The sequence below is a fragment of the Nonomuraea sp. NPDC050540 genome, from assembly GCF_044457485.1.
In the GTDB taxonomy this organism is placed as follows: domain Bacteria; phylum Actinomycetota; class Actinomycetes; order Streptosporangiales; family Streptosporangiaceae; genus Nonomuraea.
Window position 1 is genome coordinate 110,026 of sequence record NZ_JBITHA010000015.1, and the last position, 55,901, is coordinate 165,926.

Sequence of the window (55,901 nt, forward strand, 5' to 3'; positions counted from 1 at the left end):
CGGGCGGCGGCTCGGGCAGATAGCGCGAGAGCGGGGCGTCCAGGTCGACGCTGCCCTCTGCGGCCAGTTGCAGGACCACGGCGGCGGTGAACGTCTTGGTGACGCTGCCGACCCGGAAGCGGTCGCCGGGCCGCATCGGGCGGGCGCGCTCGCGGTCGGCGAGACCGGCGGCCAGGTTCCAGGTGCCGCATCGGGTGCCGGAGACGGTCGCGGCCAGGCCGGGGATCTTCGTCTCGCGGACGACCCGGTCCAGGGTCGCCCGGACGTCGGCGCGTACGTCCGCGCAGGCGGCGGGCGGGACCGCCGCCGCCCCGGCCGCCGGGGCGGCCGTCCCGGCGGCCGGGGCGGTGGTCAGGGTCGCGGCCAGGGCGATGGGGAGGAGGGCGAGGGTAGGCATGCCGTCGATCCTCACGGCCGGGGCGCCGCCGCACGATCGGCCGTCCGGCCATGGTGAGCCCTTCGGGGAGCGGGGGCCGTCTCCTCCTTCAGAAGGGGCCGCGCCGGGGTGACGTACGACCGTGGAAGGATTGAGGTCGTGAGCGCGGAGGGGAAGCGGCAGGCGAAAGGCACGGGCGGCGCGGCTCCCAAGCGGGGGTCCAAGGCCACGCAGAGCCGGGCGGCGACCGAGGCGGCGCTGATGGCGGCGGCGCTGCGGCTGCTGGAGCGTGACGGGGTGCTGGCCGGTCTCAGCCTTCAGGCGGTCGCCGACGAGGCCGGGGTCAACCGCGGCCTGATCCACCACTACTTCGGCAGCCGCCAGGCGTTGCTGCGCGCGGCGCTGGAGGCCAGGAAGAACGCCGGGGAAGTGCCGTTCGAGCAGGTACGCGAGGACGCCCCGGCCGACAAGGAGGCGTGGTCGTTCGAGGCGCATGCCCGGGATTCGAGCTATGCCCGGGTGGTGGCGCTGCTGGCGCTGGACGGGGACGAGGAGTTCGCGCCCATGCCGTACGTGGAGAGCCGCCTGGCCGATCTGCGCCGCGAGAGCGACGAGGGCCGGCTGCCCCAGGACGTGGATCTGGCCGCGATCTTGGTCATGTGGGACAGCTTTTTCTACGGATATTTCGTCATGCGTACGGCTCTCGCCCGGCAGCTCGGCGTGACCCCCGAGCAGCTCGATCAGCGTGTCGTCGGCACCTACAACCGTCTGACCGGCCGCGACAACGGTTAGCGTTTCGCTAAGTAAGGGATTGACCGGCGGTCTCGCCATGTGTTCCGATTTAGCGAAACGCTAATATCTGGAGGACGGATGAGGACGACCCTCGCTTTGCTCACCGCCGCCCTGACCCTCAGCGCCGCCGCCCCACCGGCCGCCGCGAGCCCACCGGTGAACGCGCAGGTCCAGGCCCAGGGACGGGTGGACGTGCGCACCGACAAGGGCAAGGTCAGGGGTGTCACCGACGGCCGGGTCAACCGGTTCCTGGGCGTGCCCTACGCCGCCCCGCCGGTGGGGGCGCTGCGCTGGGCGTCGCCGCGGCCGGCCGTACCGTGGAAGGGGGTGCGGGACGCGGCGGCGTCGGCGCGCAGATGCCCGCAGTCCCCGCAGATGGGCGGGGGCGACAGCGGCGTGGAGGACTGCCTCTACCTTGAGGTGACCGCCCCGGCGAAGCCCGGCAAGCGGCCCGTGGTGGTGTGGTTCCACGGTGGCGTGGGGATGTCGGGCGCGGCCTCGGAGTACAACGCGAACAGGCTGGTCGCGGGCGGTGACGTCGTGGTCGTGTCGGCCGCCTTCCGCATCGGGATCCTGGGCGGGCTGCAGCATCCCGCGCTGGACGCCGCCTCCGCCGCCGGCGACTCGGGCTTCTGGGGCACCGAGGACCGGATCGCGGCGCTGCGCTGGGTGAAGGCGAACATCGCCGCGTTCGGCGGCGACCCGGGCAACGTCACGATCGGCGGGCAGTCGGCCGGGTCGACCGCGGTGTGCGGGCTGCTGGCCGCTCCCCCGGCGGCCGGGCTGTTCCACCGGGCGATCCTGCAGAGCGGGCCGTGCAAGCTGCGGTGGGCGAAGAACTCCCTGTTCGAGGGCACTCCGGCCAACGACGGGCGGCCGCGCACCCACAAGGAGACGCTGCCCGGCAACCTGGCCACCGCGGCCAAACTGGGCTGCGCCGACCGGGCGGGCGCGGCGGCGTGCCTGCGCGGGCTGAGCGTGGAGAAGATCCTCCAGGTGCAGGCCGGCGACTTCGAGGCCGGCGGCGGATCAGGCTCCGCGTTCCTGCCGAAGGGCGACGTGTTCGGCGACGGGCGGTTCAACCGGGTGCCGGTCCTCATCGGGGCCACCAAGGACGAGAGCCGCCTGTTCATGGTGTGGCGCTTCGACGGCGCGGACCCGTCGAAACCGCTCACGGCCGCCGAGTACCCGGTGAAGGTGCGCGAGAGCTTCGGCGCCGACGCCCCGAAGGTCCTGCGCCGCTACCCGCTGTCCGGCGGGGTACGGCCGGCCGAGGCACTCGGATCGGCGTACACCGACCACGGCTGGTTCTGCTCGACCGTGACCACGGCGCGGGCCATGGCCGGGAAGGTCCCGGTGCACGCCTTCGAGTTCGCCCAGCCGGTCGGCGACTATCCCGGGCTCACCTTCCGGCCAGGCGCCTGGCACGGGGCGGAGCTGCAGTATTTGTTCGACATGCCGGGCGCCAAGCCGATCTCGGCCCCGGCGCAGAAGCGGCTGGCCGCCCAGATGATCGGCTACTGGTCGAACTTCGCCAGGACCGGTGACCCCAACGGGCGCGGCCTGCCGTACTGGCCGAGGTCGAAGGCGCGTGGCGGGACGGCGATGTCGATCAGCGTGGACGATCCGGGCCCGCGGGATGTCGGCAAGAGCCACAACTGCGGCTTCTGGGACCGGCTCGCCCGGTGACGTCAGACGCCGGCCCGGGCGAGGATCGACTCCACGACCCGGGTCTTGGCGTCGGCGTAGTTCTGGACGTACTTCCAGGTGCGCCCGGCGAGGTCGCGTTTGGTGTCCGCGTACAGGTCGCGGTCCTCGTCGTGCGTACGCAGCCAGTCGCGAAAGCCCAGCATGCGGCGCACCTCCAGGCAGCCCTCCGGCAGCACGTGCAGGTTGACCGGCATCTCGCCGCCGGTCAGCTTGAGCACGCGGTGCTCGTACCACTCCGGCTCGCGGATCGTCAGGACGTAGCCGAGCGACTCCAGCGCCGGGACGTACGCGGCCTCGCCGGCCGGGTCCTCGACGATCAGGAGCATGTCGAGGATCGGCTTGGCCGGCAGACCGGGCACCGACGTGGACCCGACGTGCTCCAGCCTGACCTCGCCGAGGGCGGCCAGGATGTCATCGGCCAGGCGTTCGAAGCGGACCGGCCAGGCCGGGTCGTAGCCGGCCAGGTGGATGTGATCATTGTGGACGGGCGGGGTCGTGACGTGGGCTCTGGCGATCTCTTCGTCGGACATGTTCACGCATGACATCCTGCCCGTTCCCGGAGGAACCGGCGTAAAGCGTTGTGCAAGCGGCCCCCGCTAGCTTGCCGATCGTGCACCCTCTCCCCCACATGGCCGCCGTGGCCAGGACCGGGCTGATCACCGGCCTGATCTCCACCGTTCCCGCCGTCGCCCTGCTGGTCGTCGCGCTGACCGCCGATCCGCGCAGCGGCATCGGGTACTTCTACTTCCTGGCGCCCATGATCACGCCGTTCGCGTTTCTGGTCGGCCTGGTGATGCTCGCCGCCCGCGGCGGCGCGCGCCAGGCCGGCGGCGCCGTGGCGGGCAGCGTGCTGATCGTGCTGGTGGCCTACGCCGTCACGGCGCTGATGACCGACGAGCCACGGACGATGCTCACCTTCTTCGTGCTGCCCCTGGGCGCCGCCGCCCTCTTCCCGCTCGCGTTCGTGACGGGTGTGTGGCTGGTCAGGGCGCCACGAGGCGGATGATCTCGCGGGGCCGTACCTCGCGCTCGTCGTAGGCGAGATCCACGTCGGCCGCCTGGACCGCGGCGAGCGAGGCGGTGAACGCCGCCTCCGACTCCCACTCCACGATGGACACCACCGCGTCGCCGGCCAGCCAGCACGTGGCCGACAGGCAGCCGGGCGCGCGCCGGAACTCCGCCGCCACCGCCTGGACGCGGGCGACGAACTCCTCCCGGTGCTCGGCGCTCGGGTAGTGGTGTCCGATCATGCCGACCTTCATGAGGATCTCCTTCGACTCGGGTCTTCGGGTGTTCGCCAGCCCCGGCCGATCTTCCTGACCAGGGCGGGATCCACGATCAGGTGCCTGAACGGCCTGATCGCGAGCATGTAGGCCCGGCCGAACAACCCGTTCGGCTTCACCAGGACGGCCATCTGGCCGCGGTGGCCGCCACGGCCGTCCGGGACCCAGGCGATGTGCATCACCGTGTGCACGGTCCTGTTCGCCATCTCCGACGCCCACTCGGTGTCGGTCTGGAAGACCGAGGTGAACGGCACCGCGCGCAGGTCGGGACCGCGCCTGGCGAGCAGGTGCTCCGGCAGCCGTCCGCGCAGGGATCGCACGCGCGAGCCGATCCCGGCGGCGCGGCGGTCCCAGCCGAGCAGCGCGCCGATCTTCCAGCGGAGGGCGAAGAGCGCGCCCGTGAGACCGGAGAAGCCGCCAGGGCGCGTGGACATCTGGCGCACGAGCACGTCCAGGTCGCCGGGGCCGCCGGGGGTCGGCAGCGCCCAGACGTCCTCGACCCGGAAATCGGGCGCCACCTCGTGGATGTGCCAGGCGTGCTTCGTGTGCTCGGTGTCCGGGATTCTCATGCGCGCGCCCATTCGGCCATCAGCGCGAACAGCGCGATGCGGTCGAGCACCGGCTGCTCGGGGTCGAGCTCGCGGTAGCGCTGGTAGACGTTGACCACGACCCGCTCGGCGTCCAGCCAGGCGGCGTACTCGCCCAGGTCGATGCCGAAGGCGGCCTCGCGCACGTCCAGGCCCTTGGCGTGGGCGGCGTCGGCGTGCGCGACGACGTGGCCCAGGTAGTCGCGGACGGCGCGGATCCCGGCGGCGTCGGTCACCGGCCCGTGGCCCGGCACCACGGTGGGCGCATCGAGGGCGAGCATCGTGTCGCAGGCGGCGACCCAGTTGGCGATCGGGCCGCCCCACACGATCGGCGTGCACCCGACGAACAGCAGGTCGCCCGCGAACAGCACCCCGGCGTCCGGCACGTGCACGACCGTGTCGGCCCCGGTGTGCGCGGGGCCGAGGTCGAGCAGGCGCACCTCGCGTCCGCCCACGTCGAGGGTGAGCCGCCGCTCGTAGGTCTGGTCGGGGCCGCGCAGCCTGATCCCGCCGAAGTCGAACGCGCCGAACCTTTCACGCAGGTACGGCGTGAGCACCGGCCCGAGATCCATGATCTGGAGCGCCGCGGTCATCTCCGGGGCCATCTCGGTACGCATCTCGTGGGCGGTGCCCTCCGCGGCGATGACGCGGACCGAGCCGGGCAGCAGCTGGCCGCCGTGGGTGTGGTCGCCGTTGGCGTGGGTGAGCACGTGGTGGGTCAGCGGGTGGCGGTCGGTGACCTGCCGCAGGCCGTCCAGCATCTCGGCGGTGTGCCGCAGGTCGTAGAGCGTGTCGACGAGCAATGACGCGCCGTCGCCGGCGACCAGTCCGGCGTTGCTCATGCCGAAGCCGCCGTCCGGCAGCAGCCACGCCCACACCCCGTCGCCGACCTGGTGCGGCCCCTTCGTGTACGGCACCTTCGTGCTCGGCGCGCGGTTGGCCCGCGGCCTGGGCGGACCGGCGGCGGGATCGGGTCTGGCGGGCAGCGGATGCGGGGCCGTACCGGCGCGGACGGTCTGGCGGATCTCGCCGAGCCCCTCGGCGCGCAGCGTCACCACATCGCCGTCCTTGAGCCAGCCGCGGAAGGCGGCGAGGTCGGCGAAGCTGAGGTGCTCGATCAGGCAGCAGCCGGGAACGGTGCCGGAGCCGAAGACGTCGCCCGGCCGGAGCTCGACGCCGCGCGAGGCGTAGGCGACGACCTCGCCGAACGTCCAGTCCATGGCGTCGGTACGGCCCGCCCCCACCAGCTCCCCGTTGACCTCGGCCCGCACCTCGAGCGCCGGCCGCCCGCCGGGGCCGAAGGGCAGCTCGTCGGGCGTGACCAGCCAGGGCCCGAGCGTGGTGGCGCCGTCCTTGCCCTTGGCCTGCCCGATCTTGAGCTGGCCTTCGAGTGCCTGCAGGTCACGGGCGCTCCAGTCGCAGAACAGCGTGTAGCCGGCGATGTGCTCCACGGCCTGCTCGGGCGTCAGGTCGCGCCCCGGCACGCCGATCACCGCGCCGATCTCCAGCTCGAAGTCGAACCAGGCGCTGCCCGGCGAGACGCTCACCTCGTCGCGGGGCCCGATGACGGTGGCCGGGTTGGCGAAGTAGAAGGCGGGGATCTGGTACCAGGTCGGCTCCAGGGTCCCGGTGCCGCCCATGGCTCTGAGGCAGCCGCGCATGTGGTCGAGGAAGCACAGGCAGTCGCGGATGGACGGCGGTCTGGGGATGGGCGCCTTCAGCGTGAGCTCGGCGAGCGGGGTGACCTGGGCGGGCTCGGCGAGTGCCCGCTCGCCCGCCTGCCGCAGCGACGGGCCGAGCAGGTCGATCAGGCCCGTGCCGGCGGGCAGGGCGTGGACCTGGTCGCCGTTGACGACGCCGACCCGGTCGCCCTCGGCCGACGCGTAGGTGACGAAGCGCAAAATGACCTCCTGTGTTGGCCAGCATAGAGTATGATTGCTAGCATAGAAGGAGGCACGGTGACAACACGTCGAGAGCAGACCAGCCAGGAGAGCCGCGAGCTGATCCTGGCGGCGGCGGCCGAGCTGTTCGCGGAGAAGGGCTACCGGCAGACCACGTTCGCCGACGTGGGCGAGCGCTCCGGGATCAGCAGGGGGTCGATCCCCTGGCACTTCGGCAGCAAGGAGGGGCTGCTGCTGGCCGTTCTCGAACGCTCGCTGGAGGAGCTGCGCGCCGGGCTCGGCGAACCCCCCGAGCGAGTGGAGACGGCGCTCGACCTGCTGGCGGAGGGCGCGGGGGCGCTGTTCGCGCTGCCCACGGGCAGGCTCTTCGTCAACCTGCTGGTGGAGGCGCTGGAGCCGGGCTCACCGATCCAGGGGCGCTACGTCGAGATGCACGAGGCGCTGCGCGCGCACGGCCGGCGGGTGCTGGATCGGTTGCCGCTGCCGGCCGGACTGTCGGCCGAGGGGCTGTCGATCCTGCTCGTCGGGGCCGTCATCGGCGTGCACCAGCAATGGCTGCTGGCCCCCGATCGCGTCGACTACCCGGAGGCGCTGGCCGCGCTGCGTGCGCTGATGGCGAGAGCGGTGCTTCCGGGCCCGGCACAGGAGTGATGCGGGTGATGCCACCCCTCGGCGCAAGGGTGATGCCACCCCGGCGCGGGGGTGAAGGCGCCCGTGCCGCGCCGGGGTGGAGCGGGGTGGCGGCCGGTCGGGCGGGCCGGCCGGCCGCCGGGGTGCGTCAGGGCACCCAGTGGTTGTGCGTGGCCGTGATCATGACCTGGAGCTGGATGCTCGCCGCGAAGTAGCTGCTGCTGTCGATCGGCGTGGCCAGCATCTTGTTCCAGAGCGCGTCCAGCCAGGCCTGGCTGCCGGAGTCGGTCATCGCCGCCACCGCGAACGGGGCGAAGAACGAGGCGTCGCTGCCGGAGGAGATCTGCGTGCCGTTGAGCTTGTAGCCCATGGCGATCTTGCCGGGGTCGCCGCCGGTCTTGGACTTGACCCAGGTGTTCAGTTTGCGGGCGGCCGTGAGCGACTTGGCGTCGCCACTGGTCACCGCGTCGGCGCCGATCCGCCAGGGCACGCGGCAGGAGTTCCACCAGTACTGGCCGTCGTTCGCGTGCTCCAGCACCTTTCCGGGCGCCGGGCGCGGCGAGGTGTTGGTGTCGACCACGAAGTCGGGCAGCAGGCCGGTGTTCGGGGCGTAGGTGGACTGCAGGGAGGCGATCACGTTCTGGTGCGCGTTGCGCACGGTGTCCCAGGTGGAGTCGCCGGTGGCCTTCTTGAAGGCGCGGAAGTGGTCGGCCATCCAGTCCGAGGCGCGCGAGACGTAGTAGCGATGGTCGCTCGGCGTGCTCCAGTCGCCCAGCTTGAGCAGGTTCGTGGAGGGGTTGAGCTCATCCTTCTTGATCGCGTTGATGTGCCGCACGGCGAGGTTCTTGTAGTTGTAGGTGCCGTTGCTGCCCCACTGCCGGTCGGCCAGGAGCAGGCCGTAGGCCACGTCCATGTCGCCGTCGGTGGCGCCGTCGCTGCCGTTGACGCTCTGGCAGGCCTCGTTCTGCTCGGCGGCCAGCAGGTCGGGGTTGATCACCGACGGGTGGTCGATCATCCACTTGGTCAGGCCGTCGAAGATCTTCTTGGCGTCCGGGTCGGCTCCGGCCATGGTCGCCGCGATCACCATGCCGTAGCCCTGGGCCTCGGCCACGTACGGGTGGTCGGCGTCCGGGGAGTAGACCTGGTACCAGCCGTTGCCGCAGTTCTGCCGGAGGAAGGCGGTCTTCCACCGCTTGTAGTAGTCGATCACCTTCTGGTCGAGCGTCGCCTGGGCGCCGGAGGGCTTCAGCATGCCGGAGGCGTAGGGGAAGGCGTGGCTGCCGAACGGTACGGCGGGGCCGCCGCCGCCCGCCTGGGTGGTGGCGGTGACGGGGCCGCTCGCGGGCGAGACGTTGCCCGCGGCGTCACGGGCCTTGACCGTGTAGGTGTAGCTCGTGCTCGCGGTCAGGCCGGTGTCGGTGAACGTGGTGCCGGTGGCGGTGTCGACCAGGGTGGCGCCCCGGTAGACCTCGTAGCCGGTGACGCCGACGTTGTCGGTGGCGGCGTTCCAGGCCAGGGAGACGCTGGTGGAGGTGGTGGCGGTGGAGCGCAGGCCGCCGGGGGTGCTCGGCGGCGTGGTGTCGCCGCCGGAGGAGAACGAGCCGTAGGTCTCGAACTCCCAGAGCGAGTAGCCGTAGGTGGTGCCGCGGGCAGTGCCGTACATGCGGATATAGCGCCCGCTGCCCGACAGGCCCGTCAGGTCGTCGGTGGCGCCGTTGCCGGTGGTGGTGGAGTAGATGTCGGTCCAGGTCGAGCCGTTGGGCGAGGTCTGGATTTTGTACGACTTGCCGTAGGCGGCTTCCCAGCTCAGCTTGACGCGGGAGATGGTCGCCGTGGCGCCGAGGTCGATGGTGACCGATTCGGGGTCGTGGCCCTCGGCGCTGGCCCAGCGGGTGCTCGTGCTGCCGTCCACCGCCTTGGCCGCCTCGAAACCGGCGCCTTCGATGGACGAGGCGGTCGCGGGCCTGTCGCGGGAGATCAGGGTGTCGGCCGCCGAACTGGCGGCGGCGGGATGGGCGGCGAGGGCTGCGACCATGGCCGCGGCGGCGGCCATGGCTCTGACAACGTGGGGCATCAGCGGGGTCCTTGGGGGGTGAGGTTCGGACGACGCCTTAGTTAGGAATGTTTCCTAACTTGTAGGGACAGTAAAGAACCTTCGCCCGCTTGGCAAGAGCCCCCTCGCGCGATCAGCAGGGATAGAGGCCGCGCCCCTGCCGGTGGGAGGCGTTTCCGTACAGGAGATTCTTCCGCTCGTTGGCCTTGATCGTGTAGGGGCCGGGGTCCGGCCAGTTGGGGACGTCCACACAGACCTTCTTCGCGTATCCGCACTCGTTGACGACCTTCACGTACCGGAAGAAGTTGGCGGAGCCGCCGCTGTACCACCCCTCGTGCTGGACGTTGCACGCCGACGCCGCCGCCGAGACGTCAGCCTGCGCCGGTGCCGCGATCGACAGGGAAACCAGCGCCGCGGCGCCGAGGAGAACCTTCTTGAGCATGACTGACTTTCCTTTCTGGGAGTTACGCGGCGAAACGTTAGGGACGCGGGATTCGCGGGAGATATGAGCGCCTCATATCGAGCTCATAGCGGCGGCGTGCAGGCTCTAGCCAGCCGATCACCGCCGAGGGGGACACCAATGATCGAGTGGGAGCATCTCGCGCTCTTCTGCCAGTCGGACCCCGACTTCTTCGCCCGCCCCGACCGGATCGCCGACACCGCGGAGCGGCTCGCCCACCGCGAGCCGCCGGAGAACTGGGAACGCACCGAGAAGGACCTCTGGGTACGGCTGCGCCCCTCCTATCGCCCGCTCAAGCGGACCGGCTGGAAGATCCACGTCGCGGTGACGCCCGGCGACGCCGACCACGCCTGCGCGATCGTCTGGGACTACTGCGTCGAGCGCGACATCCCGTTCAAGTTCCTGCGCAGCCGCCGCGCCGTCCAGCTGCTGAACGGCAAGTACGCCGACCGCTCGGCCAGCGGCAAGACCATCACCATCTACCCGGCCGACGACGAGGAACTGGCCGAGGCGCTGGAAACGCTCGGCCGCCTGCTCAAGGGCATCACCGGCCCGTACGTCCTCAGCGACCTCCGGATCGGCGAGGGCCCGCTGTTCGTACGCTACGGCGCCTTCACCAAGCTCACCTGCGTCGGCGAGGACGGCGAACCGGTGTCCGGCAGGCTCGACCCGGACGGCCGGATCGTCCCCGACGTACGCGAGGCCCGGTTCGTCCTGCCCGAGCGGGTCAAGGTGCCCGAGGTCCTGACCCCGCACCTGGAGGCCCGCCACGGCGGGAGCGCCGACTTCCCCTTCGCCGTCGAGAGCGTCATGCACTACTCCAACGCCGGCGGCGTCTACCTCGCCACCCGGAAGGGGACGGACGAGCGCGTGGTCCTGGTGGAAGCCAGGCCGCACGCCGGTCTCGACCGCAACGGCCGCGACGCGGTCGCCCGCCTCCAGGTCCAGCGCGACATCCTGCGGCGGCTGGACGGCCTGCCCTGCGTGCCCCGCCTGCTCGGCCACCACCTCGCCTGGGAGCACCACTTCCTGGTCGAGGAGCACGTCGAAGGCCTGAGCCTGTTCGATGAGATGGTCCGACGCTACCCGTACGCCCACAACACCTACGGCCCGCCGGAGCCCGAGGTCAGGGCGTACACCGAATGGGCCGCCGAGATCGTCGGCAAGATCGGGCACGCGCTGGAGCGGATCCACGAGCGCGGCGTGCGCTACGGCGACCTGCACCCCGGCAACGTCATCGTCCGCCCCGACGGCGAGATCGTGCTGGTCGACTACGAGTACGCCCGCGACCTCGACGACACCACGATCCTGGACGGCGGCGCGCCCGGCTTCCACGCGCCCGCCGGGGTGAGCGGCGCCGCCGCCGACCGTTACCAGCTGGAGTGCGTACGCGTCTGGCTCCACCTGCCGATGAACATGCGGCCGGAGCACACCCCCGCCCAGGTCCGCCGAGCGATCGGCACGGTGACCGATCTGTTTCCCGTGGACGAGACGTTCGCCGCGCAGACGGCCGCCGGGTTCGGGCTGACCGGGGACGGCCCCGCCCCCGACGTGGCCGACCGGCTGCTGGGCGACGGGGAGATCTCCTGGCCTGCCGTACGCGACTCGCTGGTGGCGGGGATCATGGAGAGCGCGGACTTCTCCCGCGACGGCGCGCTGTTCCCCGGCGGCCCGCAGCAGTTCGCCACCGGCGGCTTCACGCTGGCCTACGGGGCGGCCGGGGTGCTGCTCGCGCTGCACCGGGTGGGCGCCGAGGTGCCGGCGGCCTTCGCCGACTGGATGGCCGCCCAGGCCCTTCGCAGCCCGGACGCCAAACCCGGGCTGTACGACGGCCTCCACGGCGTCGCCTACGTCCTGGACGAACTCGGCTACACCGACGTCGCGCTGAAAGCGCTGGAACAGGCGCGGGCGGCCGAGGACCGGGTGGCGACCGCGGGGCTGCTCAGCGGCGGCGCGGGCCACGCGCTCAACCTCCTGCACTTCGCCCACCGGACCGGCGACGACACGCACCTGGCCGGCGCGCTCGCCATCGGCGAGCGGCTGGCCGGGCTCACCGACGACCGGAAACCCGCAGAAGGAGGACTGATCCGCGGCATGTCGGGGGTGGCGCTCTGTTTCCTGCGGCTGTTCGAGACGACGGGCGGAGACGTGTGGCTGGACCGCGCCCGCGCCGCCCTCCAGCAGGACCTCGACCGAGGCGAGGTCCTGGGCGGCGACACCTTCCACCTGGTCGACCACGGCACCCGGCGGCGCAACATCCTCTACGTCGAGGGCGGCAGCGCCGGGCTGGCGATCGTCGCCCACGAGTACCTGCGGCACCGGCAGGACGAGGCGCTGGCCACCGCCGTCACCGGGGTGCGGCGCGGGTGCCGGGCGCCGTTCACCCGGGGGCCCAGCCTGTTCCGCGGACGGGCCGGGTTCATCGCGACGCTCGCGCACCTCGGCCATCCGGGCGACCACGACGTGCTCATGGCACACGTGCCGAGGCTGGCGCTGCACGCGCAGCCGTACCGGGGGCACCTGGCCTTTCCGAGCACCAAGCTCCTGCGCCTGTCCATGGACGTGGCGTCGGGATCGGCGGGCATCCTGCTCGCCCTGAACTCAGCGTTCCGAGGGGGCAGGTCCTTTCTGCCCTTCCTCGGGACCGGAACCACAGAAGGGAGGTGACCACCATGGCCGAGATTCTCGCCCTGCAGTCCGAGGCCCCCAAGCGGGGGGACAGCCACTGCATCAGCATCACGACCGACTAGTTCGCGTCCGGCAGGCCGCCGTCGAAGACCGTTCGACGGCGGCCCGCCGCTGTCCAGGGAAGGAGCGCGATGAAGGAGCTGCTGCTCGACCGGACCTACCGCCGCCTCTGGCTCGGGCAGAGCGTCTCGCTGGCCGGCGACTACCTGTTCACCACCACGATGGCGCTGTGGATCGGCACCGTCCTGCTGCGCGACCAGCCGTACGCGCCGAGCGCGACCGCGGCGAGCCTGCTCATCGTGGCCGTGGTGACGGTGGCGGGCGCTCCGGTCGCCGGAGCGCTGGTCGACCGCTGGGACAAGGTACGCGTCGCCAGGACCGCCGACGCCGTCAGGACGCTGATCGGCGGCGGCTTCGCGATCCTGGCCTGGCTGTCGGGCTCCCTGCCCGTCGGGCTCACGCTGGCCCTGTGCGGGCTGGCCCTGGCCGGGCAGTCCGCGGCGACGCAGTTCTTCAACCCCGCGCGCATCGTCATCCTCAGCGACGTGGTCTCCGAGGGCCGGCGCGAGCAGGCGGCGAGCTTCGCGCAGGCGAGTTCCGCGATCGCGATGATCGCCGGTCCCGCGCTGGCCGGCGCCCTGTTCGCCGCCGCTGGCCCCGGCGTCTGCTTCGGCCTCAACGCGGCCACCTTCGCCTGCTCCTTCCTCGCCCTGCGCGGAACCCGCGTGCCCATGACCGAGACCCGCGAACGCCACCTGGGCCGGGAGATGCTCGCGCCTCTGGGCCTCATCGCCCGCGACCGCACGCTGCGGGCCGTCCTCGGCGCCGGCGTGATCGTCATGCTGGGCGCGAGCGCGTTCGGCTCGCTCAACGTCTTCTTCGTCAGGGAGAACCTGAGCGCCGACCCGGCCTGGTTCGGCGTGATCAGCTCGGCGCTGGGCGCGGGCATCCTCACCGGCGCGCTCGGCTCCGCCGCGCTCCACACGCGGCTGGGCAAGGAGCGGCTGTTCGCCGCCGGCCTGCTGCTGTGCGGTCTCACCTGCCTGCTCTACGCGCGCCTCGACAGCGCGCCCCTCGCCGCCCTGGTCATCTTCGGGTACGGCGTCGCCGGCGGCATCGTCGAGACCGTGATGTCGCCCATCCTGCTGGCCGCCACCGGCCGGGACCATCTCGCCCGGGTCCTGTCGGTCTTCACCTCGGCCCTGCGCCTGGCCTCGATCACCTCACTGGGCCTGGTGGGCTGGCTGGCCGGGGGGCGGGGCCGTATCGACCTCATCCTGCTCGGAGCGGCCGTGATGTTCCTGCTGGCCGGCGCGCACGCGGCCCTCTACCTGCGGCGGCCCGGCCCGAGGGCCGGGCCGGCGCCTAACACCACTCGTGGTCGCCCGGGCATTCGCCGGCGACGACGGTCTGGGCGGGGGGCGAGTGCGGCGGTTCGAGGTGAGCCGCCGCGGCAATGCCTCCGAGCACTACGGCGACGCTGAGCAAGAGTGCGGAAAGACGGCGCTTCATCGTCATGTCCTCCAGGACGGGTTAGGTGAGGTTGAGTGCCTTCTCCAGCCAGGGCTGGGCGCCCAGGCGTCGGAAGGCGGTGATGGCGAGGTCAAGGTGCTCGTTCGCGTCCTCGCCGCCCAGGCGGGCGAGGGCGAGGTGGGCACGTCCGGCGAGCAGGAGGTCCCCGAGCCGGTCGGCCCCCGCCACGGACGAGGCGAGCGTCTCCCTGCCGAGGGGCCCGTCCACGTCCGCCAGCGCCTCCCCCAGGCTCAGCAGCACCCAGGCCTCGCCGATCTGGTCGCGCTGCTCCCGGGTGAGCCGGAGGGCGAGCCTGCCCGCCTCGACGGCCTCGAGGTTCTTCCCCAGCTCGTGATAGGTGTCGGCCAGACGCTTGGTCAGCAGGGCCTTCGTGCGCCTGCCCAAGGGGTGGGCCAGCGCTCGCACCAGAGGCCCTTCGGCCTGGTCCGGGCGGCCCACGGTGGTGTGGTGGTAGGCGATGCTGCCGAGGGTCACCGCCTCCGCGGTGGTGTCGCCCACCCGCTCGAAGACGGCGACCGCCTTCCACAACTCGGCCACTGCGCCCTCGTGGTCGCCCCGGTAGCCGCGGGTGACGACGTCATAGCGGCGGGTGAGGGCCAGGCCGTACTCGTCGCCGACCTCCTCGAAGATCCGCGTGGCCGCCGCCAGCGTGGTCTCGGCCTCGGTGAACTGGCGGCGCTGGTTGTGGATCTCGCCGCGCGACAGCAGCATCGCGGCCTCGCCGCGCCGGTCCCCGGTCTCCCCGCACGCGGCCAGCGCCGCGTCCACGACCGTTCGCCAGTCGTCGAAGTAGCCGGACATCTCGTAGAGGTAGACCGGGGTGGCGGCCAGTTCCCAGGCCAGGCCGGCCCAGCCGAGACGGGCCGCCTGGGTGACGAAGGCGACCACGGTCGCGCGTTCCGCGTCGAGCCAGGCCATCGGGTCGGCGTCCAGCTGGGGCGGGGGTTCCAGGTGGTGGCGTGGCGCCGTACCCCGGAGGATCATGAGGTCGTGGCGGGGATACTCGTGCCCGCGCGCATGCTCGGCCAGGGCGAGCAGGCCGCCGATCGCGCGGGTGAGGGCCTCCGCGCGCTGTTCCCGGCTCTCCTCCGCCTCGGCCCGCTCGATCGCGAACAGGCGGACCAGGTCGTGCATCGTGTAGCGGCGCTGCCCGCTGGCGTCGCGCCGGGCGGGCTGGAGCATCTGGGCGTTGGCCAGTTCCTCGCACAGCTCCTCCGCGCCGCGCAACGACGTGTGAAGGAGCGCGGCCAGGGTCCAGGGGGCCAGGTCTCTGACGCCCTGGAGCAGGCCGATCCGCCGGAAGGCCAGCCGGGCGGTCTGCGGCAGGTCGAGGTAGCTCAGCTCGAAGGTGTTGCGCAACTGCTCCTCGTCCTGGCGCAGCTCGTTCAGGCGGTGGCGCTCGGCGCGCAGGCTGCCGGTCAGCTCGCCCAGGGACCACGCGCTGCCGACGGCCAGTTTCGCCGCCGCGATGCGCAGCGCGAGCGGGAGGCGGTCGCACAACTCGGCGAGCGTGGACAGCTCCTCGCCGTCGGCGTCGTCCTCGACCCGTCGCCGCCCGGCGATGCGGCGCAGCAGCAGCCGCGCGTCGGCGGGCGGCAGCACCTCCAGCGTGAGCGGCCGCGCGCCCTCCTGGACGACGAGTCCGCCGAGCCGCTTGCGGGAGGTGACGATGACGCGGCAGGTGCCGGAGCCGGGCAGGAGCGGGCGGACCTGGTCGGCGGAGTGCGCGTTGTCCAGCACGACCAGCAGCCGCCGGCCGACGAGCATGCTGCGGTAGAGGGCCGTGCGCTCGGCGAGGCTCTGCGGTATCCGGCGGCCCGGCACCCCGAGCGCCCGCAGGAAACCGTCCAGCACGCTCTCCGGCGCGGCCGGGCGGCTGCCGCGGGTGAATCCGCTCAGGTCCGCGAACAGCTGCCCGTCGGGGAAGCGCTCGGCCCGGCGGTGCGCCCAGGCCATGGCGAGGGCGGTCTTGCCGATGCCGCCCACCCCGCTCACCACACTGACGCGGACGGCGTCGTCACCGCTGTCCAGCAGACCGTCCATCTCTTCCAGCTCCGCCTGCCTGCCGGTGAACGCGAAGGCGGCGGGCGGAAGCTGCGAGGGCCGTACGTCGGCGACCTCGCGCTCCGGCTCACGGGTGACGGGATCCTCCAGGAGGATCATGTTGTGCACCTCGCGCAGGCGCGGGCCGGGCTCCAGGCCCAGCTCGTCGACCATGAGCCTGCGTCCCTCGTCGTAGACGGCCAGCGCGTCGGCCTGCCGTCCGGAGCGCGACAGGGAGAGCATGAGCTGGGCGCGGGCACGCTCCCGCAGCGGGTGCTCGCCGACGAAGCTCCTGAGCTCGCCGGTCAGCTCCCGGTGGTGGCCCAGGTCCAGCTCCAGCTCGACGCACTCCTCCAGCGCGGCCAGGCGCAGTTCCTCCCACCTGCCGGCCGCGTTGAGGAGCGCGGAGCTGGTGATCCCGCCGAGCACGGGGCCGCGCCACAGCTTGAGCATCGCGCGGAACATGGCCGCGGCCTGGCCCGGCCTGCCGCCCGCCGCCTCCCGGCGGGCCGCGGCGAGCCCTTGCTCGACCGTCAGCGCGTCCAGGGCCAGCGTCCGGGGAACCCGGTAGCCGCCCGCGACGGTCTCGATCAGCGCCGGGTCTCCACCGGCCTTGCGCAGCGCGCCGCGCAGGGCCGAGATCGCCGCGGCCACCTGCCCGCGTACGGAGGAGGGCGGCGCGTCCTCCCACACCAGATCGACCAGGCGGCCGGTGCTCACCGTCTGCCCGTTGTGCAGCAGGAGGGTCGCCAGGACCGCCTGCGGCCGCGGACCTCCCACGTGGACGGACCGGTCGCCGACCGCGACCTCCAGCGGCCCGAGAATCCCGAATCTCGTGCCCGGCTCTCCGCTCAGCGCCACCGGCGCCTGCCGATCCGGCTCGCCGCGGAGGTCAACCCGGGGAAGGTCATCACGCGGCCACTCCTGATCATGGTCTCTCCACTGCCGAGGGGACCGTAACCATGACCGCTTTCGATCGGTTATCGGTGGGCGAAAGCGCCCGCCGTTCCCTATGATCAAGCTCTCTGGGACGTGCACGTTCGCTGACATGCGAAGGAGACCGTCGATGGTCGCACGCTGGACCGGATTACCCCTGCTCGCGGCGGTGATGGCGTTGGCAGCGGGCTGCGTCAACCCCGACACCGGGGGCGCCCCGACGGCGCAGCCGAGTCCCCAGGGCCAGAGCCGCGTCGCGTTCTTCGGCTTCGCGAAGGCGAACTCGTTCACCGCCGCCACGTTCGCCGGCGTCGAGGAGCACGCGAAGTCCCGCAACGCCACGGCCGAGTTCTTCGACCCCAACTTCGACGCGCAGACGCAGGTCCGCCAGATCCAGGACGCGGTCACCTCCAAGCGCTTCGACGTGTTCGTCATCCAGGCCAACGACGGGGCCGCCGTGGTCCCCGCGGTCCGCACCGCCGTACAGGCGGGGATCGCGGTCGTCGTGCAGTTCACCCCGCTCGGCACCCGCTACGACACCGCCGTGCCGCAGGTCGAGGGTACGATCACGCTGATCGACGTGCCCACGGTGAACGGCGCGGCCCTGGCGGAACTGGCCGTGCGCGCCTGCGTGAGCAAGAAGCTGAACCCGTGCGAGATCGCCTACCTGGAGGGCCTGAAGGCGCTCCCGCTCGACAACGCGCGCACCGGCGCGGCCGTCGGGGCGCTGAAGAAGGCGGGCATGAAGATCGTCGCCCAGGTCGAGGGCGGATACACCCAGGACAGCGGGCGCAAGGCCATGCAGGACGTCCTCCAGCGCGCTCCCGGCGTCGACGTCGTCGTCGGCTCCTCCCAGGCGATCGCCGGCGCCGAGGCGGTCGCGAAGGGCAAGCCCATCCTGTACGTCGCCAACGGCGGCTCCCGCCAGACGGTCACCGCGGTCCAGGAGGGGCGCTGGTTCGCCGCCTACTACCTGCCCGTCCGCACCCTCGGCGCCAGGGCCGCCGAGCTGGGCCTGGACAAGGCGCAGGGCAGGCAGGTGCAGGCGGGCAACCTGATGACCGACGTCACGCCGGGCAAGCACCTGGGCACCAAGGAGGTGCTGGCGGGCGTCACCGGCGAGTACGACGAATGACCGGCCCGCTCCTCCTGGAGGGCATCACCAAGAGCTACGCGGGCACGACCGTGCTGCACGGCGTCGACCTGCGCGTCGAGCCCGGACGGATACACGGCCTGGTCGGCGAGAACGGCGCCGGCAAGAGCACGCTGGTCAAGGTGATGTGCGGCGTCACCACGCCCGGCGCGGGGCGGATCGTCGCCGACGGCCGGGCGATGCGGCTGGACAGCCCCCGGGCCGCGCGGGCGCACGGGATCGCGCTGGTCACGCAGGAGGTGGCGCTGGTCCCCCGGCTCACGGTGCTGGAGAACGTCTTCCTCGGCCGCTGGGCCCACCGGGCGGGATGGTGGCGGCCCCGCGCGGACCGGCTCCTGCTCGACGGGCTGCTGGGCCGTACCGGATTCGCGCTCGACGCGGACCGGCCCGTGCGGGAGCTGCCCGTCGCCGACCAGCAGCGGGTGGAGATCCTGCGCGCGCTGGCGAGCGGCGCGTGGGTGCTGGCCCTGGACGAGCCGACGGCGCTGCTGCCGCGCACCGAGGCGGCGCGGCTGCTGGAACTGCTGGGCACGCTCGCGGCGGACGGGATGGCGATCATGCTGGTCTCCCACCGGCTGGAGGAGGTGCTGTCGGCCTGCGACGTGGTCACCGTGCTGCGCGACGGCCGGCACGTGCTCACGGCGCCGGCCGCCGGGCAGACCCCGCGCTCGCTGGTCCAGCACATGGTCGGGCGCCCGGTCGAGGTCCTCTACCCCGAGCCCGCCCCCGTCGCGGCGGACGCCCCCGTGGTGCTGTCGGCCACCGGGCTGCCCCAGGCGGAACGGCTGGAGGTCCGCGCGGGCGAGATCGTCGGGCTCGCCGGGCTGACCGGCAGCGGCAGGTCGGCGGTCCTGCGGCTGTTGTTCGGCGCCGACCGCCGCACGTCCGGCGACGTGGCCGTCGACGGCCATCCGGTACGGCCCGCCTCCCCCCGCCACGCGATGGCCCGGGGCATGGCCCTGGTCCCCGAGTCCCGCAAGGAACAGGGCCTGGTCCTGGTCCGCTCGCTGCGCGAGAACCTCGCCCTGGCCGGTCTGCCCGCCCGCCAGCGCGCCGGGTTCGTCCGGCGGGCCGCCGAGGCCCGCGAGGTCGGCCGGTGGCTCGACCGCCTCGATGTCAGGGCGGCCGACCCCAAGGGCAGGACCGCAGGCCTGTCGGGCGGCAACCAGCAGAAGGCCATGTTCGGCAAGTGGCTCATGCGCGAGCCCAAGGTGCTGCTGGTCGATGAGCCGACCAGGGGCGTCGACGTCGTGGTGAAGGTGGAGATCCACCGGCTGCTGGTCGAGCTCGCGGCGCGCGGCGTGGCCGTGCTCATGGTGTCCTCGGAGATCGAGGAGGTGCTCGGGCTCTCGCACCGCGTGCTGGTGATGCGCGGCGGCCGGGTGGCCGGCGAGTTCGCGCGCGGCGCCGCGGAGCGCGAGGACGTCATGGAACTCGCCTTCGCCGGGAGGCCGCGATGAGAGTACGCGACTCCGGGATCCTGCTGGCGCTGTTCGCGCTGGTGGTGGCGCTGTCGCTGGCCACGCAGACGTTCCTGACCCAGGGCAACCTGGTCAACCTGCTCGACCAGGCCGTCATCGTGGGGCTGCTGACCTGCGGGATCACCCTGTGCATGATCTGCGGCGTGTTCGACCTGTCGGCGAGCGCGGTGCTGGCGGTCAGCGCCGTCGTGGGTGTGCTGGTCGCGCGCGGCGGCGGGGTGGCGCTGGGGTTCGGCGCGGCGGTGCTCGCGGGTGCGCTGCTCGGGGCGGTCAACGGGGCCGCCGTCGTGCTGCTGCGCGTGCACTCGTTCATCGTGACGCTGGCGCTGAGCATCGTCTACCGAGGGCTTGCGCTGGTCATCACGGCCGGGGCGATCGTGTACCCGGATCCGGCGCGGCTGACGGAGTTTCAGTCGCTGAGCTGGCCCACGGCTCTGGGCGGGGTGACCGTACCGTCGTTGCTGCTGCTCGCCGTCTCGGCGGTGACCTCGCTCGTGCTGTGGCGGACCACGCTCGGGCGGCGCGTGTACGCCGTCGGCGGCAACCCGGAGGCGGCCAGGCTGTCCGGCATCCGGGTGGGGCCGGTGCGGATCGTCGTGTTCACGATCAGCGGGGTCTGCGCGGCGCTCGCGGGCCTGGTGCTGGCGGCCCGCGGCGGATCCGCGCAGGCGAGCATGGGCACGCTGCTGGAGCTCAGCGCGATCGCCGCCGCCGTGATCGGGGGCACCAGCATCCTGGGCGGCGAGGGCGCGATCTGGCGGGGCATGATCGGCGTGCTGATCCTGACGCTCATCGGCAACGGGTTCAACCTGCTCGGATGGGATACGACATACCGGCCGATCGTCGAGGGACTGCTCATTCTTGCCGCCGTCGGCACGGACTACGCGTTACGGCACCGCGAGGAGTAGCCGAAAGATCGCGAATAATGAGTGTTCATACCGTTAGCATCTGTTCATCGGATTGCGCTGATCAAAGGTGTGACGATGAGCAACCCCACGCGCGTGCCCTCCGGGATCAACCCGAACGTGCCCAACGCCGCGCGCATGTACGACTATTACCTCGGTGGCAAGGACAACTTCGCCGCCGACCGCGCGGCGGCCGAGAAGATCATGGCGCTGGGGCCCAGCCGCCAGATCTGCCTGGCCAACCGGTGGTTTCTGGGCAGGGCCGTACGCCATATCGCCAACCTTGGCATCCGCCAGTTCATCGATCTCGGCACCGGGCTGCCCAACCAGAACAACGTGCACGAGGTCGCCCGCCGGATCCACCCGAGCGCGCCCGTGGTCTACGTGGACCACGACCCGGTCGTCATCGTCCACGCGCGGGCGCTGCTGGCCGACGTCGACGGCAACACCGCCATCGCGCACGCCGACATCCGCGAGCCGGGAACGATCCTCGACCATCCCGACGTGAAGCGGCTCATCGACTTCAGCCAGCCGGTCGGGGTGGTGTTCCTCGGCGTGCTGCACTGCATCCCCGACGAGGACGATCCGTACCAGGTGGTGCGGGCCTTCTCCGAACGCATGGCGCCGGGCAGCTACCTGATCGTCTCCCACCTGACCGACGACGCCCATCCCGAGGTGGGGGTGGCCGCCAGGAAGGTGTACGACAAGGCGGACACGCCCCTGCTGCACCGGAGCTTCGCGCAGATCTCCCGCTTCTTCGACGGCTTCGAACTGGTCGAGCCCGGCGTGGTCCACGTGGCGGGCTGGCGGCCGGAGGAGCCGTGGGAGGAGGACCCCGAGGGCAGCGAGTGGTGGTACGTCGGGGTCGCCCGCAAGCCCGCCAATCCTCCCCGCACGCCCTGACCGCCCCTCCCCGCCCATCCTGACCGCCCGGCGCGAGCACCCGGCGCCCGCCGCGCGCCGGGGCCCGCGACGGTCCCGCGGCCTCGTCAGACGAGGCCGTCCGCGCGCATCTCCTTGAGCACGTCCCTGGCCGCGTCCAGGGTCAGGTCGATGTCGGCGTCGGTGTGCGCGCCGGAGACGTGGTTGCGCTTGAGCGCCATCGGCAGCATCAGGAAGCCCTTGCCGGTCATCCTGCGGTGGAAGGCCGCGTACGCCGCGTGGTCGTTGCGCATCAGGTCGCGGTAGCCGGAGACCGGGCCGGTGCCGAAGTAGAGCACGAACACGCCGCCGAAGCCGCTGACCGTCGCGTCCACGTCGAGTTCGGCGGCGATCTGGCCGAGCCCGTCGCGCAGGCGCTGCCCCAGCCGGTGCGTCCTGAGGTAGAAGTCCGGGTTGTCGCGCAGGTGGCGCATGGTGGCGACGGCCGCGTGGGCCGCGACCGGGTGGCCGTTGAAGGTCCCGGCCAGCAGGACGTCGGCGGCGAAGCGCTCCATCAGCTCGCGCGGTCCGGCCAGGCCCGCCGTCGGGAAGCCGTTGGCCATCGCCTTGCCGAAGGCGGTCAGGTCGGGCAGCACCCCGCAGACCTGCTGGTAGCCGCCGAGCGCGTGGCGGAATCCGGTGATCACCTCGTCGAAGACCAGCAGCGCGCCCTCCCGCCTGGTCAGCTCGCGCAGCCCCTCGACGAACTCCGCCGTCGGCACCAGCGCGCCGACGTTGTGGGGGATCGGCTCCAGGAAGACCGCGGCGATCTGCTCGGGATGGGCCTCGAACAGGGCGCGCACCGAGTCCAGGTCGTTGAACTCGGCGATGAGCGTGGCGTCCACGGCCGAGTCGAGCAGCCCGGCGGAGAGCGGGTCACGGCCGTAGGCGGACTCGGGCTTGGAGATCACGTTCCTGGCCAGGGCGTCGCCCCAGCCGTGATAGCAGCCCTGGAACTTGACCAGCAGCGACCGGCCGGTGACCGCGCGGGCCAGGCGGACCGCCTGGACGGTGGCTTCGGAGCCGCTCATCGTGGTGATCATCATCTCGGCCGAGGGGATGAGCTCACAGGCCAGCTCGGCCAGCTCGACCTCGATCGGCGTCACGCCCAGGCCCATCAGGTCGACGCCGTCGAGGGCGGTCAGGACGGCCTGCCGTACGGCCGGATGGTTGTGGCCGAGCAGAACGGCGCCGAAGGCGGCGTGGTAGTCCAGGTAGCGGTGGCCGTCGGCGTCACTCACGTAGGCGCCGTCGGCGGCGGTGAAGGCGTACGGCGCGCCCACCTGGCGGGTGGCGGAGTTGACGCCTCCCGGCAGAACCCGGCGCGCGGCCCGGTCGATCGCGTGTCCCAGCGGACGGTGTAATTCCACAACTGCTCCTTACGTGAAAAGACGTTCCATGTCGCGGAAGTTACGTGGAAGGAGATTCCACGTCAACCCTTGACATCCGCACGGGCACGCACGAAGGATGCACGCATGGAAAGAGGTTCCACGTCGGTGGGCGTGCTCGTGATCGGTGCGGGCGCCATCGCCGACCAGCACGTCGCCGCGTTATCCAGCGATCCACGAGGGCGGCTGGCCGGCTTCGTCGACACCAGCGCCGCACGGGCCGAACAGGCCGCGCGGGCCCAGGGCGGCGTCCCCTGGACCACCGATCTGGCCGAGGCGCTCGCCTGGCCCGGCGTCGACGCCTGCGTCCTGTGCACCCCCAACGACACCCACGACGAACTCGCCGCCCGCGTCGCCGCGGCCGGCAAGCACCTGCTGGTGGAGAAGCCGCTGGCGACCACCGTTCCGGCGGCCCGCAAGACCGTCGAGGCCTTCGCCGCCGCCGGCCGCACCCTTTCCGTCGCGCACTCGCACCGCTTCTACGACTACGCCCGCACCGTCCGCGGGGAGATCGCCTCCGGTGCGCTCGGCCGCCCCCTCCTGGTACGGCTGGCGCTGCTCGGCGGCTGGATCTGGCCCGACTGGCGTACCTGGGTGATCGACCGCGAACGCTCCGGCGGCCACGCCCTGCACAACGGCGTCCACCTGCTCGACCTGGTGACCTGGTGGATCGGCGACGAGCCGGTCAGCGTGTACGCCAGAGGCCAGCGCAGGACCGCCGCGGAACTGGACGTCCACGACCACCTGGAGATGGTCGTCACCTACGCCGGCGGCGCCACCGCGATCTGCGAGATGAGCCGCGCCCACCGCCCCGCGAGCCTGAGCGCCCGCGACGTCGTCGTCCAGGGCAGCGAGGGCCTGCTGACGATGGAGTGGGACGGCGAGGGCGTGCTGCTCGCCGACGAGCGCGGCACCCACCTGACCGCAGAGGGCCCGGCCACGGGCTTCGCCGCCCAGCTCTCCGCCTGGCTCGACGCCGTCACCGGCGCCGCGAGCACCGGAGTCGCCGGCGACGAGGCCCTGCTGGCGGTGGCGATGGGCGTCGCCGCGGAACGCTCGATGGAGCTCGGCCGCCCGGTGACACTGGAGGAGGTCCGATGAGGGTTCTCGACGTCCTGCTGGTCGGCGAGTACGGCCTCGGCCACCAGAACCACCAGCGCGACATGTACGCCCCCGCGTTCGAGGCGCACCCGGGCTTCCGCGTCACCGGCCGGACCGAGGCGGACGACCCGCTCGACCGGCCGGACGCCGACGTCGTCAGCGTCTGCGTGCCCTACGAGCGGCGCGTCGAGGTGGTCACCCGCGCCCTGCGGGCGGGCAAGCACGTGCTGGTCGACAAGCCGATGGCGCTGACCGCCGCCGAGTGCGCGCGGATCGCCGAGGCGGCCGCGGGCACCGGCCTGGTCTGCCTGCCCGCCCACCACCAGCGTTTCCAGCCCGCGGTCCGGGTGGCGCGGGAGGCGATCGCCGCGGGCAAGGTCGGACTGCCGTGGAACGTGCAAGCCGACTTCCTCGTCGCGGGCGGCGGATCGGTCTGGCCGCTCGGCGAACTGCTCAACTTCGCCCCCTACGCCACCGACGCCATTCACGCGATGACCGCACTGCCGGTCACCGCCGTGTACGCCACCGGCGGCCCCCGCTTCCAGAACGCCCCCGCCCAGGACGGCCGCTTCCAGGACGGCCCATCCCAGGACGGCCCCGAGGACCTGGTCACGCTCTGCCTCACGCACGAGCGCGGTATGACCAGCACCGTCGTGGCGGGCCGTACACCGGCGATGCCCGGAGCGAGCGGCCTGTCGCTGCACCGCTACCGCGTGGCGGGCTCGCACGGCACGCTGCTGGCCGACGCGAACCGCCCGGCCGCGCGCGTGCTGACCACCACCGGGACGCCGCGTGGCACGTGGGCGGGGCCGTCCACCGTCGATCGCATGCTCACCGAACTGCACACCGCCGTCGTCACCGGCCGGCCCGCCGAACTCGGCCCCGCCGACGCCGTGGCCGCGCTGCGCGTCGTCGAGGCCGCCCGCCGTTCCATGGCGTCCGGCCAGGTCGAGGAGGTCCTGCCGTGAAGCTGCTCACCTACCGCCGCGACGGCGTCGTACGGCACGGCCGTCTCCTGGACGGCGACGTGATCGAGGAGTGGGGCGAAGGCGACCTGACGAAATGGCTGGCCGGATCCCCGGAAGGGGCCCTGGCGACCGTGCCGCTGGCGGCCGTCGAGGTGCTCACCCCGCTGCTGAACCCCGGCAAGCTGCTCGGCGTCGCCGCCAACTACCAGGACCACGTGGCGGAGGCCGGCGCCGAACCGCTGGACAGGTCCCGGCTGGCGCCCCGGCTGTTCCTCATGCCGCCGACCGCGCTGCTGGCCCACGGACGCCCGATCCCGCTGCCCTCGGTCAGCGAGCAGGTCGACTGGGAGGCCGAACTGGCCGTCGTGATCGGCCGCACCGCCAAGGACCTGGACGTGGAGACGGCCCTGGACGCGGTCGCCGGGTACTGCGTGGCCAACGACGTCTCGGCCCGATCGGTCGGCTACGGCTACCCGCGTGACCTGGACGACCCGGCCGTGCGCTTCTTCGACTGGCTGGCCGGCAAGTGGCTGGACGGCTTCGCGCCGCTGGGGCCGTACCTGGTCACGGCGGACGAGGTCGGCGACCCGCAGGCGCTCGACGTCGAGCTGCGCGTCAACGGCCGCGTCAGACAGCGCGGCTCGACCAAGGACATGATCTTCACGGTGGCGGAGCTGGTGGCCTTCGCCTCCCGTCTGATGACGCTGAGCCCGGGGGACGTGCTGATGACCGGCACCCCGGCCGGCGTCGGCGCCACCACGGGGGAGTTTCTCGCCGCGGGCGACGAGGTCTCGGTCTCGATCTCCGGCCTCGGCACGCTGGTCAATCCCGTCTCGCCCATGGAGCCCTCATGATCCGTCCGCTCGGCGTGCTGGCCGCCGCCGTCCTCGTGCTCGCCACCGGCTGCTCCGACCCCACCAACTCCGGCTCCAAGACCGCGCAGGGCGGCGCGCTCAGCGTGTACCTGTACCAGAAGCCCAAGCGCTTCAGCCCGCTGGACCCGCTCACCGGCCCCGATCAGCAGGTCATGCAGCTCGTCTACGACAATCTGCTGACCGTCAACGACCGCTACGAGTACGAGCCCCGCCTGGCCGAGCGCTGGGACGTCACGCCCCGCAAGGTCGTCTTCCACCTGCGCAAGGGCCTGAAGTGGAGCGACGGCACCGCGTTCTCCAGCAAGGACGTGCTGTTCACCTACAAGCTGCTGGCCGACGCCAAGCTCGGCAGCGCCATGGCCGGCAAGCTCGCCGGAGCCGCCTTCGAGGCCCCCGACGCGGACACGTTCGTCATCAACCTGGCCAAACCGAACGTGGGCTTCCTCAGCCTGCTGGCCGGGCCGTTCGGGTTCGTGCTGCCCGAGCACGTGCTCGGTTCCGTGCCCGCCGCCCAGCTCACCGGGCACGCGTTCTTCAACAAGCCCACGGCCGGCATGGGCCCGTACACGTTCGTGCAGTACAAGACCGACCAGTACGTGGAGCTGGCCGCCAACCCGAACTACCGCAAGCCGGTGTCCATCCCCAAGATCTTCCTCAAGCCGGTCAGCTCCGACGTGGCGACCGCGCAGCTGGGCACCGGCGAGATGGACCTGGTCCAGATCTCCCCCACCGACCTGCGGGCAGTAGGCGCGCTCAAGGGCGTGACGGTGGCGGGCCGGCCCAGCCCCGGCTTCCTCAGGATGGCGGTCGACCAGACCGACCGGCGCTTCGCCGACCCCCGGGTACGGCAGGCCATGCTCCACGCCATCGACAGGAAGGCACTGGTCGACAAGCTGCTCGCAGGCAAGGGCCGGGTGCAGAACTCCTCCTTCGTCGCCGCCTGGGCCCTGCCCGAGACGCTCGCCGGCTACGCCTACGACCCGGCCAAGGCCAAGACGCTGCTGGCCGAGGCGGGCTGGGACGCGTCCAAGCCGGTGACGTTGTCGTGGATCCCCGGCCAGCGCGACCGCGACGCCGCGGCGACCGTGGTGCAGAGCTCGCTGGCAGCGGCAGGGGTGAAGGTCGAGCTCAAGCAGGTGCAGGCGGCCCAGCTCCTGCAGTCGTACGAGGATCACAGCTTCGACCTGGCGTTGTTCGGCGGCGGCACCTACGCCGTCGACCCCTCCAGCAGCGTGCCCATCCTCGGCTGCGGCGCCTTCTACCCGACCGGCGGCAACATCAGCTCCTTCTGCGACAAGTCGCTCGACAAGCTGACCGCCGAGGCCGACGGGGTCTCCGACCAGGACCAACGCGCTGGGCTGTACCGCGAGGCGGCCGAGAAGGACAACGCGCAGGTGCCGTACCTGTGGCTGTACAACCCGGACACCCTCTGGGCGAGCAGCGCGCGGCTGCGGGGCTTCAAGCCGAGCGGCGACTTCGTCTCCGGCTTCTGGAACGCCGACGAGTGGACCCTGGCCGGCTGATGCTCGCCTTCCTCGTGCGCCGGCTCCTGGTCAACGCCGCCGTCTTCCTGCTCATCAGCGTGGGGGTGTTCGTCCTGGTCCAGTCGGTCCCCGGCGACCCCGTCCTGATGATGGTCAACCCCGAGCAGCTGCAGTCGGGCGGGCCGGAGTTCCTCGCCGCCAAGCGCGCCGAGCTGGGGCTGGACGCCCCGGCGTTCGTCCGGTACCTGATCTGGCTGCGCGACGCGCTGGGCGGCGACCTCGGCTACTCCTTCGTCAGCCGCCGGCCCGTGGCCGACGTCCTGCTGGAGCGGGTGGGCCCCACGGTGCTGCTCATGTCCACGGCCCTGGTCATCGGGCTGCTGCTGGCGGTGGCCGTCGGCACCCTGGCCGCCGTGCGGCGCAACACCGCGGTGGACTACGCCGCCACCGCGGCGAGCCTGGGCACCATCTCGGTGCCCAGCTTCTTCCTCGGCATCGCGGCGATCTACGTCTTCGCGCTCAAACTCGGCTGGGTGCCCTCCTCGGGCATGTCCACGCCGGGCGACGGCGGCGGCGCCGACGTCCTGGCCCACCTGGTGCTGCCCGCCGTGATACTCGGACTGTCGATCGCGGGGCCGTTCACCCGGTACGTGCGCGCCGGACTCCTGGCCGAGCTGGGCGCCGACTACGTGCGCACGGCCGAGGCGAAGGGCGCCGGCCCCGGCCGGGTGCTTCTGCGTCACGCGCTGCGCAACGCGCTCATCCCGCTCATCACCGTCGTCATGATCTACGTCCCCCAGTTGCTGGCCGGAGCCGTGGCCCTGGAGCAGGTCTTCGCCTGGCCCGGCATGGGCCAGCTCGCGGTCAGCTCCATCGGCCAGCTCGACCACCCGGTGGTGATCGGGTTCGCGATGTTCATCGCGGTGCTCGTGCTGATCTGCAACCTCGCCGCCGACCTGCTCTACGCGGTGGCCGACCCGAGGATCAGCCTGTCATGACCACGCAGATCATCCCCCGCTCCCCCGCCCGGCTGGCGGCCAGGCGCTTCCGCCGCAACCGGATGGCGCCGGCCGGCGCCGTCTTCCTCACCGTGATCGTGCTCATGGCGCTGGCCGCGCCGCTGGTCAGCGGGCACGACCCGAACGCCGTGGACCTGTCCGCCTTCCGCGAGCCGCCCTCGGCCGCGCACCTGCTCGGCACCGACTCCTCGGGACGCGACGTCTTCGCCAGGCTCGTCCACGCCGGGCGGGTCTCGCTGCTGGTCGGCCTGATGTCGGCGCTGGCGGCGGTCGTCCTCGGCGCACTGCTGGGAGCGCTGGCCGGCATGTTCGGCGGCCTGCTCGACGCGGCCGTCATGCGGGTGGCCGACGTGGTGCTGTCCTTCCCCTCGCTGGTCGTGGTCGTCGTGCTGGCCGGCGTCCTCGGCCCCAGCACCGCGATGCTGGTGGTGGTCTTCGCCGCCTGCAACTGGCCCACCGCCTGCCGCGTGGTGCGCGGGCTCACGCTCGCGCTGCGCGAGCAGGAGTACGTGCAGGCCGCGCGGGCCTTCGGCGCCGGGCGACTGACCATCGTCTTCCGCCACGTGCTGCCCGCCGTGCTCTCGCAGGTGGCGGTGGTCGGCACGCTGCTGGTGGCGCAGATGATCCTGCTGGAGGCGGTGCTGTCCTTCCTCGGGCTCGGCGTCCAGCCGCCCCAGGCGAGCTGGGGCAACATGCTGAACGACGCCCAGAGCCTCACGCTCATCCAGACCATGCCGTGGCTGTGGCTGCCGCCCGGCCTGGCGATCGCGCTCACCGTGCTGGCGGTCAACTTCGTCGGCGACGGCCTGCGCGACGCCGTCGACCCGAAGGGAGCCCGCGCATGAGCCCGCTGCTGCAGGTGGACGACCTGGCCGTGGAGTTCCCCACGGAGGACGGCGTGGTACGCGCCGTGGACGGCGTCAGCCTCGACGTACGGCCCGGCGAGATCCTGGGCGTCGTCGGCGAGTCCGGCTCGGGCAAGAGCGTCACCGCCATGTCGGCGCTCGGCCTGATCAGGCCGCCGGGCCGGATCGTCCGCGGCTCGGTGACCTTCGACGGCGAGGACCTGCTGGCGCTCCCGGCCCGCAGGCTGCGCCGGATCCGCGGCCGCCGCATCGCCATGATCTTCCAGGACCCGATGACCGCGCTCAACCCGGTGGTGCCGGTCGGCGCGCAGATCGCCGAGGCGATCAGGCTGCACCAGCCGCGCCTGTCACGCGCCGCCGTCCGGGCAAGAGTCCTGGAGCTGCTGACCGCCGTCGGCATCGCCAACCCCGCCGACCGGTACGGCAGGCATCCCCACGAGTACTCCGGCGGCATGCGCCAGCGCGCGATGATCGCGATGGCCATTGCCAACGAACCGGACCTGCTCATCGCCGACGAGCCCACGACCGCGCTCGACGTGACCATCCAGGCGCAGGTGCTCGGCCTGCTGGACACCGCCAGGCGCGAGGCGGGAGCGGCGGCCATCCTCATCACCCACGACCTCGGCGTGATCGCCGAGCTGGCCGACCGGGTGGCCGTCATGTACGCCGGCCGCGTCGTCGAGCACGGCGACGTGCACCAGATCTTCGCCGCGCCCCGGCACCCGTACACGGCGGGGCTGCTGGCCAGCCGGCCGCGGCTGGAGTCGACCGGCGAGCTGACGGCCATCCCGGGCAGCCCGCCGAACCTGCTGGCGCCGCCGCCCGGCTGCGCGTTCCAGCCGCGGTGCGGGCTGAGCGAGGAGCGGGAGGCCTGCCGTACGGACCGGCCGGAGGCCGCGGAAGTCGAACCGGGCCACCACTCGGCCTGCCACTACCACGAGGAGCTGGCGTGAACGAGCCCTTGCTCTCCGTCGAGGGCCTGGTGAAGCACTTCCCGATCCGGTCGGGCGTGCTGCGCAGGCAGACCGGTGCGGTACGCGCCGTGGACGGGGTCGATCTGGCGCTGCACGCCGGCCGTACCCTGGGGCTGGTCGGCGAGTCCGGCTGCGGCAAGACCACCACGGGCCGGCTCGTCGTACGGCTGGCCGAGCCCACCGCGGGCCGGATCGTGTACGACGGCCGGGACCTGGCCACGCTCTCACCCGCCGAGCTGCGCCCGCTGCGCGGCGAGATCCAGATCGTCTTCCAGGACCCGTACGCGTCGCTGTCGCCCCGGCTGACCGTGCACGAGATCGTCGCCGAGCCGCTGCGCTCCCAGGGCCGCTACCGCGACGGCGGCCGGGAGCGTGTGGCCGAACTGCTGGAGATGGTCGGCCTGCTGCCCGAGCAGGCCAACCGCTACCCCCACGAGTTCTCCGGCGGCCAGCGCCAGCGCATCGGCATCGCCAGGGCGCTGGCGCTGGGCCCGCGCGTCCTGGTGCTGGACGAGCCGGTCTCGGCGCTGGACGTCTCCATCCAGGCGCAGGTGGTCAACAAGCTGGCGGAACTGCAGCGGGAGCTCGGGCTGGCCTACCTGTTCATCTCGCACGATCTTTCCGTGGTGCGGCACGTGTGCGACCGGGTTGCGATCATGTATCTCGGCCGTGTCGTGGAGGAAGGCGAGCGCGAGGAGGTCTTCCAGCGGCCGGCTCACCCCTACACCAGGGCGCTGATCTCCGCGGTGCCCATCTCGGACCCGTCCGCGCGCGGCGACCGGGAGCGGATCGTGCTCACCGGAGACGTGCCCAGCCCGGCGGATCCGCCGTCGGGCTGCCACTTCCGTACCCGCTGCTGGAAGGCCCAGGAGCGGTGCGCGGCCGAGGCGCCCGTGCTGACGGGGGCCGACCACCGCGTCGCCTGCCACTTCCCCGAGGAGAACCCCGATGCTCGACTCCCTGCCCGACACACCGCCGGCTCCCGCTGAGCCGGTGACCATCGAACTGGTCCGCCGCGACGGCGACACGCTGTTCGCCTCCGGCCAGGTCGCCATGGCGGGAGACACGCTGGTCGCCACCGGGCCCGTCACCGACCTGGACACCGCCCGGCACTGCGCCTGGCAGTGCGCCCGCAACCTGATGGCCGCGGTCCGGGAGCACACCGGCTCGCTGGAGAACGTCCACGCGGTGAAGCTGACCGTCTACGTGGCGAGCACTTCCGGCTTCACCGAGCAGCACCTGGTCGCGCACGCCGCCTCGCAGCTGGTCCTGGAGGTGCTGGGCCCCGAGCGGGGCCGGCACGCGCGGGCCGCGATCGGTGTGGCCGCCCTGCCGCTCGGCAGCCAGGTCGAGGTCGAAGGCGTCTTCCGTGTCGGCTGACCGTGGACTCACCGACGCTCCGCCAACCGGAAAGCGCGCAGACGCGCCGCCGACCGGAAGGCGGGCCGACATGGTGCTGACCGGTGGCTTGCTGGTCGACGGCACCGGCGCGCCCGCACGCCCGGCCGACGTCGAGGTGACGGGCGCGCGGATCAGCGCCGTCCGCCCGCCCGGCACCGGCCGCGCCGCCCGCGTGCTGGATGTCGCGGGCCGCGTGGTCTGTCCCGGCTTCGTCGACGTCCACAGCCACTCCGACCTGGCCCTGCTGGCCAACCCCCAAGCCCACAGCAAGGTACGGCAGGGCGTCACCACCGAGATCGTCGGCAACTGCGGCCTCGGCGTGACCCCGGCGGCCGACGAGGCGGCGCTCAGGGCCGCCGTCGCCTTCATCGACCTCGACCCGGCGCTGCCCTGGCCGCGGGGCGGCACCACCGGCCACCTTCGCGCCCTGGAGGCCGCCGCCCCGTCCCTGAACGTCGCCACGCTCACCGGCCACCTCCCGCTGCGCGCGAGCGCCGTGGGCTTCGCCGACCGCCCCGCCGCCCCCGCCGAGTTGGGCGCGATGCGCGAGGAGCTGGCCCGCTCGCTGGAAGAGGGCGCGCTGGGCCTGAGCACCGGCCTTATCTACGCCCCCGCCAGCTACGCCACCGAGGCAGAGCTGACCGCGCTCGCCGAGGTGGTCGCGGAAGCGGGCGGCGTCTTCGCCTGGCACCTGCGCGACTACACCGACACGCTGACGGAGTCGGTGTCCCAGGCGGTACGCGTGGCCGAAGCCACCGGGTGCCTCACCCAGATCTCCCACCTGGCCGCCGTCGGCCGCCGCAACTGGGGCGCCGTCGCGAGGGCGCTCGACCTCATCGGCGACGCCCCGGTCCACGTGGACGTCTACCCGTACCTGGCCGGCAGCGCGAACCTGTCGCAGCTCCTGCCCGGCTGGGCCCACGAGGGCGGCCGGGCGCGGGAACGGCTGGCCGAGCCGGGAGCCCACGACCGCGTACTCGCCGAATGGGAGGGGCGCTGGTGGGACTGGCCGGACATCCTCGTCGACGGCCACCCGCTGGAGTCCGGCGAACAGGCGCTCGACCTGATCGCCGAGCACGGCAACGCCGTCACGATGGTCGCCTTCGGACGTTGCGAGGAGGACCTGCTGACCGTCCTGCGCCACCCCGCGACCATGATCGGCTCGGACGGCTTCGCGCTCGACCCCGGCGGCCTCACCGGCGGCGCCACGCCGCACCCGCGCTCCTACGGCTGCTACCCCCGGCTGCTGGCCCGCTACGTCCACGAGGGCGCGCTCACGCTGGAGGAAGCCGTGCGCAAGAGCACCGGGCTGCCCGCCGCGGTCTTCGGCCTCGACGGCCGCGGCCTGATCGAGGAGGGCGCGGCGGCCGACGTGCTTGTCCTCGACCCCGGCACGCTCAATGATCTGAGCACGTTCGACCGACCACACCAGTTCCCGTCAGGGGTGGAGCTCGTCCTGGTGAACGGCGTCGCCGTCGTGGAGAGCACAGGCCACACGGGCGCCGGACCGGGCCAGGTGCTACGCGCCCGCGGCCAGATCGGAGTCAGCGCATGAGGAGAGGCACCGAGAAGCGGAGCATCGACGAGGACAAGCCCGCGGCGGCCAACTACCACGCGCACGCACTCGCGCGCGGCCTGGCCCTGCTGGAACGGCTGGCCACCAGCCGCCACCCGGTGACCCTGTCGGAGCTGTACGAGGAGACGGGACTGCCCAAGAGCACGCTCGTCCGGCTGCTGTCCGTGCTGGCCGAGACCGAGTACGTCGTGCGCGTGGACGAGCGGCCGTCGTTCCGGCTCGGCCACAAGGTGCTGGACCTGTCCACCGCCTACGTCTCCACGCTCGACGCGGGCGCCTCGGCCCGCGGGCACCTGGCCGAGCTGGCCAAGCGGACCGGGCAGACGGCCAACCTCGGCGTCCTGGACGGCACGCAGGTGCTTCATCTGTGCGTCGAGGAGCCGGACCGGCCCATCCGGTACATGGCGATGAGCGGCTCGCGCGACGACACGCACGCCACCGGGCTCGGCAAGCTGCTGTTGTCGCGGCTGGGGGAGGGTGAGCTGCCGGGGTTCCTGCCGGCGGAGCCGTACCGGAGGAGGACGGAGCACACGCGCACCACCTTCGCCGAGCTGCTCGCGGACCTGCGCGTCACCCGTGAGCGCGGCTACGCCTTCGACGACAACGAGAACAGCATCGGGCTGCGCTGCCTGGCCATTCCGCTGGAGGCGGGCGGTGAGGTCCTGGCGTCGCTGAGCGTCTCGGGACCGGCCGGGGAGCTGGAACCGGCCCGCCACGAGGCGCTGCTCGCCGAACTGCGCGCCACCGCCGGGGCCATGCTCGCCGACCACGAGCTGGTGACGGCGCTGCACGTGGTGACCCGCTCCCTGCTGCCCGCCGCGGAAGGACGAAGCCGATGACCGACGTGCGGAAAGGACGCGCCCGATGATCGATGTGCACACCCATTGCATGCTCGCCGAGGACTGGGGGTGCGAGTGGGACGACCACTGGCGGCCGGTGTACGGCGGGCCCTGGCAGGACGTGACCCCCGAGGACTACGACCGGGCGATGACCGGCGTGCGCGCGGCGTTCGTGTTCGGCATCCGGGCCACCTCGGCGGGCGTGGCCACCTCCAACGAGCACGTGGCCCGCTTCTGCGCCGACACCCGTACCGAGACGGTCGGCTTCATGGCGCTCGACCCCACCGACCCCGACGTGCTCGAGCAGCTCGCCGACGGGGTGGCGCGCGGGCTGCGCGGCATCAAGCTCTACCCGGTGCTGGCCCACTTCGATCCGCGCGACCCCGCCCACGACCCGTTCTACGCGGCCGCCGCGGCGGCGGGTCTGGTGGTGCTGTGGCACATGGGCGCCACCCCGAGCCCCGCCGGCGACCTGGACGTCACCAACCCGCTCACCGTGGACGCCGTCGCCCGCCGCCACCCGGAGCTGACGCAGATCATCGCGCACATGGGCCATCCCTGGCAGCGCGAGACCATGATCGTGTTGCGTAAGAACCGGCGCGTGTTCTCCGACGTGTCGGCCAGCTGGGCCAGGCCGCTGGACGGTTACCTGTCGCTGGTGCGCGCTCAGGAGTGGGGCGTGGCGGACAAGCTGCTGTTCGGGTCCGACTTCCCGCTGTGGACGCCGGACGAGGCGGTCAAGGGCCTGCGTTCCCTCACCGGGATCCGCGTGCCCGGTCTGGAAGGCGTGCGGCAGGAGACCCTGGACACGCTGCTCGACGCCGACCCGCGCCCGCTGCTGGGGCTCTCGTGAGAATCCCGCTCGACGAGCTGCCCACGCCCGCGCTGCTGATCGACCTGGCCAGGCTGGAGCGCAACCTCGCGGACATGGCCGGGCTGGCCGCCTCCGCCGGGGTGGCGCTGCGCCCGCACTTCAAGGCGTCAAAATGCGTCGAGGTGGCGCGGCGGCAGCTCGGCCACGGCGCCGCCGGGTTCACCTGCGCCACGATGGGCGAGGTCGAGGCCCTGCTGGAGGCGGGGATCGACGACCTGGTCTGGGCGCACCAGCCGGTCGGGCCCGCCAAGGTGCGCTTCGCCGTGCGTACCGGGGTGACGGTGGCGCTCGACTCGGTGGCCGCCGCCGAGCCGCTGGCCGCCGCCGCCCGTGCGGCGGGGGTGCGGCAGCCGTACCTGCTGGAGGTGGACACCGGGATGGGGCGGGCGGGCGTCGCGCCCGCAGCGGCCGTTCGGACGGCCGCCCAGCTGGAACGGCTGGGCGGGCTGAGCCTGCGCGGCGTGCTCACGCACGAAGGCCATCTGATGACCTATCTGGGCGACCCCGGCGGGCGGGAGAAAGCCGGGCGGCGGGTCGGCGAGACGATGGCGGGTGTGGCCGCTGACCTGCGCGCGGCGGGGCACGACTGCGCGATCGTCTCGGTGGGTTCGACGCCGGGGGCGGCCAGCGCGCCGTTCGTGCCCGGGGTGACGGAGGCGCGGCCCGGCACCTACGTGTTCTACGACGGCAACCAGGTGGCGCTCGGCACCGCCGAGGAGTCCCGGTGCGCGCTGACCGTGCTGACCCGGGTGGTGAGCGTGCCACGGGGCGAGGACCTGGCTATCGTCGACGCGGGGCTGAAGGCCATGAGCTCCGACGCCTCGGTCGGGGGCGGCGGGTTCGGCACCGTGCTGGGGCTCTCGGGCGTCGCCTTCGGCAAGGCCAACGAGGAGCACGGCTATCTCACCGGCGTGGGCGGCCTCCGGGTCGGGTCCCTGGTGTCGGTGCTGCCCAACCACGGCTGCGGGGTGGTGAACATGTGGAGCGGCGCCTACGTCGTCGACGGCGGCTTCGCGGTGGACCGCTGGCCCATCAGCGGCCGCCACTGAAACGCCAGGACGGCGCCGCCGAGCACCAGCAGCCCGGTCCCGGTGCCGACGACCGTGCCCGAATGCGCGATCCAGCGCTCGCCGCCGGGCAGGCGCGTGGCGGTGACCCGCGGCGGATCGGTCCGTCCGTCGTGGTCGACGAACGTCAGAGCCGTGCGCCGTCTCGGCTCGCCCGGAGGGCCGCCCTCGCGGTGGGCGCGTAACGCCGCGAGTTCGGCCCGGCGGACGGCCGCGTCGTTGGCGCGCAGTTGCTCCGGGCTCTCGCCGTCGCAGTGCCAGACCGTGCCGCCCTTGACCATGACCGAGCGGCACTCGATCCGGGTGAACACGTGGGTCTCCAGCCCGAACGCGCCGGTCCCGACGGCGATCACGCCGACCCCCAGCGCCACCGCGACCGCTCCGGCCGCCACCATCGCTCGCATGACGCCTCCACCCTACGGCGCGAAAGTCGTTGGCGGCGGGCCGCGGGGACTGGGCATGATGACGGGATGATCGACACCGGACTGCGTGGACGCGTGGCGCTCGTGACAGGCGCCAACCAGGGGATCGGGGCCGCCGCCGCGGTCGCGCTGGCGGGGCAGGGGGTCGCGGTCTTCCTGACGTACAAGCGGCTGGAGCCGGTGGACCACCCGGCCTTCCCCGCCCAGTACGACGTGCTGCGCGCCGCGGGCGCCGACGAGGTGGTCGAGCGGATCCGGCGGGCGGGCGGGGTGGCCGAGTCGGCGGAGGCCGACCTGTCCGACCCGGAGGCGCCCCGCGCGCTCTTCGAGCGGGCCGAGGAGACGCTGGGGCCGGTGGAGATCCTGGTCAACAACGCCACCGGCTGGATCGGGAACACCTTCGAGCCGCGCGCCGCCGACGACCTGGGCCGCCCGTTGCTCCTGGTGGACGCGGCCGGTCACGACCGGCAGTTCGCCGTGGACGCGCGGGCGGTGGCCCTGCTGATCGCCGAGTTCGCCACCCGCCACATCGCCCGGAAGGCGAACTGGGGGCGGATCATCGGCCTCACCTCGGGCGGCCCCGGCGGCTTCCCCACCGAGGTCTCGTACGGCGCGGCGAAGGCGGCCCAGGAGAACTACACGATGTCGGCCGCCCACGAACTGGGCAAGTACGGCATCACCGCCAACATGGTCTACCCGCCGGTCACCGACACCGGGTGGATCAAGAAGGAGGACGAGGAGACGCTGCGCGCGCTCAGCCCTCTGGGGCACATCGGGCAGCCGGAGGACGTGGCGGACGTGATCACGTTCCTCGCTTCCGAGCAGGCGCGGTGCGTCACCGGTCAGCTCGTCAGGCTGTACTGAACGGCCTGCCCAGGGCGGGCAGCACGAGCCGGTCGACGATCGCGGCCAGCTCCTCGCCGGTGGGCGTCGCACCGTTGATCAGGTGCCGCCAGGACCTGATCGGTCATCCGGAACCCCACCTCGGCCAGCTCCGCCGACACGGCCGCGTAGATCGCGTCCAGCAGAGCCCGCCCGCGCCGCCGCGCCTTCTTCACCTGCTCGGACACGCGGGCTCTCCTCTCGGGCGGCGGCCGGCCGCACTCGGGCATTGTCCCGCATCCTCGCTCGTCTCCCGTGTATGACCGGCCGCCCCTCTCCCGAGCACCCTGGCCGCTCTGGAAGCTCATGCCGCCGCCCACGATCAGGACGGGTACTGCGTGTCGTGCCGCCATGTCGCTCATTAGGTACACGGATGCCTCCAATGAAGAGACATAACGTGGAACAACCTTTCACGTTGACATGGAACGAGATTTCGCGTTCGATCGCGGCAACCCCCCAGGAGGTCGAATGTTCCTCAAGGCGTTAGCCGTCGCCACCCTGCTCCTGACCAGCACGCCGGACGTGCAGATCATCAGCCCCGACAACAGCACCTGCCGCCCGTGGGACCCCGCCCTGACCCGGGAGCAGAACGAGACCGTCGAGTGCCCCTGGTTCCCGTCCATCGCCACGCTCGCCAACGGCGACCTCTACCTCGCGTACAGCTGGAGCGTCTCCCACTCGCACTCGGGCGCGATCGCCGCCCGGCGCAGCACCGACGGCGGCCAGACCTGGTCCGCCCAGCAGATCATCGCGAGCGACCCGGACCCGCTGACGGTCGACGTGAAGGAGCCCAGCCTCACCGTCCTGCGCGACGGCACCCTGCTGATGGCCTACTACGACTACCGGCCTTCACGCGGCAACCGCCGCCAGGTCTACGTCAAGCGCTCCACCGACAACGGCGTCACCTGGTCGGCGCCGATCCTGCCGCCCAGCCTCATGTACGACAGCGGCAAGGCCAGCGTCGCCGTCAACGGCGAGATGGTCGAGCTCGACAACGGCGACATCCTCCTCCCCGTGTACGGCTACCGCCACTACTCCGGCTCCCTGGGCGGCTCGGGCGCCCACGTCCTGCGCAGCCGGGACGGCGGCCTGACCTGGGCCAAGAGCGACGAACGCGTCGCCATGTGGGAGGGCCCCGTCTACGTCGCCGGCACCACCATCGGATACGCCGAGCCCGCCCTGGCCAACCTCGGCGGCGGCCACGTGATGATGGTGGCCAGGACCTCCAACAACGGCGACGTGATGCGCGTCAGCCACTCCTACGACGGCGGCGACACCTGGAGCGCCCCGGTCAACGAGCCCACGCTCAAGGGCCACGCGCCGCACCTGCTCAAGCTGCGCGGCGGCAGCCACCTGCTGACGTACGGCGACCAGTCGGCGACCTGGGTCGGCGGCCGCCCCGTGGCCGGGCGCATGTACATCGACTCGCGCGGCTGGTCCGCCACCCAGAGCCAGCTCATCTACCGCAACCCCGGCATCTTCTCCGACATGAGCTACCCGGGCAGCGTCCAGCTCGCCGACGGCCGCGTCCTCACCGTCTACTACGACCGGGGCCAGGGCATCCTCGGCGGCAACCACATCACGCCGGCCCCGGACCGGCTCGACCTGGCCGCGCTGCACCAGGCGGGGACGCTGACCGTGTCCACCGACCTCACCCACACCGCGCCGAGCCGTCCGTCGATGGGGCCGCTGGGGCCGATCGACGGTGACCTCACCTACTGGCACGCCGCCGGCGCCGGGACGACCGCGCCGCCCGCCCGTTACTGGCAGGCCGATCTCGGCGGGCCGTACCCGATCACCGGGGTGGGGGTCGTGCTCAAGCCCGGCTACCACGAGTCGGCCAAGGTCGAGGTGTCGGCGACCGGGTCCGGCGACTGGCAGGAGGTGCGCGCGTACACGATGGCCCGCACCGACACGCTCGACTGGACCACGCTGGCGGCGCCGCGCGAGGCCAGGTACGTGCGCGTGACCATCACCGACACGACCGGCAACGGCCACGCGATGCTCACCGAGGTGGCGGTCCGTGTCGCCCCGACGGGCTTCACCGGCTAGAAGGAAGTGGAGGGCGCGTGATCCGGTCAGGATCACGCGCCCTTTTCTGTGTCCAGACCTTGACGAACAACATATACACGTCTAAAACAATGTGAAACCACATTGAAACGGCGGTGAACCAACAGCATGTACGCCGAGGAGCGCCAGCAGGAGATCCTGCGCAGGGCGCGCGAGGCCGGTCGCGTGGACGTCGTGGCGCTGGCCGAGAGCTTCGACGTCACGACGGAGACCGTTCGCCGCGACCTCACCGTGCTGGAGCGGGCCGGCGTGCTGCGCCGCGTGCACGGCGGGGCGATCCCGGTCGAACGGCTCGGCTTCGAGCCCGCGCTGGCCGCCCGCGACGAGGTGATGACCGCCGAGAAGGAACGCATCGCCAAGGCCGCCCTCGCCGAACTGCCCGACGACGGATCCGTGATCATCGACGCGGGCACCACGACCGGCCGCCTGGCCCAGGTGCTGCCGGCCGACCGGGAGCTGACCGTGGTCGTGAACTCCCCGCCGCTGGCCACGGTCCTGGCCACCCGGGCCAACCTGACCGTGATCATGCTGGGTGGCCGGGTCCGCGGGCGCACGCTGGCCACGGTCGACGACTGGGCGCTGCGTCCGCTGGCCGACCTGCACGTGGACGTGGCGTTCATGGCCACCAACGGCTGCTCGGTCGCCAAGGGCCTCACCACGCCCGACCCGGCCGAGGCGGCGATCAAGCGGGCGATGATCGCGGCCGCCGAGCGGAGCGTGCTGCTCGCCGACCACACCAAGTTCACCAACACCTACTTCTCCCGCTTCGCCACGCTGAACGAGATCGACGTGGTGATCACCGACACCGGCCTCGACCCGGCCACCGCCGCGGATCTGGCCGAGGCGGGGCTCGAGGTGGTCCGCGCATGATCCTCACCCTGACGCTCAACCCGAGCCTCGACCGCACCATCGAGGTCGGCGAGCTGACCCGCGGCGCGGTGATCAGGGCGGGAGCGGCCAGGCTCGACCCCGGCGGCAAGGGCGTGAACGTCTCCCGAGCCCTCCTCGCCAACGGCGTCGTCTCGTGCGCGGTGGTGCCGTTCGGCGGCGACGAGGGCAGGCGGCTGGTCCACCTCCTGGCCGACGAGGGCCTGGAGATGGTGATGGTCCCGGTCAGGGGCGCCACCCGCTCGAACGTGGCCCTGGCCGAGCCCGACGGCACCGTCACCAAGATCAATGAGCCCGGCACCGCGCTGTCGGCCGACGAACTCGACACCGTCGCCGAGGCCGTCCTGTCCGCCGCGCACTCGGCCGACTGGGTGGTCGCCTCCGGCAGCCTGCCGCCGTCGGTCCCCCAGGACGTCTACGCCGTGCTCTGCCGCCGCTTCACCGGCGCCGGCATCCACATGGCCGTCGACACCAGCGGCCCCGCCCTCATGGCCGCGGTCGCCGCCGGTCCCGCGCTGGTCAAGCCCAACCGCGACGAGCTCGCCGACGTGACCGGCCGCCCGATCACCAGCCTGGGCGACGCCGTGGAGGCCGCGGAGAAGCTGCGCGCCGCCGGCGCGCGCTCGGTGCTGGCCAGCCTCGGCGCGGCCGGCGCCGTCCTGGTCGCGGAACACGGTGTCTGGTACGGCGACTGCCGCGTCGAAGAACCCCGCAGCACGGTAGGCGCCGGCGACGCCATGCTGGCCGGCTTCCTGGCCCACCTGTCCCGCTCAGCTCTCCGGGACGGCCCAGCCCGCAGGGACGGCTCCCCGGGGGACGCGCTCCTGGCCGATCCGCTCGCCTGCGAACGCGCGCTACGCGAGGCCCTGGCCTGGGCCGCCGCCGCCGTCGAACTGCCGGGGAGCCGCATGCCCCACCCCTCCGACATCCGCCGCGACCGTGTCCGGCTGCTTCCCGCAGATCCGTCCACCCCCCTGGGAGAGTAACCATGGCCGACACCTACACCCCTCCGGTCACCGGGACCGGCGTCAAGGCCACCATCCAGCGCATCGGAGGCTACTTAGCGGGCATGATCATGCCGAACATCGGCGCGTTCATCGCCTTCGGCCTCATCACGGCCCTGTTCATCCCGACCGGCTGGCTGCCGAACGAGGACTTCGCCAAGCTCGTCACCCCGATCATCAGCACCCTGCTTCCGATCCTCATCGGCTACACCGGCGGCCGGATGGTCCACGGCCAGCGTGGCGCGGTGGTCGGCGCGGTCGCGACCGTCGGGCTGATCGTCGGCGCGACCATCCCCATGTTCCTGGGTGCGATGATCATCGGCCCGCTGGCCGCGTACGTGCTCAAGCTGGTGGACGGGTTCACCGAGGACCGCACCAAGGCCGGCTTCGAGATGCTGGTCGACAACTTCACCGCCGGCATCGTGGGCGGCGCGATGGCGCTGCTGGGCGCCTGGGGCATCGGCCCGATCGTCAAGGTCGTCACCGACGCCGCGGGCGGGGCGGTCGGGTGGCTGATCGGCAACAGCCTCCTGCCCGCCGCCTCACTGCTCATCGAGCCGGCCAAGGTGCTGTTCCTCAACAACGCGATCAACCACGGCGTGCTCGGCCCGCTCGGCGTCGCCGAGGCGGCCAGGTCCGGGCAGTCCATCCTGTTCATGCTGGAGTCGAACCCGGGCCCGGGGCTCGGCCTGCTGCTGGCCTTCATGTTCTTCGGCCCCAGGGTCATGCGGCCCACCACCCCGGCGGCGATCATCATCCACTTCTTCGGCGGGATCCACGAGATCTACTTCCCGTACGTGCTGATGAAGCCCCGCCTGATCCTCGCGGTCATCGCGGGCGGCGCGGTCGGCATCTTCACCTTCATGATCACCGGCTCCGGCCTGGTGGCGCCACCCTCGCCGGGCAGCATCTTCGCCTACCTCACGGTGACGCCCAGGGGCGGCTGGCTCGGGGTGGGGGCCGGCATCCTGCTGTCGACCGCGGCCAGCTTCGTCGTCGCCGCCCTCCTGCTCGGCTTCGGCCGGGGCGAGAAGAAGGAAGAGAAGGAAGAGGTCGCAACAGCATGAGCAGCATCGACAGCAAGGACATCCGCAAGATCGTGATCGCCTGCGACGCCGGCATGGGCAGCAGCGTCATGCTCGCCACCACCGTCCGCAAGCAGCTGAAGGGCACCGGCGTCCTGGTGGAGCACACTCCGGTCAACTCCATCCCCGACGACGCCGACGTGGTGCTCACCCACGCGGGGCTCGCCGCCCGCGCCCAGGCCGGGGCGCCGGGGAAGGTCATCATCCCCTTCCAGATCTTCCTCGGCGATCCGGCCGTCACCCGGCTCGTCGAGACCATCAAGAAGGGCGGGACCGTCGGTGCGTGAGGTGCTGGAGGCGCGAGCCGTACTCCTGCGCGAGAAGGCGGCGACCCGCGAGGAGGCCGTCGCCCGGTGCGGTGAGGTGCTGGTGGAGGCCGGCGCGGTGGCGCGGCCGTACGTGGAGGCCATGCTGGAACGCGAGCGCTCCATCTCCACCTACGTCGGCGAAGGCGTGGCGATCCCGCACGGCATGTCCAAGGAGCACGTGCTGCGTGACGCGATCTGCGTGCTCCGCTTCCCCGCCGGGATCGACTGGGACGGCGAGCGGGTCACGCTCTGCGTCGGCATCGCCGCCAAGGGCGACGGCCACGTGGCGCTGCTGGCCGAACTCGCCGAGATCCTGCTCGATCCCGACCGGGCCCGCAGGCTGCGCGAGGCCCCCGACGTCGAGACCGTCATGAAGGAGCTCACGTGAAGGTCGCCCGATTCCACGCCCCAGGCGACATCAGGATCGAGGAAGCCCCGCGCCCCGAGGGCGGCCTGGTGATCCGCGTGCGCAACTGCTCGACCTGCGGCACCGACGCGAAGATCTACAAACACGGCCACCACCACATCGCGCCGCCGAGGGTGATGGGCCACGAGATCGCCGGGGAGGTCGTGGGCACGGGCGAACGCGTGCAGGTGATCGCGGCCGTCCCCTGCGGCACGTGCGCGGAGTGCCGGCGCGGCCGGATGACGGTCTGCCCGAACCAGGAGTCGATGGGCTACCACTACGACGGCGGTTTCGCCGAGTACATGGCGATCCCCGACAAGGTCGTCGCCGTCGGTGGCGTCAACCCCGTCCCCGACGGGGTGTCCTTCGCCGAGGCCTCGGTGGCCGAGCCGCTCGCCTGCGTGCTCAACGGCCAGGAGCTGGCGCGGGTGTCCGATGGGGACGACGTCGTGGTGATGGGCGCGGGTCCGATCGGCTGCCTCCACGTACGGCTGGCGCGCGCCCGCGGCGCGGCCAGGGTCTTCCTGGCCGACGTGAACGCCGACCGCCTGGCCAAGGCCGCCGCCCTGGTCGAACCCGACGCGGTGATCGACGACGACGCCGTCGACCGGGTGCTCAAGCTGACCGGCGGGCGCGGCGCCGACGTGGTGATCACCGCGGCCGCCTCGGGGGCCGCCCAGGAGCAGGCGCTGGCGATGGCGGCCAGGCAGGGCCGGATCAGCTTCTTCGGCGGCCTGCCCAAGGACGACCCGATCATCCGGTGTGACTCCAACCTCGTGCACTACCGGGAGCTGACGATCGTCGGGGCGAACGGGTCGAGTCCCGCCCACAACGCCCGCGCGCTGGAGCTGATCGCCTCAGGACAGGTTCCGGTCGCCGACCTCATCACCCACAGGCTGGGCCTGGATGACGTGCTGGAGGCGATCGCCCTGGTCAGCAGGGGCGAGGCGATCAAGGTAACGATCGAGCCGTGAAGGAGCAGTGAGATGGCAGAGCGTACGGTGGCCGTGGCCGCGCGGGCGGGCCTGCACGCGCGACCGGCCAAGCTGTTCGTCCAGGCGGCGATGAAGCTGGGCGTGCCCGTCAGGATCCGTGTCGGGTCCGGCAAGGAGGTCCCGGCCAACAGCATGCTGGGCGTGCTGTCACTGGGCGCGGTCCAGGGCACCGAGGTGACGCTGTCGGCCGCCGACGGCCCCGAGGGCGAGTCCGCCCTGGACGCGCTGGCCGCCATGCTGGCTCGCGACCTGGACGCCGCAGATGCCTGACCTGCGGGGACTGGGCGTCAGCCCGGGGCGTACGGCGGGCCCCGTCCTTCTCATGGCCGCCGCGCCCGCGCTCCCGCCCCCAGGCCCGCCCCTGTCCACCGAGGCCGGGACCGCCGCCGTGGCGGCCGCCCTGTCCGCCGTCGCGGCGGAGCTCGACCGGCGGGCAGGGCGGGCCGGTGGCGAGGCCCGCGACATCCTGGAGTCGCAGGCCATGATGGCCGCCGACCCCACGCTGCTGGAGGCGGCCGAGGAGCACGTCATCGGCGGCATGGACGCCGCCCACGCCCTCGACGCGGCGTTCACCGGCCATCGCGCGGCTCTGGTGGCCGCGGGCGGGTACTTCGCCGAGCGCGCCGCCGACCTCGACGACCTGCGCAACCGGGCCGTGGCCGCGGTGCTGGGCCTGCCGATGCCCGGCGTGCCCGACCCCGGCCACCCGTTCGTCCTGGTCGCCGAGGACCTCTCCCCCGCCGACACCGCTGGGCTGAGCGAGGACGTGCTGGCGCTGGTCACCGAGAAGGGCGGGCCGACCAGTCACACCGCGATCCTGGCCCGCGGCAGGGGACTGCCCGCCATCGTCGCCTGCGCGGGCGCCCTCACGCTGGAGGAGGGCACGCTGGTGAGCGTCGACGGCGCCACCGGCGAGATCCGCACCGGCCTCGACGGCCCGGCCGCCGAGGAGGTCAGACACCGGGCGGAGGCCGAGCGCGCCAAGCTCGCCCACAGCCGCGGACCCGGCCGGACCGCCGACGGGCATCCGGTCAAGCTGCTGCTCAACATCGGCTCGGCCGGTGACCTGGTGCCGGAGGCGGAGGGGGTGGGGTTGTTCCGTACCGAGCTGCTGTTCCTGGACCGCAGGACAGCCCCGGGCTTCGAGGAGCAGGTGGCCGCGTACGCGGCGGTGTTCAAGTCCGTCCCCGACGCGATCGTCAGGACGCTGGACGCCGGGACCGACAAGCCGCTGCCGTTCCTGGAGCTGCCCGTCGAGCCGAACCCGGCGCTCGGCATCCGCGGCCTGCGCGTGGACCGGCTGCGGCCGGACGTCCTGGACACCCAGCTCGCCGCCGTCACCGAGGCGGCCCGCGCCACCGGCGCCGAACCCGCGGTGATGGCGCCCATGGTCAGCACCCCGAGGGAGGCCGCGCGCTTCGCCGGGCGGGCGCGCGCGGCCGGGGTGCGCCGCGTGGGCGTGATGATCGAGGTGCCCGCCGCCGCGCTGCTGGCCGAGGCGATCCTGGCCGAGGTCGACTTCCTCAGCATCGGCACCAACGACCTGGGCCAGTACGCCTTCGCCGCCGACCGGCAGCATCCCGCCCTGGCCGACCTGCTCGACCCCTGGCAGCCCGCGTTGCTCAGGCTGGTGGAGATGTGCGCGGCGGCCGGCCGTGGCGCGGGCAAGCCCGTCGGGGTGTGCGGCGAGGCCGCCGGTGACCCGCGCCTGGCGCCGGTCCTGGTCGGGCTGGGCGTGACGAGCCTGTCCATGTCCGCCGTCTGCGTCCCCGCCGTACGCGAGGCGCTGGCCGGGCACACCCTGGAGGAGTGCCGGGCCGGCGCCGAAGCCGCACTACAGCGGGATCACGCCGACGGCGTCGTGTGATCGAAGGCGATCAGCACCCCGCCCTACAGCGGATGCTCGACCACCTCCGCCCGCACCCCGAACACCTCGGCGAGCAGCCCGCCAGGTGAGCCAGGGCGGCGAGCACCAGGCACGCCACGGCGAAGATCACCGAGCGCGCCACCCGCAAGACCCACATCCCGGCCATGACAGCGGAATGCTCTCACCCGCCTCCCGCGGTCAACAGCACGGGTGCGAGGGCTCAAGAGATCGCAAAGCGGTCCGGCGCGGGATCCGCCGTGCTCTACCGTTTTCCGCGTGGCCCCCACCGCCACTCTGGATGGTTCCCCGTCCGCAGAAGGTAAATGGGGGAGCCCGGCGTCGCGCCGGGCTCCCTGTTTCACAGCAGCGCTTCCACGTCCGTCCACAGATATGTGACGTTGACCCAGTCATTCGTGGTCATGCCGAGGTCCTGCCAGAAAAGCTCGTCCGCCAGATCTATGCCCGCCGGATTACGCACCTTTCTCGACCTGTCGTCGCGGCCCCCGTTGTATCCGTCGAGATATGCCGCCTGCGCCTGAGGCTTTCCCTGCGGCAGATCCGGCCACATATCGCGGGTGGCCGCGGCGTTCCAATAATCGTCGCGGATATTCCACGGGCCCACGTCCCAGATCGGCGCGACGACGCAGCGCGTGGCGTAGCAGATCTTGACCTCGTAGGCGCGTTCCGTGGTGTTGGCGTTCAGGGCCCGCCTGGAAGGCAGGGCGACGAAGCGGTCCGTGGTGCCGATCGTGTGACCGTTGGCGGTCTTGTCGCCGATCTGGCCGATACGGGTGGCGAAGACGCGGCTGGTCAGCGGCTTGGGGGCGGGTTCGGTCCCGGCCTGCGGCTGGCCGCGGGCGGGGTCGACGACCAGCAGGCGCAGGCCGTACACCTCCGGGCCCTGGCCGGTGCCGCGCTGCGTCAGCGTGATCCTGGCCTGGAGCTGGGTGGACGAGGCGGGCAGGACGACCTCGTCGGAGCCCTGTCTGGCCTCCCGCCACTCCGTCCAGCGGGCGGAGCGGGTCTGGCCGCGCAGCTCCAGCATGACGCCCGCGCCCGGCGGCGTCTCGGCCATCATGATCGGCCGGATGCGGTTGGCCAGGGAACGTGTGCCGATCGCGGTGGTGACGTAGAAGCCCTGGCGCTCTTCGCCCTCGGTGGCCGTGGCCGCGAGCTGGGGGCCGAGCCGCAGGCCACGTGCGGTGTGGGCGACGTTGAACTGGCTCACGCCGTCCATGGTGAGGTCGACGGCGAAACTCTGGCTGGCCGTGGCCACGCCGGGTGGTAGGAGCCAAAAGGCGGCGATTCCCGCCGCCGCAACGGTTTTACCGATCCTGCTGAGCACTTTCCGCATTCCCGCCCGCTCCTCGCTTGCCGTACGCGATGCATCTTCGGGGCGCTTATTGACTTAGTCCGACATCTCCGTCTCTGGCGCCCCGACGGGTCATACCCTCGGGCAATGGCGCCATGGGAAAAGCACGGTATGGACGCTGCCATGAAAGAGGATTTGCGCGGGAGAAAGAAGCTATATCGGGCATTCTGCTAATTTTCCCTGGAAAACGCGACGGCCGACGGCCGTGCTCGGGCACGGCCGTCGGCGGTTGTCCACGTGAGCCATACCACCGAGTTCGGGTGAAGCGGGCACTATCACCTCGCTCGGCGGGCTGCGCTGTCAGGAACGCAGCTGTCACGCCACACAGCAGTTCGTGGCGCCGATGTTCCCGTTCCCCTCCAATGGCGAGGGCATCGACGTCACCAGGTCAGAGCCCACCGCGTACAGCGACGCGGGCAGGTCGTGACCGCAGCCGATCTGTTCACGCCCGGCGAAAGGCACCATGACGCCGGACGGGTGCGGAAGACGGTCGGGGGGCTGCTTGCTCTGTGCGGCGAAGGGCCTGTGGTTCCTTCAGCGCACGAGGGAGTGACTCTAGTGAGCCGCTGCCATGTCGCCGACGGCGCCGGTCGTCGGGACCGAGGAGCCCAGCGCCTCTCCCACAGCCGCGGGAGCGCCCTTCGTCTGCGCCAGCGGCGACGCGGCGAGCGGGCCTTCGACGAGCGGGGCGATCTCGTCGAGCGGGACGTCGGTCCGCGGGCCGGCGACGCGCTGCGCCATCGGCTGCCTGACCTCGGGGCTGCCCAGGACGGGCGCCAGCTCGGTGGACACCGCCGCGGGCATCGCGGACTTGACCGCCGCGTTCGGGCCGCTGAGCAGATCGTGCGCGGAGACGGAGCCGACCTGGTGGGCGGCGGTCTTCGCCATGAACGCCGCGTGGTCGGTCTGACCGGCCAGGCGCTCGGTGATCTGCGGCATCGCCGCCTCGGCGGCGGGCTCGAGCGCGGGGGCGTGCAGGATCTCGTCGGCGCGCCCGGTCAGGGAGCTGACGACACCCGGCACCGGCTCGTCCTGGTGCTCAAGGCCGACGACCTCACGCCCGTCCAGCAGCGCGAAGTCCAGCGGCGAGCTCGCCGCGCCGGTGAGGGCCGGCTCGAGCGGGTTGCGGTGCTCCACGCCGGCGGCGTTGGAGGCCTCGTTCAGCGGAAGGCCGTTGCGGAAGGTCCCCTGCGGGAGAAGGCGAGCCGCGCCCTCCACCGAACGGGCCGTGCCGTCAGCGGAACGGGTGATCCCGTCCACCGGGTTCTCGCTCTGCGTGATCCCCGCGAGCGGGCTCGTGAGGGACATCAGCGGGTTCTGTCCGTTCCCGCCGAGCAGGCTGCTGCCGCCGCCTCCGCCGAGGAGGCCGCCGAGCGGGTCCCCGTCACTCCTGGCCGCGGCCAGGGCGGGTCCGGCCAGCGCCGCTGCCATTCCCAGGCAGGCCACAGCTATGGCCGTGCTTTTGACTATGCGATTCATGATTGCCTTTCCGGGCTGTGATCGGACGTGTTCGCGATTACGCATGACCTACGAACCGATTACTCCGAATGCCGCGACGTGCGCCCTGTGGACACCGCACAAAGCGCTATCGCGACCGAGCTACCGGGAAAGTTCTATCACCGCGTCTCGGCCCCATCCGACGACGTTGAACTATGTGGGCACAGGCTTTGCCTTAATCAGCCGCCGATTACCACAGTTAATTCGCCGGCGACTTCTTCATTGACCAGCGCCGCGGCTGACGGCATGTCCGTCTTCACGGGACAAGGCCTGCTCTGGCCGTATTGCCGAGAACAAAGAAGTTGTCCGTTTGCTCCGCGCGGGCATGGAATAACTCGCGCAGCCGCGGGCCACAATTCCAGCGCTACTGGCAGTGGCGAAATATTTGCCCACCCATGAACCCCGCGCGAGCCTTCTATCGGCCAGTTCCAACGCTTGCGCCGATACCATCTCAACGATCTTGGGGCGCGAATGAACGCCATTCTTGTGTCCTCGCACAAGCGCCTGCAGAGAAACAGCCACGACTGCCAGCCCCTGCCACTACCCCTCATCCCGCAGCACTGGCGTGTGACCGCGACCTTGGAGGCAACAGATGACCGTAGCTGTTGGCACCAGCGAACCGACTGAGGACTTCCTGGATTCCGGGCCCGCGATGGCACCCGAGGCGCCCGCCTCACCTCGACCTGACATCCCCCTGCGCCACCTCACCCGGCGAGCCGCCCATCTCGGCCTGCCGACCGCCTGCCTGCTGGCCGCGACGACCATCACCGGCTGGCGGCCGACCAACCTGGCGGCAGCGGTCGCGATCGCGGTCGCCCTGCACGTCATCCTGCCCAGAGCCCGGTTCACGGGCTGGGCGATGGCCGCTCTGTGCACGCTGAGCCTGGAGGCGTGGCTGTGCTCGCCCGTCCCCGCGCCGCCGTCCGCGGCCTGGCTGCTGGCGGGCCTCTGCCACGCCGCGCTCATGGCCCTGGCCCACGGGGCCGTACGCGCCTGGCGGCACGTCGCGGCCCGGCGCCGCGCTCCCCGCAAGGCCGTGATCCTTTCCACCGGCGAGCACGGCGTACGGCTGGCCAGGACACTCCTGCAGCACCCCGAGCACGGCATCGAGCCCATCGGCCTGGTCGGCGCCAGCGCGTCGGCCCACGGCCCGGCCGACGACCTGCCGGTGCTGGCCACCTACTCCACCTGCGCCCAGATGCTGCGGCGCTCGGCCGTCAGCGTCGTCATCCTGGCCGGGCAGCCGCCGATCTCGCGGGCCGTGCTGCAGGAGATCGGGGCCACCGGGTGCCAGATCATGCTCGCCCCCGGACCGGACGACCTCGTCCAGGACTTCGTGGCGCCGGGCCGGCAGCTTCAGAGCTTCCCGCTGGTGGACATGCGGCCGCCCGCGCAGCGCCGGCCGTACTGGATCGCCAAGCGCGTCTGTGACGTCACGCTGGCGCTGCTCGCGCTGCTCGCGCTCGCGCCCGTGCTGGGGCTGTGCCTGCTGGGCGTCCGGCTGGAAGGCGGGCCGGGCGTGCTGTTCCGCCAGCGGCGGGTCGGCATGGGCGGGCGCTGCTTCGACATGCTGAAGATCCGTACGCTCAAGCCGGCCAGCGCGCGGGACTCGGCCACCCAGTGGACCGTGAGCCAGAGCCGCCTCAGCGGCCCGTTCGGCGGCTTCCTGCGCAAGACGTCGCTGGATGAGCTGCCGCAGCTGTGGAACGTGGTCACCGGGGACATGAGCATCGTGGGCCCGCGGCCGGAGCGGCCGTACTTCGTGCAGCAGTTCTCGAAGACGGTCGAGCGCTACGACCGCCGCCACCGGGTTCCCGTGGGGATCACCGGCTGGGCCCAGGTGCACGGCCTGCGCGGCGACACCTCCATCGAGGAGCGCGCGCGCCTGGACAACCACTACATCGACACCTGGTCGTTCGGCCTGGATGTCAAGATCGCGCTCAAGACGATCGGCTGCGTGCTGCGCCTGGGCGGCGCGTAGTGGCGCTCGCCCTGCGTCCGCGCCTCTCCCCGCACGCGCTGAACTGGCAGCGGCCCAGCATCCTGGCGGTGCTGACGGTGGCGCTGGTGTGCGTGCCGCAGCAACGGGCCCAGCTCGACTCGTCCTTCAACGTGACCGCGGCCGACGTGGCGGCCGGCTGCCTGGTGGTGGCCGCGCTCGTCCACGCGCTCAGGGGGCGGCTCCGGCTGCCCAGGCGGGCGTACCTGCTGGCTCCGCCCGCCGTCGCGGTGACGGCGGCGACGCTCGCCAGCGTGGACGTCGTCGCGGCGCTGCCGGGGTTCGTGCGTTACCTCGAGATCTTCGTGATCGTGCCGCTGGCCATGGCGATCGTCGTCCGCGACGAGGTGGACCGGCGGCTGGTGGCGGCGGCGGTGCTCGGCGTGGCCCTGGTCCAGGCGCTGCTCGGGTGCTGGCAGGCGTACTCGGGCAGCGGCGCCTCCTACGGCGGGCAGAGCATCAGGGCGATCGGCACGTTCGGCGCCGTCGACATCATGGGCATGGCCACCGTCGTCAGCTACGGCGCGATCGTGGCGCTGGCCCTGGTGCTGACCACGCGGGGACGGCCACGGGTCGCCGCGACGCTGGTCCTGCTCGTCCTGCTGGCGGCACTGGTCCTGTCGCTCAGCCGGGGCGCGTGGCTGGCGTGGCTGATGGCCGGCGTCGTCATGATCCTGCTGTCGGGCAGCAGGAAGGCCGTCGGCGGCGCTCTCGCCGGGGCGCTCGTGCTGGGCCTCGTGGTACTCGGCGGCTGGGGGTCCGGAACCGTCACCCAGCGGCTGGCCTCCATGACCTCCGTCGCCTCCCAGCCGGACCAGTCGGTCAACGACAGGTACGGCCTGTGGGAGACGGCCGCCGGCATGTGGCACGACCATCCGCTCCTCGGCGTGGGCCCGCGCGGCTTCGCGGCCTGGCGCGACAACTACGCGCCCCTGCACGTCTCGGCCAGCAGCGACACCGCCGACCCCGTGAACGGATTCCAGCGGCAGGAGCTGCGCTCCCCGCACAACATGTACCTGCTGGTGCTGAGCGAGCAGGGTCTTCTCGGGCTCTCTGCCTTCGCACTGCTGTGGGCCGGGCTGGCCGTGCTGGCGGCCAAGCGGGCGCGGCGCGGCGGCACCTCCGCCCAAAGGGCGGCGGGGCTGTGCGCGGCGGGCTTCCTGACCTGGCAGCTCGTCGACTTCGTCTACGCCGACGTGGGCGGATCCCCCACCGTCGTCATGTCGATCATGATCGGCCTGCTGTTGTCCTGGGTGGTCGCGGCGGACGCGGCATGAGCGCCACCACCGAGGAGACCCGCGGCCCGCTGGCCAGGGCCACCACGGTCACCATGCTGCTGGTCATCGCCGGCTCGGCGTCCGGGTTCGCCCGCGACCTCCTGGTGGCGGGCGTCTTCGGCGCCAGCGCGGGCACCGACGCCTTCATGATCGCCTGGACCATTCCGGAGACGGCCGCGCCCCTGCTCATAGAAGGCGCGCTGTCGTTCCTGCTCATCCCCTACTTCAGCCGCTCCGTGGAGGAGGGCCGGTCATTGCGCGAGGTCGTCTGGGCCGCGCTGCCCAAGGCCGTCCTCGCGTTCGTGCTGCTGAGCGCCGCCACGGCCGCCGCCGCGCCACTCATCGCGCGCGGCCTGGCGCCGGGCATCCAGGAGCACGACCTGGCCACCCGGTGCACGCAGATCACCTCGCTGACCGTGCTGGGCTTCGGGCTGGCCGGGTTCTGCAGCGCCGCGCTGCGTACGCGGCGGATCTTCGGCCCGCCCGCCGCCATCTACCTGGCCTACAACGCCGCCATCGTCGGCGCCATCGCCATCGGCCACGACGGCTGGGGGATCACCGCGGTGGCGTGCGGCGTGGCGGCCGGCGGCCTGCTCATGGCGCTCATCCAGGCCCCGTCCTTCATCCGGCACATCGGAACCCCGGTCAGGACCGGCGTCGCGACGTCGATCTCCTGGACGATCTTCGCGCCCATCGCCGCCTTCACCCTGCTGCGCCAGGCGCAGGTGTTCGTCGAACGGTTCGTCGCCTCCTCGCTGCCGCCCGGCTCGATCTCCTACCTGAACTACGCGCAGAAGATCGCCCAGGTGCCCATGGTGGCCTCGCTCATCCTCGCCACCGTCTCCTTCCCGGTCCTGGCCCGCTGCGTCGCCGCCGGCGACGGCGCGGGCGCCGGCCGGCGGGTGCTGGCGGACACGTGGGTGGCCGCCGCGATCGTGCTGCCCGCCACGGCGTTCCTGGTCGCGCACGCGCCCGGCGTGGTGGGCCTGCTGCTGGAGCACGGCGCCTTCACCCCGGACGACACCGCCGCGACGGCGTGGAGCATGCGCCTGTACTGCCTGGGACTGCTGGGCCAGGCCGTGGTCGGCGTGCTGTGCCGGGTCTACTTCTGCGCCTCCCGGCCCTCCTGGTACCCGGCCGCCGCCATGGCCGCCGGGCTGGCGCTCACCGCGGTCGCCGCGCCGTTCCTGGCGATCCCGCTCGGTGTGGGCGGGGTCGCGCTGGCCAACGCGGCGGGCATCAGCCTGACGGCCGCGCTCCTGCTGGGCGGGCTCGGCGCGCCGCTCCTGGTGCTGCCCAGACGCGCGCTGCTCGGGTCCGTCGGCCGCCTGTCCGCGGCGGCCGCCGTCGCGGCGGGCGTCTCCTTCCTGGTCCGCCCGGTCACCGCGGACCTCTCGTTGATCGTCGCCGTGCCGTGCCAGGCCGCCGTCACCACGGCGGTCTTCGTCACCGCGGCACTACTCACCGGTTCCAGGCGGGACCTCGGCGACGCGCTGAGGCCCTGCGAAGGGGGAGTGCGATTGTGAGCCCAACCAGGCAGCAGGTCCTGATGTACCACTCGGTCGACGACTTCGACGAGGATCCGTACCTCATCACCGTCAGACCCGCCCGCTTCGCCGCGCAGATGGCGTGGCTGCGCGGGCGGGGGCTGCGCGGCGTGTCCATGCGCGAACTCCTGCGCGCCCAGCGCGAGGGTACGGCCCGGCGTCTCGTCGGCCTCACCTTCGACGACGGGTACGCCGACTTCGCCGCCCACGCCCTGCCGGTGCTCCTGCGCCAAGGCTTCACCGCCACGGTCTTCGCCGTCACCGGCCGCCTGGGCGGCGACAACGCCTGGGACCCGCTCGGCCCGCGCAAACCGCTCATGACCGCGGAACAGCTCAGGCAGGTCGCCGACGAGGGCATGGAGGTCGCCTCCCACACCCAGACGCACCTGTCGCTGGCCGGCGCCCCGACCGGGGACCTCTACCACGAGGTCAAGACGAGCCGCACGGACCTGGAGGCGATACTCGGCCACGAGGTCCTCGGCCTGGCCTACCCCTACGGCCACGCCGACCGCGAGGCCGTCGAGGCGGTACGCGCCGCCGGCTACACCTACGCCTGTGGCATCAAGCCCGGCGAGGCTGACCAGCTCTGCCTGCCCAGAACCCACGTGAGCGACGACGACCGGCGGCTCCGGCTGACCGTCAAGCGGGGCCTGCACTACTGGAAGTGGGGCCGGCGATGAAGGTGCTGCACGTCATCACCGGGCTGGAGGCCGGCGGGGCCGAGCGGCAGCTGCGTGACCTGGTGGCCAACCATCACGTGACCGCCGAGGTCGCCGCGCTCACGAAACCGGGCCTGATCAGCCAGGCCATCCAGGCCGAAGGGGTGACCGTCCACCATCTCGGCATGACCGGCAACCGGGACCTGCGCGTACTGGGCCCGCTGTGGCGGCTGGTCCGGCGCGGCGGCTACGACGTGGTGCACACGCACCTGTTCCGCGCCGGGTTGTACGGACGGCTGGTCGCCCGGCTGGCCGGCGTGGCCGCGATCGTGGCCAGCGAGCACTCCATCGGCGAACGGCACCTGGAGGGCCGGCCCATCACCGCGCCGGTGCGCGTCATGGCCCGCGCCGGTGAGCGGCTCGGGCACGTGACGGTCGCGGTGTCGTCGGCGGCGGCCCAGCGGCTGGTCCGGTGGGGCGTGCCGGAGCAGCGGATCGAGGTGATCGCCAACGGCATCGACCCGCGGGCGTTCCGCTTCGACCCGGCCGTGCGGGAGACGACCCGCAGCCGGCTGACGATCCCGCCGCACATCACGGTGGTGGGCGGGGTGGGCAGGCTGGAGCCCGGCAAGCGGTTCGACGTGCTGATCGAGGCCGTGGCCGGGTTGCCGGACACCGTACTGCTGCTGGTGGGGGACGGGCCCGAGCGGGCGAACCTCGTCGCGCACGCGCGCAGGCTGGGGATCGCGAACCGCATGGTGCTGGCCGGGCAGTCCAGCCAGGTTCCGGCACTGCTGTCGGCCATGGACGTCTTCGCGGCGCCGTCGCAGGAGGAGACGTTCGGTCTCGCCATCGTCGAAGCGCTGGCGTGCGGGCTGCCCGTCCTCTACAGCGCGTGCCCGGCGCTGGACGAACTGCCCGCGAGCGCCTCGCCGAACGCGCGGCGGCTGCCCTCGGCGGCGGAGCCGTTCCGTCAGGCCGTGGAGGAGCTCATCGCGGCCGGCGCGCCACGGCAGCTCCCGCCGCAGGCCGTGGACCACTACGGCATCGGCCATCACGTCAACCGCATCGAAGCGCTGTACCTGCGCGTGCACGAGCAAAGATCCCGATCGAAGACCATCGCGCCAGCCTGGGGAGAGCAACCATGAGCGTGACCCGCCGTGTATCCGCCGCTGCCCGGCGGTGGTGGCCGCAAGGCTGCGCCGTCGTCCTGGGCCTGTGCGCGGGACTTCTGTACACCGCGCTGACCGACCGCGTGTACACCGCCCAGGCGTACGTCGTCGTGGTGGCCGACGCCCCGTCGAGCATCGAGCAGACGACGAAGTTCGCCCAGGCCTTCACCAAGATCGCCACGCAGCCCGCCGTCGTCGGCGCCGCGCTGCGTCCCGGCCTCGCCGCCCGCACGGTCGGCGAGCTGCAGCGCACGGTACGCGTCTCCGGCTCCCCCGACGCCCCGATGATCAGCCTGGCCGCCTCCGCGCCCGACGCCGCGCAGGCAGCGGGTCAGGCCAACGCGCTGGCCCAGGCGCTCATCACCTACGCCGGCACCCGCGCCCCCGACACCGGCGTCCGCATCGCCAACCTGTCCCAGGCGCTGGCGCCGGAAGAACCGTCAGGCCCCGACGCGCTCATCAACCTCACCGTGGGCGGCGCCGCGGGACTCCTGCTCGGCGGCTTGTTCTACCTCGTCGCCCCGCCCGCCAGACAGAGCCGTGACAAGGGCGCATCCCGCGACGAGC

General features: G+C 72.4%; 52 protein-coding genes (2 of these 52 only partly in view). 39 read left to right on the forward strand and 13 right to left on the reverse strand.

All coding sequences use genetic code 11. The features are described from left to right. Window positions 1–397, reverse strand: partial view of a serine hydrolase domain-containing protein gene (locus ACIBI5_RS39210; RefSeq protein ID WP_397254455.1) — the 5' end (the start) only. It extends 752 nt beyond the left edge of the window; 397 of the gene's 1,149 nt are visible here — the first part of the coding sequence; its start codon is at window positions 395–397; its stop codon lies off the left edge, out of view. Window positions 398–535: 138 nt separating this feature from the next. On the opposite strand from ACIBI5_RS39210, the gene ACIBI5_RS39215 reads away from it, so the two are divergent. Next, on the forward strand, window positions 536–1,168 hold the full coding sequence (locus tag ACIBI5_RS39215; protein WP_397254457.1) for a TetR/AcrR family transcriptional regulator: 633 nt from the start codon (window positions 536–538) through the stop codon (window positions 1,166–1,168). A gap of 78 nt (window positions 1,169–1,246) precedes the next feature. After that, a complete protein-coding gene (locus ACIBI5_RS39220) occupies window positions 1,247–2,857 on the forward strand; it encodes a carboxylesterase/lipase family protein (RefSeq protein ID WP_397254459.1) in 1,611 nt (536 codons plus the stop codon). Between the two features lie 2 nt (window positions 2,858–2,859). Here the strand turns inward: ACIBI5_RS39220 and ACIBI5_RS39225 are convergent, their stop codons facing one another. Next, window positions 2,860–3,408 carry a GrpB family protein gene (locus tag ACIBI5_RS39225; protein WP_397254821.1) on the reverse strand — a complete coding sequence of 183 codons (549 nt, stop codon included), beginning with the start codon at window positions 3,406–3,408 and terminating at the stop codon, window positions 2,860–2,862. Between the two features lie 80 nt (window positions 3,409–3,488). On the opposite strand from ACIBI5_RS39225, the gene ACIBI5_RS39230 reads away from it, so the two are divergent. After that, window positions 3,489–3,884 carry a hypothetical protein gene (locus ACIBI5_RS39230; RefSeq protein ID WP_397254461.1) on the forward strand — a complete coding sequence of 132 codons (396 nt, stop codon included), beginning with the start codon at window positions 3,489–3,491 and terminating at the stop codon, window positions 3,882–3,884. On the opposite strand, the gene ACIBI5_RS39235 is transcribed toward ACIBI5_RS39230, so the two are convergent. The 3 genes from ACIBI5_RS39235 to ACIBI5_RS39245 are packed head-to-tail and all read right to left on the reverse strand — an operon-like array spanning window position 3,862 to window position 6,649. Further along, a complete protein-coding gene (locus ACIBI5_RS39235) occupies window positions 3,862–4,140 on the reverse strand; it encodes an antibiotic biosynthesis monooxygenase (RefSeq protein WP_397105666.1) in 279 nt (92 codons plus the stop codon). The genes ACIBI5_RS39230 and ACIBI5_RS39235 overlap by 23 nt on opposite strands. Further along, window positions 4,137–4,730, reverse strand: a complete 594-nt coding sequence (locus ACIBI5_RS39240) for a DUF2867 domain-containing protein (protein WP_397254462.1) — start codon at window positions 4,728–4,730, stop codon at window positions 4,137–4,139. The genes ACIBI5_RS39235 and ACIBI5_RS39240 overlap by 4 nt, the downstream gene beginning before the upstream one ends. Next, window positions 4,727–6,649, reverse strand: a complete 1,923-nt coding sequence (locus tag ACIBI5_RS39245; protein WP_397254464.1) for a fumarylacetoacetate hydrolase family protein — start codon at window positions 6,647–6,649, stop codon at window positions 4,727–4,729. The genes ACIBI5_RS39240 and ACIBI5_RS39245 overlap by 4 nt, the downstream gene beginning before the upstream one ends. 57 nt (window positions 6,650–6,706) lie before the next feature. Between ACIBI5_RS39245 and ACIBI5_RS39250 the strand changes: the two genes are divergently transcribed. Further along, the gene (locus ACIBI5_RS39250) at window positions 6,707–7,300 is read left to right on the forward strand and encodes a TetR/AcrR family transcriptional regulator (protein ID WP_397254465.1); all 594 of its coding nucleotides are present in this window, start codon (window positions 6,707–6,709) and stop codon (window positions 7,298–7,300) included. A 127-nt stretch (window positions 7,301–7,427) separates the two neighbouring features. Here ACIBI5_RS39250 and ACIBI5_RS39255 read toward each other — a convergent pair whose 3' ends face one another. Then, window positions 7,428–9,353 carry a glycosyl hydrolase family 8 gene (locus tag ACIBI5_RS39255; RefSeq protein WP_397254467.1) on the reverse strand — a complete coding sequence of 642 codons (1,926 nt, stop codon included), beginning with the start codon at window positions 9,351–9,353 and terminating at the stop codon, window positions 7,428–7,430. Between the two features lie 112 nt (window positions 9,354–9,465). Further along, entirely contained in the window at window positions 9,466–9,774 is a 309-nt protein-coding gene (locus ACIBI5_RS39260; protein ID WP_397254469.1) for a hypothetical protein, read from the reverse strand. A gap of 138 nt (window positions 9,775–9,912) precedes the next feature. Between ACIBI5_RS39260 and lanKC the strand changes: the two genes are divergently transcribed. Both lanKC and ACIBI5_RS39270 read left to right on the forward strand, forming a co-directional pair. Next, the gene (lanKC, locus tag ACIBI5_RS39265) at window positions 9,913–12,459 is read left to right on the forward strand and encodes a class III lanthionine synthetase LanKC (protein WP_397254471.1); all 2,547 of its coding nucleotides are present in this window, start codon (window positions 9,913–9,915) and stop codon (window positions 12,457–12,459) included. A gap of 152 nt (window positions 12,460–12,611) precedes the next feature. After that, window positions 12,612–13,964, forward strand: a complete 1,353-nt coding sequence (locus tag ACIBI5_RS39270; protein WP_397254473.1) for an MFS transporter — start codon at window positions 12,612–12,614, stop codon at window positions 13,962–13,964. Between the two features lie 49 nt (window positions 13,965–14,013). Here the strand turns inward: ACIBI5_RS39270 and ACIBI5_RS39275 are convergent, their stop codons facing one another. Further along, window positions 14,014–16,917 (reverse strand): BTAD domain-containing putative transcriptional regulator, encoded by a 2,904-nt coding sequence (locus ACIBI5_RS39275; RefSeq protein ID WP_397254475.1) that lies wholly within the window; start codon window positions 16,915–16,917, stop codon window positions 14,014–14,016. Between the two features lie 205 nt (window positions 16,918–17,122). On the opposite strand from ACIBI5_RS39275, the gene ACIBI5_RS39280 reads away from it, so the two are divergent. From ACIBI5_RS39280 to ACIBI5_RS39295, 4 genes are all read left to right on the forward strand, one after another. After that, a complete protein-coding gene (locus ACIBI5_RS39280; protein WP_397254477.1) occupies window positions 17,123–18,127 on the forward strand; it encodes a sugar ABC transporter substrate-binding protein in 1,005 nt (334 codons plus the stop codon). Further along, entirely contained in the window at window positions 18,124–19,605 is a 1,482-nt protein-coding gene (locus ACIBI5_RS39285) for a sugar ABC transporter ATP-binding protein (RefSeq protein WP_397254479.1), read from the forward strand. The genes ACIBI5_RS39280 and ACIBI5_RS39285 overlap by 4 nt, the downstream gene beginning before the upstream one ends. Beyond that, a complete protein-coding gene (locus ACIBI5_RS39290) occupies window positions 19,602–20,534 on the forward strand; it encodes an ABC transporter permease (protein WP_397254481.1) in 933 nt (310 codons plus the stop codon). The genes ACIBI5_RS39285 and ACIBI5_RS39290 overlap by 4 nt, the downstream gene beginning before the upstream one ends. A 75-nt stretch (window positions 20,535–20,609) precedes the next feature. Then, window positions 20,610–21,434, forward strand: coding sequence for an SAM-dependent methyltransferase (locus ACIBI5_RS39295; protein ID WP_397254483.1), 825 nt, complete (start codon window positions 20,610–20,612; stop codon window positions 21,432–21,434). 86 nt (window positions 21,435–21,520) lie between these two features. Here ACIBI5_RS39295 and ACIBI5_RS39300 read toward each other — a convergent pair whose 3' ends face one another. After that, the gene (locus ACIBI5_RS39300) at window positions 21,521–22,822 is read right to left on the reverse strand and encodes an aspartate aminotransferase family protein (RefSeq protein WP_397254485.1); all 1,302 of its coding nucleotides are present in this window, start codon (window positions 22,820–22,822) and stop codon (window positions 21,521–21,523) included. Window positions 22,823–22,927: 105 nt separating this feature from the next. On the opposite strand from ACIBI5_RS39300, the gene ACIBI5_RS39305 reads away from it, so the two are divergent. The 13 genes from ACIBI5_RS39305 (at window position 22,928) to ACIBI5_RS39365 (ending at window position 35,866) form a co-directional block, all read left to right on the forward strand. After that, complete coding sequence (locus ACIBI5_RS39305) at window positions 22,928–23,941, forward strand: Gfo/Idh/MocA family protein (protein WP_397254487.1); 1,014 nt, start codon at window positions 22,928–22,930, stop codon at window positions 23,939–23,941. Then, entirely contained in the window at window positions 23,938–24,909 is a 972-nt protein-coding gene (locus tag ACIBI5_RS39310; RefSeq protein WP_397254489.1) for a Gfo/Idh/MocA family protein, read from the forward strand. Before ACIBI5_RS39305 ends, ACIBI5_RS39310 begins: the two co-directional genes overlap by 4 nt. Then, window positions 24,906–25,763 (forward strand): fumarylacetoacetate hydrolase family protein, encoded by an 858-nt coding sequence (locus ACIBI5_RS39315; RefSeq protein ID WP_397254491.1) that lies wholly within the window; start codon window positions 24,906–24,908, stop codon window positions 25,761–25,763. Before ACIBI5_RS39310 ends, ACIBI5_RS39315 begins: the two co-directional genes overlap by 4 nt. Then, on the forward strand, window positions 25,760–27,307 hold the full coding sequence (locus ACIBI5_RS39320) for an ABC transporter substrate-binding protein (RefSeq protein WP_397254493.1): 1,548 nt from the start codon (window positions 25,760–25,762) through the stop codon (window positions 27,305–27,307). The genes ACIBI5_RS39315 and ACIBI5_RS39320 overlap by 4 nt, the downstream gene beginning before the upstream one ends. Further along, entirely contained in the window at window positions 27,307–28,266 is a 960-nt protein-coding gene (locus tag ACIBI5_RS39325; RefSeq protein WP_397254495.1) for an ABC transporter permease, read from the forward strand. The genes ACIBI5_RS39320 and ACIBI5_RS39325 overlap by 1 nt, the downstream gene beginning before the upstream one ends. Continuing rightward, window positions 28,263–29,132 carry an oligopeptide ABC transporter permease gene (gene opp4C, locus ACIBI5_RS39330; RefSeq protein WP_397254497.1) on the forward strand — a complete coding sequence of 290 codons (870 nt, stop codon included), beginning with the start codon at window positions 28,263–28,265 and terminating at the stop codon, window positions 29,130–29,132. The genes ACIBI5_RS39325 and opp4C overlap by 4 nt, the downstream gene beginning before the upstream one ends. Continuing rightward, window positions 29,129–30,106, forward strand: coding sequence for an ABC transporter ATP-binding protein (locus ACIBI5_RS39335; protein WP_397254499.1), 978 nt, complete (start codon window positions 29,129–29,131; stop codon window positions 30,104–30,106). The genes opp4C and ACIBI5_RS39335 overlap by 4 nt, the downstream gene beginning before the upstream one ends. Next, the gene (locus ACIBI5_RS39340) at window positions 30,103–31,116 is read left to right on the forward strand and encodes an ABC transporter ATP-binding protein (RefSeq protein ID WP_397254501.1); all 1,014 of its coding nucleotides are present in this window, start codon (window positions 30,103–30,105) and stop codon (window positions 31,114–31,116) included. The genes ACIBI5_RS39335 and ACIBI5_RS39340 overlap by 4 nt, the downstream gene beginning before the upstream one ends. After that, entirely contained in the window at window positions 31,076–31,507 is a 432-nt protein-coding gene (locus ACIBI5_RS39345) for a RidA family protein (protein ID WP_397254503.1), read from the forward strand. Before ACIBI5_RS39340 ends, ACIBI5_RS39345 begins: the two co-directional genes overlap by 41 nt. A 70-nt stretch (window positions 31,508–31,577) precedes the next feature. After that, a complete protein-coding gene (locus ACIBI5_RS39350; protein ID WP_397254505.1) occupies window positions 31,578–33,083 on the forward strand; it encodes an amidohydrolase family protein in 1,506 nt (501 codons plus the stop codon). Beyond that, window positions 33,080–33,943, forward strand: coding sequence for an IclR family transcriptional regulator (locus tag ACIBI5_RS39355; RefSeq protein WP_397254507.1), 864 nt, complete (start codon window positions 33,080–33,082; stop codon window positions 33,941–33,943). The genes ACIBI5_RS39350 and ACIBI5_RS39355 overlap by 4 nt, the downstream gene beginning before the upstream one ends. A gap of 25 nt (window positions 33,944–33,968) precedes the next feature. After that, window positions 33,969–34,796: an amidohydrolase family protein gene (locus tag ACIBI5_RS39360; protein WP_397254509.1), complete on the forward strand. Its 828-nt coding sequence runs from the start codon at window positions 33,969–33,971 to the stop codon at window positions 34,794–34,796. Further along, the gene (locus tag ACIBI5_RS39365) at window positions 34,793–35,866 is read left to right on the forward strand and encodes an alanine racemase (RefSeq protein WP_397254512.1); all 1,074 of its coding nucleotides are present in this window, start codon (window positions 34,793–34,795) and stop codon (window positions 35,864–35,866) included. Before ACIBI5_RS39360 ends, ACIBI5_RS39365 begins: the two co-directional genes overlap by 4 nt. Here ACIBI5_RS39365 and ACIBI5_RS39370 read toward each other — a convergent pair. Further along, the gene (locus ACIBI5_RS39370; RefSeq protein ID WP_397254514.1) at window positions 35,809–36,288 is read right to left on the reverse strand and encodes a hypothetical protein; all 480 of its coding nucleotides are present in this window, start codon (window positions 36,286–36,288) and stop codon (window positions 35,809–35,811) included. The genes ACIBI5_RS39365 and ACIBI5_RS39370 overlap by 58 nt on opposite strands. Before the next feature lie 66 nt (window positions 36,289–36,354). On the opposite strand from ACIBI5_RS39370, the gene ACIBI5_RS39375 reads away from it, so the two are divergent. Then, on the forward strand, window positions 36,355–37,170 hold the full coding sequence (locus ACIBI5_RS39375) for an SDR family NAD(P)-dependent oxidoreductase (RefSeq protein WP_397254516.1): 816 nt from the start codon (window positions 36,355–36,357) through the stop codon (window positions 37,168–37,170). Here ACIBI5_RS39375 and ACIBI5_RS39380 read toward each other — a convergent pair. Continuing rightward, on the reverse strand, window positions 37,149–37,376 hold the full coding sequence (locus ACIBI5_RS39380) for a hypothetical protein (protein WP_397254518.1): 228 nt from the start codon (window positions 37,374–37,376) through the stop codon (window positions 37,149–37,151). The two genes, ACIBI5_RS39375 and ACIBI5_RS39380, sit on opposite strands and share 22 nt — an antisense overlap. Window positions 37,377–37,656: 280 nt before the next feature. Here ACIBI5_RS39380 and ACIBI5_RS39385 point away from each other — a divergent pair, with 280 nt between their 5' ends. The 9 genes from ACIBI5_RS39385 (at window position 37,657) to ACIBI5_RS39425 (ending at window position 45,811) form a co-directional block, all read left to right on the forward strand. Further along, window positions 37,657–39,240 carry an exo-alpha-sialidase gene (locus tag ACIBI5_RS39385; RefSeq protein ID WP_397254520.1) on the forward strand — a complete coding sequence of 528 codons (1,584 nt, stop codon included), beginning with the start codon at window positions 37,657–37,659 and terminating at the stop codon, window positions 39,238–39,240. Window positions 39,241–39,366: 126 nt separating this feature from the next. Continuing rightward, window positions 39,367–40,128, forward strand: a complete 762-nt coding sequence (locus ACIBI5_RS39390) for a DeoR/GlpR family DNA-binding transcription regulator (protein ID WP_397254522.1) — start codon at window positions 39,367–39,369, stop codon at window positions 40,126–40,128. Next, window positions 40,125–41,132 carry a 1-phosphofructokinase family hexose kinase gene (locus ACIBI5_RS39395; RefSeq protein WP_397254524.1) on the forward strand — a complete coding sequence of 336 codons (1,008 nt, stop codon included), beginning with the start codon at window positions 40,125–40,127 and terminating at the stop codon, window positions 41,130–41,132. The genes ACIBI5_RS39390 and ACIBI5_RS39395 overlap by 4 nt, the downstream gene beginning before the upstream one ends. Window positions 41,133–41,134: 2 nt before the next feature. Continuing rightward, window positions 41,135–42,217 carry a mannitol-specific PTS transporter subunit IIC gene (gene mtlA, locus ACIBI5_RS39400; RefSeq protein ID WP_397254526.1) on the forward strand — a complete coding sequence of 361 codons (1,083 nt, stop codon included), beginning with the start codon at window positions 41,135–41,137 and terminating at the stop codon, window positions 42,215–42,217. Then, window positions 42,214–42,522 carry a PTS lactose transporter subunit IIB gene (locus tag ACIBI5_RS39405; RefSeq protein ID WP_397254528.1) on the forward strand — a complete coding sequence of 103 codons (309 nt, stop codon included), beginning with the start codon at window positions 42,214–42,216 and terminating at the stop codon, window positions 42,520–42,522. The genes mtlA and ACIBI5_RS39405 overlap by 4 nt, the downstream gene beginning before the upstream one ends. Then, window positions 42,515–42,931 carry a PTS sugar transporter subunit IIA gene (locus ACIBI5_RS39410; protein ID WP_397254530.1) on the forward strand — a complete coding sequence of 139 codons (417 nt, stop codon included), beginning with the start codon at window positions 42,515–42,517 and terminating at the stop codon, window positions 42,929–42,931. The genes ACIBI5_RS39405 and ACIBI5_RS39410 overlap by 8 nt, the downstream gene beginning before the upstream one ends. Beyond that, window positions 42,928–43,923: a zinc-dependent dehydrogenase gene (locus ACIBI5_RS39415; protein ID WP_397254532.1), complete on the forward strand. Its 996-nt coding sequence runs from the start codon at window positions 42,928–42,930 to the stop codon at window positions 43,921–43,923. Before ACIBI5_RS39410 ends, ACIBI5_RS39415 begins: the two co-directional genes overlap by 4 nt. A 12-nt stretch (window positions 43,924–43,935) precedes the next feature. Next, window positions 43,936–44,214, forward strand: coding sequence for an HPr family phosphocarrier protein (locus ACIBI5_RS39420; RefSeq protein ID WP_397254534.1), 279 nt, complete (start codon window positions 43,936–43,938; stop codon window positions 44,212–44,214). Next, complete coding sequence (locus ACIBI5_RS39425) at window positions 44,207–45,811, forward strand: phosphoenolpyruvate--protein phosphotransferase (protein ID WP_397254536.1); 1,605 nt, start codon at window positions 44,207–44,209, stop codon at window positions 45,809–45,811. Before ACIBI5_RS39420 ends, ACIBI5_RS39425 begins: the two co-directional genes overlap by 8 nt. A 358-nt stretch (window positions 45,812–46,169) precedes the next feature. Here ACIBI5_RS39425 and ACIBI5_RS39430 read toward each other — a convergent pair whose 3' ends face one another. Then, window positions 46,170–47,087, reverse strand: coding sequence for a hypothetical protein (locus tag ACIBI5_RS39430; RefSeq protein WP_397254538.1), 918 nt, complete (start codon window positions 47,085–47,087; stop codon window positions 46,170–46,172). A gap of 651 nt (window positions 47,088–47,738) precedes the next feature. Continuing rightward, the gene (locus ACIBI5_RS39435; protein WP_397254540.1) at window positions 47,739–48,614 is read right to left on the reverse strand and encodes a hypothetical protein; all 876 of its coding nucleotides are present in this window, start codon (window positions 48,612–48,614) and stop codon (window positions 47,739–47,741) included. Between the two features lie 658 nt (window positions 48,615–49,272). Between ACIBI5_RS39435 and ACIBI5_RS39440 the strand changes: the two genes are divergently transcribed. The 6 genes in view from ACIBI5_RS39440 to ACIBI5_RS39465 are tightly spaced (each overlapping or abutting the next) and all read left to right on the forward strand, a layout consistent with a single transcriptional unit that may run on beyond the window. Further along, window positions 49,273–50,661: an exopolysaccharide biosynthesis polyprenyl glycosylphosphotransferase gene (locus ACIBI5_RS39440; RefSeq protein WP_397254542.1), complete on the forward strand. Its 1,389-nt coding sequence runs from the start codon at window positions 49,273–49,275 to the stop codon at window positions 50,659–50,661. Next, the gene (locus tag ACIBI5_RS39445; RefSeq protein WP_397254544.1) at window positions 50,661–51,956 is read left to right on the forward strand and encodes an O-antigen ligase family protein; all 1,296 of its coding nucleotides are present in this window, start codon (window positions 50,661–50,663) and stop codon (window positions 51,954–51,956) included. The genes ACIBI5_RS39440 and ACIBI5_RS39445 overlap by 1 nt, the downstream gene beginning before the upstream one ends. Then, window positions 51,953–53,482, forward strand: a complete 1,530-nt coding sequence (locus ACIBI5_RS39450; protein ID WP_397254546.1) for a lipid II flippase MurJ — start codon at window positions 51,953–51,955, stop codon at window positions 53,480–53,482. The genes ACIBI5_RS39445 and ACIBI5_RS39450 overlap by 4 nt, the downstream gene beginning before the upstream one ends. Continuing rightward, the gene (locus tag ACIBI5_RS39455) at window positions 53,479–54,183 is read left to right on the forward strand and encodes a polysaccharide deacetylase family protein (RefSeq protein ID WP_397254548.1); all 705 of its coding nucleotides are present in this window, start codon (window positions 53,479–53,481) and stop codon (window positions 54,181–54,183) included. Before ACIBI5_RS39450 ends, ACIBI5_RS39455 begins: the two co-directional genes overlap by 4 nt. Beyond that, entirely contained in the window at window positions 54,180–55,310 is a 1,131-nt protein-coding gene (locus ACIBI5_RS39460; RefSeq protein ID WP_397254550.1) for a glycosyltransferase, read from the forward strand. The genes ACIBI5_RS39455 and ACIBI5_RS39460 overlap by 4 nt, the downstream gene beginning before the upstream one ends. After that, window positions 55,307–55,901, forward strand: the 5' portion of a protein-coding gene (locus ACIBI5_RS39465) for a hypothetical protein (RefSeq protein ID WP_397254552.1). It continues 50 nt past the right edge of the window; only the first 595 of its 645 coding nucleotides appear in the window; the start codon lies at window positions 55,307–55,309; its stop codon lies off the right edge, out of view. The genes ACIBI5_RS39460 and ACIBI5_RS39465 overlap by 4 nt, the downstream gene beginning before the upstream one ends.

Coding starts and splice junctions, on each gene's coding strand:
- ACIBI5_RS39285 (WP_397254479.1), top strand. CDS start 18,124: ATGACCGGCCCGCTCCTCCTGGAGGGCATCACCAAGAGCTACGCGGGC.
- ACIBI5_RS39435 (WP_397254540.1), bottom strand. CDS start 48,614: ATGGCAGCGGCGCTGGCCGGACCCGCCCTGGCCGCGGCCAGGAGTGAC.
- mtlA (WP_397254526.1), top strand. CDS start 41,135: ATGGCCGACACCTACACCCCTCCGGTCACCGGGACCGGCGTCAAGGCC.
- ACIBI5_RS39295 (WP_397254483.1), top strand. CDS start 20,610: ATGAGCAACCCCACGCGCGTGCCCTCCGGGATCAACCCGAACGTGCCC.
- ACIBI5_RS39370 (WP_397254514.1), bottom strand. CDS start 36,288: ATGCGAGCGATGGTGGCGGCCGGAGCGGTCGCGGTGGCGCTGGGGGTC.
- ACIBI5_RS39385 (WP_397254520.1), top strand. CDS start 37,657: ATGTTCCTCAAGGCGTTAGCCGTCGCCACCCTGCTCCTGACCAGCACG.
- ACIBI5_RS39440 (WP_397254542.1), top strand. CDS start 49,273: ATGACCGTAGCTGTTGGCACCAGCGAACCGACTGAGGACTTCCTGGAT.
- ACIBI5_RS39405 (WP_397254528.1), top strand. CDS start 42,214: ATGAGCAGCATCGACAGCAAGGACATCCGCAAGATCGTGATCGCCTGC.
- ACIBI5_RS39280 (WP_397254477.1), top strand. CDS start 17,123: ATGGTCGCACGCTGGACCGGATTACCCCTGCTCGCGGCGGTGATGGCG.
- ACIBI5_RS39305 (WP_397254487.1), top strand. CDS start 22,928: ATGGAAAGAGGTTCCACGTCGGTGGGCGTGCTCGTGATCGGTGCGGGC.
- ACIBI5_RS39460 (WP_397254550.1), top strand. CDS start 54,180: ATGAAGGTGCTGCACGTCATCACCGGGCTGGAGGCCGGCGGGGCCGAG.
- ACIBI5_RS39450 (WP_397254546.1), top strand. CDS start 51,953: ATGAGCGCCACCACCGAGGAGACCCGCGGCCCGCTGGCCAGGGCCACC.
- ACIBI5_RS39345 (WP_397254503.1), top strand. CDS start 31,076: ATGCTCGACTCCCTGCCCGACACACCGCCGGCTCCCGCTGAGCCGGTG.
- ACIBI5_RS39375 (WP_397254516.1), top strand. CDS start 36,355: ATGATCGACACCGGACTGCGTGGACGCGTGGCGCTCGTGACAGGCGCC.
- ACIBI5_RS39390 (WP_397254522.1), top strand. CDS start 39,367: ATGTACGCCGAGGAGCGCCAGCAGGAGATCCTGCGCAGGGCGCGCGAG.
- ACIBI5_RS39270 (WP_397254473.1), top strand. CDS start 12,612: ATGAAGGAGCTGCTGCTCGACCGGACCTACCGCCGCCTCTGGCTCGGG.
- ACIBI5_RS39220 (WP_397254459.1), top strand. CDS start 1,247: ATGAGGACGACCCTCGCTTTGCTCACCGCCGCCCTGACCCTCAGCGCC.
- ACIBI5_RS39320 (WP_397254493.1), top strand. CDS start 25,760: ATGATCCGTCCGCTCGGCGTGCTGGCCGCCGCCGTCCTCGTGCTCGCC.
- ACIBI5_RS39260 (WP_397254469.1), bottom strand. CDS start 9,774: ATGCTCAAGAAGGTTCTCCTCGGCGCCGCGGCGCTGGTTTCCCTGTCG.
- ACIBI5_RS39325 (WP_397254495.1), top strand. CDS start 27,307: ATGCTCGCCTTCCTCGTGCGCCGGCTCCTGGTCAACGCCGCCGTCTTC.
- ACIBI5_RS39255 (WP_397254467.1), bottom strand. CDS start 9,353: ATGCCCCACGTTGTCAGAGCCATGGCCGCCGCCGCGGCCATGGTCGCA.
- ACIBI5_RS39420 (WP_397254534.1), top strand. CDS start 43,936: ATGGCAGAGCGTACGGTGGCCGTGGCCGCGCGGGCGGGCCTGCACGCG.
- ACIBI5_RS39395 (WP_397254524.1), top strand. CDS start 40,125: ATGATCCTCACCCTGACGCTCAACCCGAGCCTCGACCGCACCATCGAG.
- ACIBI5_RS39235 (WP_397105666.1), bottom strand. CDS start 4,140: ATGAAGGTCGGCATGATCGGACACCACTACCCGAGCGCCGAGCACCGG.
- ACIBI5_RS39425 (WP_397254536.1), top strand. CDS start 44,207: ATGCCTGACCTGCGGGGACTGGGCGTCAGCCCGGGGCGTACGGCGGGC.
- ACIBI5_RS39355 (WP_397254507.1), top strand. CDS start 33,080: ATGAGGAGAGGCACCGAGAAGCGGAGCATCGACGAGGACAAGCCCGCG.
- opp4C (WP_397254497.1), top strand. CDS start 28,263: ATGACCACGCAGATCATCCCCCGCTCCCCCGCCCGGCTGGCGGCCAGG.
- ACIBI5_RS39290 (WP_397254481.1), top strand. CDS start 19,602: ATGAGAGTACGCGACTCCGGGATCCTGCTGGCGCTGTTCGCGCTGGTG.
- ACIBI5_RS39240 (WP_397254462.1), bottom strand. CDS start 4,730: ATGAGAATCCCGGACACCGAGCACACGAAGCACGCCTGGCACATCCAC.
- ACIBI5_RS39310 (WP_397254489.1), top strand. CDS start 23,938: ATGAGGGTTCTCGACGTCCTGCTGGTCGGCGAGTACGGCCTCGGCCAC.
- ACIBI5_RS39225 (WP_397254821.1), bottom strand. CDS start 3,408: ATGTCCGACGAAGAGATCGCCAGAGCCCACGTCACGACCCCGCCCGTC.
- ACIBI5_RS39335 (WP_397254499.1), top strand. CDS start 29,129: ATGAGCCCGCTGCTGCAGGTGGACGACCTGGCCGTGGAGTTCCCCACG.
- ACIBI5_RS39360 (WP_397254509.1), top strand. CDS start 33,969: ATGATCGATGTGCACACCCATTGCATGCTCGCCGAGGACTGGGGGTGC.
- ACIBI5_RS39350 (WP_397254505.1), top strand. CDS start 31,578: ATGGTGCTGACCGGTGGCTTGCTGGTCGACGGCACCGGCGCGCCCGCA.
- lanKC (WP_397254471.1), top strand. CDS start 9,913: ATGATCGAGTGGGAGCATCTCGCGCTCTTCTGCCAGTCGGACCCCGAC.